The organism is Leptospira kemamanensis (genome assembly GCF_004769665.1).
Classification (GTDB): domain Bacteria; phylum Spirochaetota; class Leptospiria; order Leptospirales; family Leptospiraceae; genus Leptospira_A; species Leptospira_A kemamanensis.
In genome coordinates, this window is sequence record NZ_RQGG01000013.1 from 288358 (window position 1) to 346028 (window position 57671).

Sequence of the window (57671 nt, forward strand, 5' to 3'; positions counted from 1 at the left end):
ATGCTTTTTAATCTCCAAAAGTAAACAAATCGTTCCACAATGATGGTAAAACCAACGATGGATACAAAAATGATAAGAATGGGAATGGTTTGTGGAGGAACCGATGAAATGATTGAATCTGATTTAGCGAAAGGAAAAGACATGAATGAGACCCCATTGGAGGATTACGAATAGAGTTTTCAGTCTTCCCTTTTTCGCCAAATACTATTTTTAAAGGACTAACCCGCTTTTTTCATGAGAAGGTCGGTTGCCGCTTTGAGGACAGCAGTGGTGACTTGTTTTCCCCCAATCATCCTCGCAAGTTCCCGTTTTCTTTCCTCAAAGTCGAGTAGTGATGCTTCCGACACAGTTCGACCACCTTCTTGTCGTTTTTCGATCTTAATTTGATGGTCCCCTGCCGCTGCTACCTGTTGGGTGTGCGTAATCAGAAGAATTTGCGAATTCCGTGCGAGTTTTTTCAGCTTCGTAGCCATAGCTTCCGCTGCTTCCCCCCCAAGACCCGTGTCTACCTCATCTAAAACCAACATCTGAGGGGAAGGAGCTTGTTTCCCGAGCACACTACGAAGGGCAAGCATCACCCGCGAAAGTTCCCCACCTGAAGCCACTTTTCGTAAGGGGCGCGGTTTTTCGCCTGGATTGGCACTAAAATAGAATTCGATTTGGTCAAGGCCCGATTCAGAAAGGAAATAGGACTTGGAGCCTTCTTCTACTTCTCCTTCTGGATTTTCTTCCCAACGGAGAACCACTTGGAGTTTTCCTCCTTCAAGACCTAAATCCACCATCTCTTTTTGCACTTCTTCCTCAAATTGGGAAATGGCATTTCGTCTTAACTTGGAAAGTTGGAATCCTAATTCTTTCAGTTCCACCAGACATTGGTCCTTTTTAATCCTTAAAAAATCTTCGTCTCCTGCTTGCTCCTTCCAACGTTCCAGTTCCGATTTTTTCTCTTCTAGAAGTTGATTGATTTCCCCGATGCTCACATTGTATTTTTTCTTCAATTTCTTCAGATCTTGCAACCTTGCTTGCACCATATCGAGTCTTTCGGGACTAAAAAAGAGTTCTTCTTCCTCTTCTCGGATCACCGACTTTAAAGATTTGAGTCGGTCATACACTTCTTCCCATTCGTCAAGCATCTCCCTTTTTTCAGGAATGAGGATGGTGACTTTTTGGATGGCATGGATAAGGCTTGGAAACACTTTGAGGATCGAATTTTCTTTTTCCGAAAGTTCCTCTAGCACCAAACGGTAGTTTTCTGCCAATTTTTCTCCATTGGCGAGTAAACTTTCTTCGGAACTCAAACTTTCTTCTTCTCCTTCTTTCGGAGAAATTGTCTCAATTTCTTCCACTTCGTATTCGAGAATTTCCTTTCGTTTCAACATGGTTTTTCGTGTTTCTTCGAAGTCGGAAAGTTTTTGTTTCCAATGTCTGTATTGTTGTAAGGCAGATTTGAATTTAAATTTCAATGATTCCAAATTTCCAAATCGGTCGAGAAATTCCAATTGGTTGGCTTTTTCTAAAAGGAAAAGTTGTTCGTTTTGGCAGTGTATCTCTGCCATCGTTTTTCCGAGTTCCCGTAAATGAGTGGTAGAAGCAAGGCTCTCTCCAATTTTCACACGAGCTTTTCCATCTTTCATCAGTTCCTTGGTGATCAGAATCTCATCTCCCGTATAACGGAATCCTTGTTCCATGAGATAGTCTTTGGCCAAGTTTTGCCCAGAAAGTGACAAAACCGCTTGGAGGGAATACCGATCCTTTCCTTGTCTGATGTTCGCTGTCGAACAGCGACCACCAAAAAGCGAAGCCAATGCATCGAAAATTAATGATTTTCCAGCACCAGATTCTCCAGTGAAGACAGTGAGACCGTCCGAAAGGGAAAGTTCCAAAGATTCAAAAAGGGCAAAATCCTTAATTTTCAAATGTGTGATCATATAGACTCCTGTTTGCTATACATACAGTTACTACTTAACAAATAAGTAGTCAATAAAAATTTTTAGAAAACTTAAAAAATCGCAATTTCTCTTCCTTTCCTTTTTGAAACACTGGTGGAAAAGGCACCCTATGAAAGATTTTGAAGGCAAAATCCATCTTGTTTCAAGTTTACCCCTCTTCCGCAGTCTTTCGAAAAAAGAAAAAACTTGGGTGGCTGAATCCGTTCATATTGTGGAACGCGAAAGGGATGAAATTCTATTTACAGCAGGGGATAACGATCGAAGTTTATTTTTGATTTTATCGGGGGGAATTAAATTGTTTCTTCCCAAAAAGGGAGAAGGCAAACGCGAAGAAGAAGTTCAATATTTAAAAAAAGGAGAATACTTCGGCATTCAAGCTTTGTTAACGGGAGAGAAACATAACCATTCGGCTGTTACCGTGAGTGAATCAAGATTTTTGGTTTTGTCTCAAGTCGAATTCCAAAAATTAATCCAAAAAATTCCTTATTTATCCATCACCTTTTCCAAAATGCTTACAAAATCTCTGCGTAGTGAACTTTTGGGAGGAAAAGAATATTTTCGAAATTCCGTTGTTTGTTTAGTCCATTCGGATCCAGTCACCAAAGATCGATTTGCCAGTGAACTTGTGGAAAAAATCGAACAGGAATCTGGTAAAAAATCAGTGATCCTACATTTTTCTCAAAATGGAAATTCCACTTCCCCACAAACAAAATCTTATAAATTCAAAGATGCAGACCGAATCAAAGATAATTTAGGCAAACATTATGCAAGCCACTCCTTTATCTTTTTAGAAGTATTTCCAGATACCGATGAAGACCTAAAACACCTGTTAATTGATGAAGCAGATCATATTGAAAATTTAGTTTCCAAAGAAACGAATGCCAATCTCTGTGATTCGATCACCAAGGACTCAAGAGAAAACGAAATCCTTTATCATGAAACCAACATTCGTGACATCTTAGATCATGGAAAATGGGACATCTTCATCCGAAGAAAAGCAAGAGAACTTTCTGGAGTGGAAATGGGTGTGGCACTTGGTGGAGGAGCTGCTCTTGGTTTAGCTCAAGTGGGAATCATGAAGGTGATGGAAGAAGAAGGGATCATTCCAGACATGATTGCAGGAACAAGTATCGGTGCCATCATCGGTGCCTTTTGGGCCAGTGGACTGGGTTACAAAGGGATCCTCCCCTTACTCGGTGAAATTGATAGTCTTTTCAAAATGTTTAAATTGGTCGATCTATCATTTCCTGGGCAAGGATTACTGCATGGAAAACATGTTCGTACTCTCCTCGAAAAGTATTTAGGAGATCTGTATTTTGAAGACTTACCGATCAAACTCAGACTGATTAGTTGTGATATCTCAACGAGACAGGAAATTGTTTTGTCAGAAGGAAAGGTTCTCGATGCGGTGATGGCAAGTATTTCCATCCCAGGAGTCTTTGTTCCCCAACCTCAAGAAAATGGGAAAACCTATGTTGACGGAGGAATCGTCAATCCCCTCCCCGTTTCTGCCCTCACCCAAGAAGGAATTCAAAAAATCATCGCCATCAATTCCATGCCCAGTTCCAAAGATGAAATGAAAACAAACAAATTACTCAATTTGAATGTCCTTGATATCATTGTGAACAGTTTGTATTCTTTGCAGTATCGTATTGGCAAATACAGCGCACAAGAAGCAGATGTGTATTTGAATCCGATCCTCCCTAATTCCAACTGGTTTGAATTTTGGAGGAGTAAAGAATTTATTGAACTGGGTGAAACAGTCACGAGAAGTTCGCTAAACGAAATCAAACAACTGTTTAGCGAATAAAACTAATCTCTATCTGGAGAAAGGATTACAATATTATAAGGATTCCTTTCGTTTTTTTCAGACTCAGAAAGTGTTTCTGAAAAACGTAAGGCTCCTGTGATCACAGTTCCAGTCGTAAGACCGGCAAATATCCCTTCTTTTTCATAGAGATCCGCTTGCAGGTGTAAGGCTTCGTCTTTTGTGACATGAAAATAATGATCGATGAGTTTTGGATCATACACCGCAGGAAGTTTGATTCTTTCCCTTTCTTTGGGATTGTCAGTTTTTCCATATTCCATAAAGGGGGAATTTTGTTTTCCCGCTATGATGGCCTTTACCCTTCGGTCTTGGGACTTTAAGTAACGACCGATGCCCGTGATGGCACCACCAGAACCAGGCGCAGAAATGACAGCTCCCACTTTTCCTTGCAGATCACGCCAAATCTCAGGCCCTGTGGTTTTAAAATGAAAATTGGGATTGGCAGGGTTTTCCAATTCGTCTGGCAAATACCCACCTACTTTTTTGGCTTTTTCTTCAGCAAGTTCTGTTAATTTTGTAGGATCAGAAGTATTCGTAACCGTTACGTCAGCTCCGTAACTGCGAAGGAGTTGGACTCGTTCGGGAGAGGTTGTGAGTGGAACAAGGCAAGAAACAGGATAACCTTTCACCTTTCCAATCCAAGTAAAACTCACAGAAGAAGATCCAGCTCCAGATAGGATGATGGACATCCCTTTCTTTAATTTTCCGCGTTTTTCTGCATCTAACACCATAGCGATGGCAGTTCGATCTTTGGCAGAACCAGTTGGATTTAAGAATTCCGCTTTTAAGTAAAATTGAACACCCGAATATTCAGAACCAATATGGTTCAATCGGATGAGTGGTGTGTTGCCAATCAATTGTAAGACATTGTCTTTGATTGGTTTGGCAACGGAAAGTTCCTTTCCAAAGATTCCTTGTACATTATTCAAGGCTTGCAACAAACTGTTGCCAAAGTCATCTATCCCTTTGGAAATTGGATCTATCATTTACTTAACTTTAATTAACTCAACATCAAAAATTAAAGTGGAATTAGCAGGAATTGGACCAACTGCTCTTTCCCCATAACCATATTTAGGTGGAATGGTCAGTTTTCGTTTTCCACCTTCTTTCATTCCTACGATTCCACGTTCCCAACCTTGGATCACTTGTCCTTGGCCGAGTTGGAAACTAAAAGGTTGTCCTCTGTCGAGAGAAGAATCAAATACTTTTCCATTTGTGAGTTTCCCAGTGTAATGGACTACCACAGTAGTTCCACGGATTGCTTCTTTGCCTAATCCTTGTTTGGTGTCTTGGATGAGGAGTTCCTCAGCCGATAGACTGGTCACAAAAAGAAGAATACTGAGAGTTAAAAATAGCTGTTTCATGGGGCTTATTATACACTCTTTCTGTACAACCAGGGAACTTCTTTTTGGTTCTTTTCTTCAAATTTTTGAATAAAATCTGCTTTTTGGAGAGTAAGTCCGATGTCATCCAAACCATTCAGTAGGCAATGTTTGCGAAATGCATCCACTTCAAAAGGGTATTTTTTCCCTTCTTCTGTGATCACCACTTGGTTTTCCAAATCGATTTCCAAATTGGCACCTGGTTTTTTGTCGATGGATTGGAAAATCTCTTCAATTTGTGCTTCTGGCAAAACAATCGGAAGCATTCCATTTTTAAAGCAGTTATTGTAAAAGATATCTGCGTAAGATGGAGATAAAATGGAGCGAAACCCATAGTCTTCTAATGCCCAAGGTGCGTGTTCTCTGGATGACCCACATCCAAAATTGTCACGTGTGACAAGAATGGTTGCCCCTTGGTATCTAGGTGCATTGAGAACGAATTCTGGATTTGGTTTTTGTCCCGCGTCGTCGAGAAATCTCCAATCATGGAACAAATGTTTTCCAAAACCAGACCTTTCAATTTTACGAAGGAATTGTTTTGGAATGATTTGGTCTGTGTCTACGTTTGCTTTGTCAAGAAGGGCAGCGATCCCTTTTAATTTTGTAAATGCTTTCATCTTATTTCCACTCCCGAATGTCTACAAAGTGACCTTCCACTGCAACTGCTGCCGCCATAGCAGGACCCACTAAATGAGTCCTTCCCCCTTTCCCTTGTCTTCCTTCAAAGTTTCTGTTGGAAGTGGAAGCACAACGGTCTCCTGGAGATAAAACATCGTCGTTCATCGCAAGGCACATCGAACAACCTGGGTTACGCCATTGGAAACCCGCCTCTAAAAAGATCTTATCAAGTCCTTCACTTTCTGCTTGGCGTTTCACTCGGCCAGAACCTGGTACGATGATGGCTTCCACATCTTTGCTCACTTTTTTCCCTTTGACCGTGTTTGCCACAACGCGAAGGTCTTCGATTCGTGAATTGGTACAAGATCCGATGAATACTTTATTCACCTTCACATCAGAAAGTTTTTGTCCAGGTTTTAAATCCATATAGGCTAACGCAGATTCTGCGGATTTACGTTGGACTGGGTCAGTGAAATCATTTGGACTAGGAACGGTAGCAGTCACAGGGATCACTTGGCCAGGAGAAGTTCCCCAAGAAACCATCGGTGCAATTTCATTTGCATTGAGTGTAACTGTTTTATCAAACTTTGCACCAGGGTCAGTCGCATAAGCCTTCCATTTAGCAGCCGCTATTTCAAATTGTTCTCCCTTAGGAGCGAAGTCTCTTCCTTTGATGTAATTGATAGTAGTTTCATCAGGAGAGATGAGTCCAGCTCTTGCGCCCGCTTCAATCGCCATATTACAAATGGTCATACGGCCTTCCATACTTAGAGAACGAATCGCTTCTCCAGTAAATTCGATCACATACCCAGTGGCTCCGTCTGTTCCAATTTTACCGATGATGGCAAGGACAATGTCTTTTGCAGAAACAAGGGGAGAGAGTGTTCCATCCACTCGGATTTCCAGAGTCTTAGGTTTCTTTTGCACTAAGGTTTGTGTTGCTAACACATGTTCTACTTCTGAAGTACCAATTCCAAAAGCAAGAGCTCCAAAGGCTCCGTGTGTCGCTGTATGTGAGTCCCCACAAACAATTGTCATCCCAGGGTGAGTGAGACCAAGCTCTGGTGCCACAACGTGAACAATTCCATTGTCGGGATGGTTGATATCAAATAATGTAATTCCGTTTTCTTTGCAGTTGTCCATAAGCGTTTGCATTTGCAAAACGGAAATGGGATCCACTGATTTCCAATCTCTTGTCCTTGTGGATACGTTGTGATCCATCGTCGCAAACGTAGCGTCCGGACGTCTTACCTTTCTGTTGGTTAATTTCAGACTTTCAAAGGCTTGTGGGCTTGTGACCTCGTGGACGAGGTGTCTATCAATATAGATTAGGCAGGTCCCATCTTCCTCGTGAACCAAATGGTCATTCCAAATCTTCTCAAACATGGTTTTCATAACTAGACTCCCCCACTTCCAGTCATAACTCGGACATGGGGGTCTGTGTCCAGGGAATTTGAAAAAATAGATTGATTCTTAAGGAGTTTGGACGGTGGAGCCGTCTACGTAACTACCGGAAATCCCCGAACAGTGGGTAGCAGCGGTTCCGCCACCTCCTCCCGTCAAAGGTGCCGTATACACACTGATGATATAACCTACACTGGATTGGGTGACTTTACAGGAGCCAACCACACTCGTTTCTGTACACTTTGCTGTTTGTTTGGTTCCAGAGAGGCAACTGGTTAGGTAACCATAGTAGTTTTGGCAAACTCCCCCTCCTACAGCACAAGCAAATTTAAAGGTTTTTGTAGAACCACCATTGAGTAGGTCCGATAAGTCTGAGTCGGAAACCGTTTGTACCGCAGTTCCATCAGTCAAAACTGTTACTGGGTTTGCTGTTCCACTTTCTTTTTGGTAAAGGTATAAAAGATAACTTCCTGATTTTGTAAAACTAATGATCGTTTGTGGGGAATCAGTTTTCGTATATTCGGTTCCTTCTTTCGCTAGTGGGGCGATATTCAATTCCAAAGGGCAACTTGAGGAAGTATAAACTGCCACTTTCGCATAACGTGAAAGTACGACACGGGTTCCAATTTGGGCACCTTTAATTTGCATCACCGCATAATACGTATCCCCTGCGAGTAAAAACGAAACTGATTGGGAAGTTGTCGTGATTCCTGTATAACCTGCTTTGAGTTGGGATCCAAGCCCAGCTACCGTACAACCATTTTCCCCTGTTTCTTTTGCTAAGAATAAAGAAGTGGCAGTGTCATTATTAGAGGTTTGCCCCGAACAAAACAGAGAACCCAAACAGAAAAATACGAGGAAAACCCTTTGGAACAAACGAGTGGTTCTAGGTTGGAATGTAGTTTGAATCATCTTAGTATCTCCCTCGAAATGTAAGGATGGTTTTGCCAATTTGGATTTCATCTAAATGGTGTAACACTTTGGGACGTAATAATTTTCTGCCGTTTAAGTATACACCCGCTTCGGAGACACAATCAAACAATATATATTTGCCTTTTCGATTTTTTATCTTGGCATGAAGTCCAGAAACACTTGGATCATGTAAAACAATATGATTGGATTCAAAATTTCCAATGGTCATTTCGTCCCATTGCAAAGGAATGGGTTCGTAAAGCTGACTTCCTTCTCGGACTTGGATCACCGCATAGGTATAAGAGGTTCCTGGTAAACTTTCCTTTTCCTTTGTGAGTAGAGCAATCTCTCTTTCCCTTGCTGCCTTTTCTAAGGTTTCTCCATACATCCTGTCATAAACTGCCAATTCGTCTTTCCGTTCAAACGTTTCCACCGAGGACATTGGTTCCAATGGAAGAGCTGCCACTTCCCTGTTCGAAGTTCGTTCAAACCCACGTAAGTAATACAATGCAGCCAAACACAATAAAATGAGAAATAAACTAACAGGAAAAAATACTAAGGGATCAGAAAGAGTTCTGTAAAAAGTTTGGAAGGGAGAAATCTCATAAGAAAACTCAAAAGGATTACCTGATGTCGGAGAAGAAAGGGTAACAGAGATTTCATTTTCTTTCCACAACGATAATTTCCAAGGAGAATCATATACCAAAATCCAATCGGGACTCATCCTTTCTTTTAGGTCATTGAATAAGGATTCAAAACTTTCTTGTTTTGCGATGGAATAAAAATCTCCTTTCGCATAACTTACCAGTTTATTCGCTTCCAGAGAGTTAGGTGACAATACGATGAGTTTTAAATTTTTATCTCGAATGCGTTTAGCAAACTCTGGGATCTCAAATCGATCAGGCCATTCTTTCGAAAAACTGACTAAAAGTAATATATGATCTTCGGTAGAATGATCTTTCGGTAACGAGTCCACCAACCGTTCCCAGTTACGGATCGGAAATTGAGATGGATTTTCTTTGGGAAACGGAAACGATACATCCAAAACTTGGGAACGTATCCGATCGAAAACGTGAAAGGAATCATCCGACTGGATATGGAGTTTCGAATGCCCTCCACTTTGTTCCGAAAATTTTACGAGTTGGCTCGCTAGGTTTAAAAGCCATCGTCTGTCTTCTGCATTGGAATAACTAGGAATGGAGATAGTCAGGTAAATTGGGTTTTTCGAGATTTGTTTGTCCCAATGGAATGTGTCCGTTAGTCGGACAGTCTCATTCACTTGTTCCGATACGGTAAATCCGGATCCATCCAAAACACCATTCACATGCAGGCGAACTTTGACTTGAGGATAGGACTGTAAATCAATGGAACGAAGTGTAAACGGACTTTGGGCAAATAAGGGAAACCAAAGCAAATAGACCAAAAGGAAAATCCATTTAGGAAAATAAAATAGACGCTTCCTTAAGTTGTTTTCCATATTCTGAATTTGGCTCCAATTGTTGATTTCGAATTGGAAGAGATTCGACTACTTCCCCTTCTTTCATTATCGTAACTTGGGTAGCCAGACTTGCGACGATCCTAAGTTCATGAGTGATAAAAACAACAGTCATCCCCGATTTTGCAAGGTTTAACACCGTTTCCAAGACAATTTTTTCGGAAAAGGCATCTAACCCAGTCGTTGGCTCATCTAAAATCAAGATTTCAGGATGACGTAAAAAAGCCAAGATGAGTAAAATCCTCTGTTTTTCTCCTCCAGAAAGATTTCGAGCATATTGATTCCAATGCCCCCTAGGGATCATCAGCCGATCAAAATAGGAAAAAATCAATTCCTCCGAAGTAAGGTAAATTCCAGACAAGGAAATAAAATCTCTGAATTGGCTTTTGATGGTTCGGTAAGGATGAAAGGCTAAATTAGGATTTTGCGGAACTAAAAATAATTTTTTTTTGGATTTGAAATTCGTAGAAAATACTTCTTCGCCTAATACGGAAAATTGGTCGTAACTGATCTTTGCCTCATCAGGGATCATTCCAAACGAGGCCATAGCGAAGGTTGATTTTCCAGAACCAGATTCCCCAATGATTCCGTGGATCGTTCCCTTCTTAATTTCAATTGAAATGGATTTCCAAATGAAATGCCCTTCTTTGGTTTTTAAGTTGGCATTTTGAATTTGGATGGCGACATCCTTAGTCAAGCCCAAACAAATCCTTTTCGATGATGCTACAAAGTATATGGCCGATGAGGATATGAGATTCTTGGATCCTCGCTGTCACCTTAGAAGGCACAATGATTTCTACATCTGCTTTCCCTTTAAGTTTTCCACCATCTCCACCTAGGAGTAAAACAACCTTCATTCCAATTTTTTTTGCTTCTTCTACCGCCAATATAATGTTTTGCGAATTACCAGATGTGGTAAGTCCCACAAAAACATCTTTTGGTTTTCCAAATGCTTGGAGTTGCCTTTGGAAAAGGTATTCATATCCATAATCATTGGAACATGCGGTAAGTACTGCTTGGTCGCTATTTAAGGCAAGGGCTGGAATGGCTTTTCTTTCGTTTCCTGATTTGTAACGAATGACAAGTTCTGCCGCAATATGAGATGCATCACAACTGGATCCACCGTTCCCACAAAAATACAAAATTCCATCGGAACGTAAGGATTCCACAAGAACCTTTCCCGCAAAAGAAATATTCGGGAGAAGAGATGATAACAGTTGTTCTTTGACTCGAATGGATTCTTCGATGTGTGATTGAATTAATTGACTATGTTCCATGGTTTAGTTCCTTTTCTCTTCTTTCTCGGATCAAATTGATTTTATTTCCAAATTCTTTTAGGGCATTGGCAAAACCATAAAGATTTTTAGTTTTGGAATGGGGATTGGATAGTTTCTCATTCCCTAAATTGAGATAAAATAATTCATCTCGTACAAGTCGTTTTTGTCTTTCCGTTGCAATCTTCAAAAAGAACTCTTTACACTCTTCCCCAATGGCGAGCAGCACAAGTGCCATGGAATTTGGCGAAATTTGTAAGAGAAGTTGTTCCTGCCAAAATCGCTCCCAATCAAGAATTAATCTCCAATCCTCTTTGGGTGCATCTGTTTCCAAAAACAAATCCGCCCTTGGAATCGCTTGTAAGTCTAAAAAATCATCTAAGTTTCGAATTTCTTTTGTCAGATTTTGATTTAATAATCCTTCATCGACAAGTAGTACCCCTGTCCATTTTCCATCTTTGTTTTTATACAAATGATTATCCGTAATCAAAATAATGGAATAATCTTCACCTTCGATGCGAAAGAGTTTTTCATTTGTCTTTGTTAAGCGAAACTTTTTATTTTCTACCACTACTCCAGAACTCACTTGTTTAGTAGGTAGTTTTTTTTTCCAAGTATCAAATGCAGTGGCCCATTCTATCGCAAACGTTTTGGGTTCCTTTTTTCGTTTCCCAGAATCCAAACCTCTTTGGTTTTTGTTTTTGGAAAAGAAAGAAAAGAGTTTTTTCCAAAACCCAACTTTCTGTTTCGAATTATTTTTTGCCATAGTCTTTTCTTACATTGGAAGGTCGTTCGATGTTTAACTTGTCCAGTTCATACATTTTCGCATATTTCAAAAAAGTCGAAAAAGAAGAAGCAAGGGCAATCCAAAGACCAGGGATTCCGTCCAAAAATCCAAACTTAAAAATATAAATTTCAAAAAATTTGCCCAAGGGTTTCAAAATGGTTTTGAGGAGCGAAAACCTTTCCCCTTTCGCATAACGAGTGTAGGCGACAATACTCGAAAATTGATTGATGGTATTGATTTGGTGACTAAAGTCCGTGAAACTATAATGTAAGATATCCCCTTTCATCACCTTTCCACGAGATCCCTCTTTTAAGGCAATGTAATCATGTGGGTTTTCCCCAACCCACTCTGCATTTTCCTTTTGGAACAATCGGTATCGTCTTTGCGGATACCACCCACTGAAACGAATCCACCGACCTAAATGAAAGGTTAACCTGGCAATTTTATACCCATCTGCCGAAACTGTTTCCGCTTCCAAAAAACTCTGGATCGATTTTTGTAACTCATCATTTGCTCTTTCATCGGCATCCAGGGAAAGGATCCAATCATTTTGGCAAAAGGAAATGGCTTTGTTCTTTTGTTCCACGTGGCCTGGAAACGGTGCTTCAAAAAATCGCACCTTGGGAAACGAAGTTGCAATCGATTTGGTCTTATCCGTACTGAGTGAATCTAAAACAATAATTTCATCGGCGAAGGATTCTACCGATCGGATACAATCCCCAATATTTTTTTCTTCATTGAAGGTGATGATGGCCACCGACAATTTTCTTTTTCTCTTGCCATCCATAGGAGTTAAAACCTATTCTAGGAACCAAATATGTTTGGGAAAGAAACATTTCACAAGATTTCCTTTGTTTTTCTCTGTCTTTTTTTTCTCCTCTCACCGTTTTCCATAAGCCTTAGCCAAATCTTCTGTGGCTTATCCCTTCTCTTTCTGTTTTTGGAAAGCATTCAAAAAAAGACATCACCCAAACCCCCAACTAGCTTTTGGTTTTGGATTGGTTTGTATTTGAGTTTTTTAATCACACCAATCCTACATCCCGAATCCTTCCATTGGCAAAAAAATGTCATCAAATCAGAGTTTGGTGATATATGGATGGGTTTTTTATTATTACACCAGACAAACTTAAAGCCGTGGGAGAAAAAACAACTCAAACGATATGTCTATATGGGTGGGGTTTTTCTCATCCTTTCAGGACTTGTTTCCCTTTTTTCCCATTACCGTTTGGCCCCTTACGTAATGGATGGATTTAGGTATTTAGAAGGGAAACGACTTCCTCACCTTCTTTCCCAAATCCAGGGAATCTCCATTTATCTTCCTATTGGTTTCCAAAGCACTCACCTGACCTATGGGGGACTTTTGGCCGTATACTTACCTTCCGTCTGGGAAAAAACCTATCGATTCCTTCGTTCCGAAACCATGAGGTCTCGGTATTGGAAATGGGCATTGAGTTCGATTTTTCTCTCTGTTCTTAGTTTGGTATTCCTTTTTTTAAACCAAAGTCGTTCCATTTGGATTGGTTTTCTTCTGGGGGCAGTGATTCTTTTCCAAAAACAAAAAACATCATTTCGAAAACTCTTTCCTTGGCTTCTCGGTGGGACTTTTTTTCTCTTAACGATCTTTGTCCTATTTTATCAAACCAATTGGTTATTCCAGAGGGCAATTGACGATCTATTCGCTAAACGTTCGTTAGAGAACCAAAGGATTTGGATCCATAAAATGAACTTCGCAATCTTAAAAGAAGATTTTGGACTTGGGATTGGTGCAGGGATGTATTCCGAAAGGTTTTTAGATTTTGCCATACCCATTGTGGATGCCCTTCCCGAATTGTATTATGATTTATTGATCACACCCAAATCCCATGCTCATTTTGATTTTTTACATGGGGTCCTTCTGGGTGGGATATTTGCTTGTTTTTTTTCCTTGGGATTTTTATGGACCGTCACCAGAAGTTTAGAGCAAACCAAACGGCACCTATTCTTTTTTTTAGGTGTATTTGTTGTTCTCATTGCAGGAAGTTTCCAATGTTTTTTGTTAGATGATGAAGTTCTACTTCCCTTTTTAGGTCTTTTGGCACTGTTGCCGAATGAAAATACAAAAAATCAAAACCGGTTTTCCAAAAAACAAACAATTCGATTCCGCGAAATGTTTACAGCTACTGGTTTTCGATCTCTTCCTTTTAGTTTTGTATTTCTTCTGTTATGGATTTCTTTGTCCTTGACCGTGACTTACCTTTGGAGTCGTACAGAAGACAAAGATTTACTCCTTCACAGAACAAGAACCAAGGATAACTTTCCAAGCCCGCTCTCTCAACTCAGCATCAATGGAGAGAAAACTCTTCCCTTACCAGAAGGAACCAAGGACTGGTATTTTAAACTCGCTGGTTGTCTGGACAAAGAAGTAAATTTTCGAAGGGAACCAAGACGTCGAGAAAAACCAATCCAATTGCAGATCCTTTCCGAAAATGACAATACCATTCATCTACCGAAAACCATTACAGTCGAAATTCGCAAACGGGAAAGTTTTGACCAAGACAAGGAATACCGCGTGCAAGGGGAAACTGTTTGGAAAACCATTAGATTTTCGAATGTAGAAGAATCAATACGAATCTCAGTGGATCCAAAAGAGTTTACGAATGAAGCAGCTGAATTTGTCGATTTTGGGATTTTGTATGAATGGGAAGGAAATTCACCCCATTTGCCACGGATTCAAATCTCGGGCAATTGTGAATAGAGGCGCATCCTGTCCTCAGAATAATGGCAGCCCGCTCTATCCAACCTTGGCCCAAGGGCCAACTTCGCCTACGGCTTCTATAAAGCCTTCGCGGGGGGTATTAAGTGTAGGATATGTCGATTGTAATTTGGCTTGGTTAGGAAAGTCCGCGGGAATCGCTTCAAACTTCGGCCATCCAGGCCTTTCGTTTTCAGCCCGTCCTACTCGCGACTTCGGACATCCTGTCCTCAGAAAAATGGCTTCACGCTCCCTATGGGTCGCTACCATTTTTTTCGCTCCTAGTCGTTCGATTTATACCTGGAGCGGGAATCGAACCCGCACGGGATTACTCCCACAGGATTTTAAGTCCTGTGTGTCTACCAATTCCACCATCCAGGCGTTTGTTGTAAGACTAGGCGTCGGCCGGATTCGAACCGGCGGTCAAGCTTTTGCAGAGCCATGCCTTACCACTTGGCCACGACGCCAATCGTGACTTTGGATACGCTAAAATAGGAGACCTAGGTGTCAAATGGAAACTGAATTCACTTTTCATCGGATTGTAACATTTCTTCCAAAATTCAAATTGCTCCCCACTTTTTTGCAAGGTGGAGTGCAATTATGAAGCTCCAAAGAATTGTATTTGTCTCCATTTTATCATTTTTCCTCCATCCGCTCCTTGCAGATACAGTGAAAGTCAAGGCCACCAAGGAAGTTTTAGAAAATGTAAAAACATCCTCTCCTACTGCCAATTTTGTTTTAGTGGAATCACAAGACGGCACCAAACAAGCGTTCAAGAAAAATGCCGTAGAAGTAACAACTCTTCCAGTCACTTGGGAACAAATGAAAGAGGAAGAAAAACCTGGTTTCTTTTCTTCTTTGTTTGCGTCGAAAGAAAAGAAAGAAGAAACAAAAACAGCTGAGTCGACTAGTGAAACCACGAGTGAGTCACCAAAAGAAGAAACAGAGAACAAAGGTTTTTTTGCGAAACGTTTGCCAGAGCTCACGATGGGGGGAATGGCCCTTCTTTGGATCCTACTTCCGTAATCGAAGTAGGAGTTTCCAATTCAAACTGCAAAACATCTCACTCGTTTCATTCTCTAAACGATTCAGGCGAAACAAAGAATCTAAAACAACCTTCCTATTCCCACTCAATGGTGCCAGGAGGTTTGTGTGTCAGATCATACATCACAAGAGAGATCCCAGGCAGTGCCAAAAGTTCACTTGTGATCCTCGCTAATATATTCCGATTCATTTGGTAAAAATTCGCGGTCATTGCTTCCGTAGATTCTACAGGACGTAAAACCACTCCATAGGAATTTTCTCGTAAACCTACAGGCACAAGAACAACAGGCATTTGCCAAATCTCATTGTGGATCGACTCGTCATACAGAATTTGATTTACGATGGAATCTGCTTCTCTTAAAATATCAGCATGTTCTTTATCTAACGACAGTTTTGTGTAAAAAAACTGTTTTTCAAAATGAGTGATTCCTGGGGCAAATACCACTCGATTGATTTCCTTTTTGGTATTGGTGATCTCAACAGACAATTGGTCGAGTTCCTTCCAATCAGAGGTAAAGTCACTGAGAACGGCGCAGTGGGCATAACTTCGTTGATCACCCTGAACACCGACCGACAAAATTGGTAAAATTTGAATTTCCGCTTTTGGAAATTTTTCCTTCCAAATTCCAAAATCAATGGAAGGTGGATTGGTTTTGGGACTTGCGATCATTCTGACCACGAGACCTGGGCCAGGGAACGGATGGCGTTCGATCCATCGTTCAGGAAGGCCTAGTTTTCTTCCTAAATCGCGAACTTCGTCTTTATAAAGATCCGCAATTGGTTCTACAATTTTTCCTTCACGGATGAGAGCCTCGATTTGAGGCACACGGTTGTGGTGGGTTTTGATTTTATGAGAATGTTTTGTTCCACCAGACTCAATTGTATCAGGATAAATGGTACCTTGTCCAAGTAACCAGTGTTCTGCGTCGAGTCCAAGGGAAGTGGTTGCTTTCCCTTGTGCTTCTAAAAATAGATCTCCAACGATCCTACGTTTTTTTTCTGGTTCAAATTCATTTTCTAAGTATTGATAAAAAACCTTACTTTCATCCCAAATGGTGAGATCAAATCCCACTTGGTGCAGGTTATCCATAAGATCTTTCACTTCATTTTTCCGCATAAATCCAGTGTCCACAAGAAGGCCTTTGACACGGTCCTTGCCGAGGGCTTTTGCTAGTAGAAGATAGGCAACGGATGAATCCACTCCTCCAGACACGAGTAAAAATACATTTTTACCTGGAGGGACTTTTTTTTGTAGGGTTTGGATTTGTTCCTCTAAGAACTTTGAGATACTCCAAGTGCCAGATGCACCACATAACTCTACAAAGTTTTTGAGTAAAATTTCGCCTTCTTCCGAATGTGTCACTTCTGGGTGGAATTGTATGCCAAAAAGTTTTTTGTAAGCATGAGAAACGAACGCATAACGACAGTTGTCCGACTGAGCAATCACTTGAAACTCATTTGGCAATTTTACTACTTCGTCTCCGTGACTCATCCACACTTTTGTTTTGATGGATAATGATTTTGATAATTCTGAATTGGGATTTTGAATTTCTAAAATGGCTGGTCCGTATTCTTTCGTGTGAGCAGATACGACTTCTCCACCTAAAGTTCGCATCATCAGTTGGTGCCCATAACAAATTCCGAGTACAGGAACGGATACTTCAAAAAATCCTTCCGGCAATTGAGGTGCACCTGTCTCATACACACTGCTTGGTCCACCAGAAAGGATGATCCCAGCATACGATTTGTAAACAGACAAAGGTTCTTCGTTAGAAAGGATCTCGGTATAGGCTCCGAGTCTTCGAATCCGGGAAGCAATGAGATGAGCATACTGGCCGCCGAAATCGACGACTGCGATTTTTTTATCACTTTTCATGGGATGGTTCCAAAATATTTTTGCATATGACGGGGTAAACAAATGTCGGAAAAAAAATCAGAATCTTCTTACGAGGACAAACAAGACCATATCCCGTCTTGGACCACCCCTCCCATCGAATGGTTTGCCAATGTTTACGCTGGCAGAGAATACAATATCGAATTTACGATCCCTGAATTTACCGCTGTCTGCCCCAAAACGGGTCTTCCTGACTTTGGAACCATTTTCATCGAATACATCCCTCGTGAAAAATGTGCCGAATTGAAATCTCTCAAGGAATACATGATGTCTTATAGAAATGTAGGTATTTTCCATGAAAATGTGGTGAACAAAATCCTAGAAGATTTTGTGAAGGCCGTGGATCCCCTCTATGTCAAAGTGATTGGGGATTATAATGTGCGCGGTGGTGTAAAAACGGTTGTGAAACGAGAGTACAAAGCCTAAATGGAAAACCTAATCGGATATGTGGCTGCTTTTTTAACCACAGTCTCTTTTTTGCCCCAAGTATTACGGGTCGTTCTCACCAAACAAACAAGAGATATCAGCCGCAATATGTACATCATGTTTTTTTTAGGTGTGGTTTTGTGGTTTGTGTATGGGATTTTAAAATCAGATTTTCCCATCATCCTGGCCAATGTTGTCACTTTATTTTTTGTAACGATCATCCTATACTATAAACTCAACGAAGGGAAAGAAACATGAGAAAGGCTTATGTAGATAAAGACAATTGTACTTCCTGTAACCAATGCGCAGATAATTTACCTAAGTATTTTATGATGGATGAAGATGATTTATCCCAAACTCATATCGGTGGATCGGCCATCAATGATGCGGAGATCCCTGAGGAAGATGCAAAAAAAGTGCAAAAAGAAATGGATGAATGCCCAGGGGAATGTATCCACTGGAAAAAACACTAAACCATCCTCATTCGTTTTTGAGATTATTTTTCAGATTGTTGTTTGATGCCTAGTAAATCCAAAACGATTCCAAAAACATCTTTGACTGAGTGAAACGAATGCGATTTACCTCTTGGGTCATAAACAAACCCAATGGTTTTCATTTCTGAATTTTGATTCCAATACCCATGTCCATGGATTTTGGAATTGGATTTTTGGTAAACTTCCCCTTTTCTCGTTCCACTAAAAAACAAGGTTTCTTTGGTGCGTAATAGTCCAAGGGCATTCGGGTGGATTTTCAAAGGGTCAAAAGATTCTTTCCCGTTTTGCTTTAACGGAGAAGAAGTATCTTCCCCGAAGAGCTGTTTATCGAACGAAATCCATTCGGCACCAGGACATTTTGTTTCGATTTCAGTTCCGATGGTTTGGATTTCTTCTTTGGTTACTTTTAGGTTCGCTCCAGGGAGTAAGATGGCAGTGCCACCCGAACTTTTAAAAGTCAATTGGTAAGTTCCCAAATCGTCTTCAATCAAACCTCTTTGTTTTAATACCACATTCGGTGCACAGATGACTTCTGCCGAATGGAACCCATGATCGGAAACAATGACAACCCCAGGGCCATTTTTTGTAAACGCTCCAACACTTGTCAAAAAGGTATGAATTGATTTGTCAATTTCTACTAATCTTGCGAGCGCTTTCTCGGAACCTGGACCATACCCATGGTGCATCGTATCCAAATCCGTAGTATAAACAAAAAGTAAATTTGGTTTTTTCGTTTGGAAGAGCCAAGTGGCAGTTTTTAACTTCACTTCATCTTTTGCCACATCGTTTAACGGAAATCCAACGGCAACTTCCGCTTCTTTATGTAAGCCATTGGAAGAAATGACACGGAGAAGTTTGTCATCTTCGGGAATTTTTTTTCGCCAATACTGAGGTAAATTCCAATCTATATTTGCACCCACGGTCACTGGCCAAAACACATTGGCAGTGGATTTTTTCTTTTTTTTGGCAATGTCCCAAAGTGTGGGAACAGAGATGTCTTCTGCATACCACATCCAACCACCATCATTCTTTTCAAAAGGATCCGAGAGGGTATTATTATAAATTCCGTGTTCGCCTGGGTCTTTTCCCGTCACCATGGATGTATGAGCGGGATAGGTGACGGAAGGATTTACCGTTTCAATTTCAGTAACCCCATATTTGCGAAAGAGTTCCGCTAAGTGAGGAAAGTAAACATGGTATTTTGGATCGGACCAATAGTAGGCGGGGAAACCATCTAGGGAGAGTACAATCGTTTGGCGAAGAGGACGAGAATCTTTGGCAAACGATTTCGCTTTGTGTTTGTTTAGAGACTTGGATTCCGAAGTGGATTTCGTTTTTTCCTTCGGATTTGCCTCTATTTTACTTTCGCAAATGAGGAAAATCGAAATGAAGAACCAAAAAAACAAACGGGAGAGATTTCTAAAAAGACTAAAACTCTCCAAACACTTATTTTTTCGCATTACGATCGTTTAGCGAATGAACTAATATTCTTGTTCCGAACGAGTAGATCCAAGTAGTTCGTCTGGGATGTCTTCAATGCTATCTCCAATTTGGATGGCAAGACGGTTTCCGACACGTCCCGGTGTGGCCTTAAACTTACTACGATCTCCCACTTTCACCATCAAATCTGTTTTGATCGGTGTGTTTTCTAATTTGATCACATCACCTACATGAAGGTTCATAAGATCATTTAAGGAAATGTCCACACTTCCAACTTCAGAAATGAGAGGGATTTTGACTTGGTCGAGTCGCTCTTGGATGACAGCGCGGTTTTCATCCACTTCCCCTTTTCGAATCGAGGAATACCAGTACTGCGCTGAAAGTTTATTGATGATTGGTTCAATAGTAATGTAAGGAATACAAAGGTTTGTCATCCCTTCCACTTCCCCTACTTTTGTTTCGAGGGTAATTAATACCACCATGTCATTAGGAGGAACTACTTGTGCAAACTGTGGGTTCGTTTCAATGTTACCAAGTCTTGGGCGTAAATCAATCACCGTGGACCAGGATTCCCGTAAGTTTCCAAGGATCCTCACGATAATCCCTTCCATTACCGACAACTCGATATCCGAAAGTTCTCGATTCACTTTGGATGATTCACCTTTACCACCAAACAAACGATCGATGATCGTGAAGGAAATGGATGGGTCAATTTCTAAAATGGCAGATCCTCGCAGTGGGTCCATATTGATCACAGCAAGAGTGGTAGGATTCGGAATGGAACGAATGAATTCCTCGTATGTTAACTGATCCACTGAAGCCACGTGCACCACAACCAGGGCACGTAACTGTGCCGAAAGACCAGTGGTTGCCAAACGAGCAAAGGTCTCGTGCATCATCTGGAGTGTACGAATTTGGTCTTTTGAAAATTTATCTGGTCGTTTGAAGTCGTAAATTTTGACTTTTTTTTGTTCCCCTACGGATGAGTATTCATCCTCAGAAACTTCTCCCGAGGAGATGGCATTTAACAGGGCATCAATTTCGTCTTGGGAAAGGATTTCCGTCATTTTTTTACCTTTACGAGTAAGTTTTTAATCTGCCAAAATCCAACACGGCTTCCTTCTTCTTGTCGCAAGGTGTATATATATTCGTACCTTGTTTTGAACCGACCCATCATTCTTTCCACATACACTTGCACACGAGCATCCCGTTTAGAAGGGTAATCCACACTCATCACTTTAAAGTATTTTAAAACACCAGACGGAGACTCCGTCAAATATTCTTTAAAGTCTTCAATGATGGTTTCCCTCTCCCCAACACTCGCTTCCGCGTAAGCACTGCTATAACGATCATATGCTAAGATATATTCTGAAAAATCGATCCATTTAAAATGGTATTCCCACCTTTTTTTCATTTCCGCCCCAAGGAATAAAAAGATGATTTCTTCGGGAGAAAGGCCACCATTTTCCGTGATTTGGCGTGAAGCAGAATCCTTTCTCACTTGTTTGGAATTTTGAAACAAAAATCCAACAGTGTTTTGAGATCTTAAAAAAGCTGACTTATCTTCTGTATAATTGGGGTAAAAGTAACCCGTAATGTAAAATTTTTGGTCTGGCAAAAACTGATAGTACTCATCCAAATAAATGGTTTTGGAAAAAGATTCATTTCGATGTAGGCTTACTTCTTTATTTTCATCACCCACCAAATTCACAATCGTTGTGCGGCGTTTGAGAATCGGATCGGGGAAATCAGGATCTTCCATCGGTGTGAGGATCCGGTCATTCTCATCTTTTACGATGATTTGGAAGGAATAACGAAAGTCAAACGAAGGGAAAATGCGAACCACTTCTTTGCCTGTATTGGTGACAGTAAACGTAAGAGGAATTCTTTCTCCCGCTTCATAACTACGTTTGGTTAAACTCAAGCTAATTTTGGACTGCAGAGCGACAAAATTATCTACCCTCTCCCCACGTGCATCTCGGTCAGGAAAGGCAAACAGGGTATTTGTGACAAACATTCCCAAAAGTATGTAAGATGGAAGGAGACGCATTCTCTATTCAATTTCGGCAAAGAGCCGAATTTCCGACAGAAAAATTAAGAGAATTTCAAGGCTGAAAACAGCGAGTTAACTGGTTCCGAGTTTCGCTTCGTCAAGGATATAGTCGGCAATTCGTATGAGGCGCGTCATCACGGAACTGAGTTTTTTGTATTGGTAATAGTTTTCCCTTTGTTTGTCCAAATGGGGCTCAATGAGAGCAACAGTCTTAGAAGCAAGTTTCAGGTTTTTGAGTTCGTTGTCAGTGACACCGTAAAGATTTGCTTCGGACACAAAACGATTCAGTTCTTTCACCAAACTTTCATCCGTCAAATCTTGGATTTCAAAGACCTTTTCGATTTTTAAAATGAAATCGGTCAAAGTTCGTTTGATTTTTGCTTCTTCTTCCGTTGGTCTTTTTTTAGAAGTGATTTGATTTAAGGATTCATAACGATTCAAAGCAGTTTCATACAATTGGTTCATTTTTGATTTTTGACCCAAAATAAAACTGATAAAACTAAGAATTCCCACAAAGGTATCGGGGTATCGATTGATCCCACCAATTTCATCTAAGGCATTCGCAAAGGCTTCCTCATTATGAGGAACATTCATAATAAATCGTAACACAGGTTCTACGGAAGAACCTGATGTGTATTTTTGTATGACCTCTATGCCTTCTAAGTAGTTCATTGTCGTTTGTCTAAAATGAGAACCTTACGGATCGTGGTTTGTAAATTACCCTTGTCGATGATTCGGTCAAGTACATCATATCCAGTGATCAAAAATCCAAACACGGTATGAAGTCCATTGAGATGTGGTGTGTCCACTTGGTTGATGAAAAATTGAGATCCATTGGTATTCGGACCTGCATTTGCCATGGCAAGTGCCCCACGAGTTGCTTTTTTACTAGGTAACACTTCGTTAAAACGATATCCCACTCGGTAAAGGACTTCCAAAACAGGAAGTTCCATTGCTTCGTGGTAGGCTTTTTCTACTTCAGTTCTTTTTTCTTCGAATTCTTGTCGAGATTTGATATTAAACTCAGCTAAAACTGCTCTTTGCAATTGGGCTTGGTATTCAGGTGCGTCTTTTACTTTCAGTTTGTCTAGGCCTAGAGCCTTTCCATTAATTTCATCTTCGAATTGGAATCCAGGTCCACCTGTTCCGTCCCCTCTAGGACATCCCCCTTGGGCCATAAAATTTTCGATCACACGATGGAATTTTAAACCATCGTAAAACGGGCGTCGTTCGGAACCTTTTTCGGAACGAAACTCCTTTTCCCCTTGAGCCAAATCGATAAAATTTTGGACGGTCTTTGGTGCTGCCTCGTCATACAATTCTACAATCAAGTCTCCTTGCGTGGTTTGGATGAGGGCATAAATCGCAGGTTTATCTGGCAGTTTAACGGAGGTTTGGTCAGCACGTTTCACCAATACCTTTGTTGGCGCATAGGTGGTTGGTTCGTACGTAATTTTTTTAAAGGTTTGGTCACTACAAAACGCAGTTTGGCTAAAGATCAGTAAGGATAAAACAATTGTTTTGAATGGGAAAATGGAAAATGGTTTCATGTTTATTTTTTACCTTTGGATTCTAAAGATTTTAATTTTTTGGTCAATTCGTTTAACTTGGCTTTCGCCTTTTTGATTTGTTCTTTTTGGCGAGAAAGAGACGTTCCGCCATATACATCTTTTTTGTCACAAGAAGTTTCGAGAGAAATTGCTGCCTCATATCCAGGATCAGTAAGGACTGCATGGATTTGTCCCCTTTCCCCACTTGGAATCGTAAACAGGTCATACCCTTTGACAGAACAATGTTTTACAAGTTCCCCTACAATTTCATGCGCGGATCGGAACGGAATTCCTTTCGCACTCACAAGCCAATCCGCAAGGTCTGTGGCCGTAGAAAATCCATTTCGCAGACTCTTTGTCGCGTTTTCTGGAAAAATTTGAATCCCTTCCACCATGTCCCGAATCCCTTCTGCACAAATTTTGATTTGTTTGACTGTATCAAAGAGTGGGATTTTATCTTCTTGAAAATCTCGGTTATAAGAAAGAGGTGTACCTTTTACCATCACAAGTAGATGGGTCAGATTTCCCACTACTCGTCCCGCCTTTCCCCGAATGAGTTCTGCCACATCTGGATTTTTTTTCTGAGGCATGATAGAAGAACCTGTTGTTAGGTGGTCTGGCAATTTAAAATAACTAAATTCTTGGGATGTGTATAAAATGATTTCTTCACAAAACCGGGAGACATGGATCATAAATTGCGATGAGGCAAATAAAAATTTAAAAATATGATCCCTTTGGCTAACGGCATCCATGGAATTTTCGGACAATCGGTTGAGTTGCAGGTCCTTTCTTAAAAACTCTCGATCTGTTTGGTAATTGACACCTGCTAGGGCACCGGAGCCTAACACAAGTTCGTCCGCTCTTTCGTAAGCAGAATAAAAGTCTTCAAAGTCTCTTAGGTTTGCCCAAAAATGAGATAAAAAATAGTGAGAAGCACGAATCGGTTGAGCAATTTGTAAATGGGTATAACCCGGGATGATCGTTTTTGTATGGGTTTCTGCTTTTTTCACCCAAACAGAAAGTAAATCCAAGAGAAGCACCAATATTGAGTGGATTTCCGATTTGATATAGAGACGAACATCTTGAGACACTTGGTCGTTACGACTACGTCCCGTATGGAGTTTTTTTCCCAAATCTCCTAGAAGTTCCGTTAGGCGAGACTCAATCGACATATGAATGTCTTCGTTTTCAATTTTGAATTCAAATTTTCCGGAATCAATTTCCTTTCGGATTTGGACAAGGCCAGTTTCAATTTTACGTTGTTCCGACTCTGTCAATATTCCAATTCGTTTTAACATACGAGAATGGGAAATCGATCCTTCTATGTCATGAGCGTATAATTCTTTATCAAAACTAATGGATTCACCAATTCGAATCATCAGGGATGATGGTGCAGAATCAAAACGCCCACCCCATAATTTTTTTTCTTTCATTCCGAATCCTCACTGAACGCAGATGCCCAGTTTTTTAAAACCTCTTTGTCTTTTTCTGACAAACGGGAACTGGGGTGTAAAAGTTGGTAGTCTTTCGGTGGCATCTCGCCCTCATCTACTTGTTCCCAAACTTCATAGATTTTTTTTCTTTGTTTTCGTTCAGCCAAATTCCCAAATTCCGAAAAATTCAATTCATCTCGACCTTCCGTAACATGGTTTGTCACCAAATAGGAAACGGGGAAAACATAGGAATACAATGGCCAAATCGTTTCATTCGAGTGGCAATCGTAACAACTTCTCTTGAGAATGTTTTTAACTTCCTCGGGGGCAGAAATTTCTGCCATGACTGGTGGATTTTCTCTAGAAACAGGAAATAATTGGAAAAAAAGGAAAATAGAAAGAAGTAGGTAAACAATTCGTTTCACACAAGACAGGTTCTTTTTCCTCTCTCTTGATTCAAAGTATTATTTTTCTTGCCTTTAGGTGGTTGGAACGGTCTACTCTCCTAGAGGTTCAACCATTGGATATCATTTTCGCAAACACTCCTTACCTTTGGATCATTCTAGGAATCATCTTACTTTTTTCGGAATTCCTATTGCCTGGGACCTTTGTTATGTTTTTGGGTGTGGGAGCTATCTTTACTGGAATCCTTTCGCGATTGGTTCCTATGGAATTTTATACCCAAGTCATCGTTTGGGTCATTTCTAGTTTTGTTTCCATTTTACTCGGTGGATCCTTAATCAAGAAGTTTTTTAAATCCGAATCAAGTGTGGATCCGTTTATCAAAGATGATTACCTAAACCAAATTGTCCCTGTGGAAATTGATGTGCTTGTGGATCGGCACGGTGGAAAAATTCGATTCCAAGGAACGTTATGGGATGCGATCTCCAAAGAATCCAAAATCCCCAAAGGAGAATACGTGCGCATTTTATCCCGAGAAAATTTGACCTTTACAGTAGAAAAAGTAGAATCGTAAGCTACCCATTCATTTTTTTTCCGACAAAATAAAAAAACCCTTTTCTCTTTTGAAAGTCCATGTACGGTCTTCAAGTCACAAAGGAGGAAACAATGGGCGCATCCGTCATCGTTGTATTTTTGGTCGTCGTTTATATCATCAAAAAGACAATCATTATCGTACCAGAACAAAGTGTTTATATTAAAGAAAGATTAGGGGTTTTGAATGGAGTTTTAAAATCGGGGTTTTATTTTATGATCCCGTTTGTAGACCAAATTCGTTATAGACAAAACCTAAAAGAACAAACCATCGATATCGATCCACAAGTTTGTATCACGAAAGACAACGTCTCTGTAGAAGTAGATGGAGTTTTGTATCTGAAAGTCATCGATGGAGAAAAAGCATCTTATGGGATTGATAACTTTATGTTAGCAACCACACAACTTGCACAAACCACTCTCCGTTCTGAAATTGGAAAATTGATTTTTGATAACCTACTATCTGAACGAGATGAAATCAATGGCCGTGTGGTTTCCAACATCGACAGAGCCACAGACCCTTGGGGCATCAAAGTCACTCGTTATGAAATCCGAAACATCACTCCTCCCAAACAAATTTTGATTGAGATGGAAAACCAAATGAAATCAGAACGGGAACGCCGCGCTGAAATCACCATCTCCCAAGGGGAAAAAGAATCCCGAGTCAACCATTCCGTTGGGGAAAGACAAGAATCCATCAACATCTCCGAAGGGGAAAAAATCCGATTGGTGAATGAGGCGGATGGTCGTGCCCAAGAAATCACACTGATCTCCAATGCTACCGCCAAAGGACTTCAACTCATTTCCGAAGCGATAAGCAAAAAAGGGGGAAAGGAAGCAGTGAGTTTACAAATCACACAAGAGTACTTGGATGCCCTCGGTCATATTTTAAAAACATCCAAAACAACTGTGGTTCCCGAAACCTTAGCCAATATCGGTGGGGTCTTTGAAGGGCTTTCTAAAATCACAACCAAAATCCCACAGGTAGGAGAATAAGATGGAATTTGTATATTTAGGCTTTTGGTCCATTGTTGCCATCTATTTGATTTATAAAATCTTTCGATGTATCCGCATCATTCCTGCACAAGATGTACTCATCGTCGAAAGGCTTGGAAAGTATTCTAGATCACTGCGAGCAGGGTTTCATATTTTGATTCCTTTCATCGACAGAGATGCGTATTACCACACCTTAAAAGAACAATCGATTGATGTACAACCACAAATTTGTATCACACATGATAACGTTCAAGTGAAAGTAGATGGAGTGATTTACTTAAAAATCATCGATCCAGTACGAGCATCGTATGGGATTGAAGACTTTCAATTTGCAGCCATCCAACTTGCCCAAACGACAATGCGTTCGGTAATTGGAACGATGGAACTCGACAAAACCATTGGAGAAAAAGATTTAATCAACTCTACCATTGTGGCGGCTATTGATCAAGCTTCCGAACCTTGGGGGATCAAAGTGAATCGTTACGAGATTCTCAATATTGTTCCGCCTAAATCCGTGTTAGATGCCATGGAAAAAGAAAAAAAGGCTCAAATTGCAAAACGATCCCAAGTCCTTTTATCGGAAGGGGAAAGAGATGCAAGGATCAACCGCTCTCTCGGATTCAAAGAAGAAGCCGTGAACAAATCGGAAGGGGAAAAACAACGTAGGATCAATTCCGCGGAAGGTAAGGCAACAGAGATTGAAGCTTTGGCTGTCGCTACTGCCAAAGGGATTGAAGCCATTGCAGGTGCTATTTCAGACCAAGGTGGTGCCTCTGCGATCAAACTGCAGATCACCAAAGCCTTTATCCAAAACTTCTTACACGTAGCAAAAGAAAGTACGGAAATTCTCATCCCAGCAGATGTGATGAATTTACCAACTCTCATTGCTAACCTTACTGAAGCTAAAAAACCAAAGGCATAGTTACACCGCCTAACCAAAAGATTCCGGTGGGTCCTCCACCGGAGTTTCACTAAACAATCGAAAACTAGGTTTAGCCATGGCTTGTGCAGCTAGTGACACAAGTAACGCTTCGTTGTCATCAGGTCCAATTCGATTGGCATGGATCACCCCACACCCTTTACAACGATGTAAAATCACCCATTCTCCCTTTCTCACCCAAATCGAAATCGCCTCCATTTTACTTCCGCAGGTTGCTTTTCTATCACCAGGCGTGGTGTCCAAGTGAAGGCTTGTGAGACAATTTGGGCAATGGTTCCTTTGGTCGGTTCCAAAACCTGGAGGAAAAACCATTTGTTTGCATTCGACACATCGGAATTCTTCTGTATCCGAACGATAGCGATGTGATATTTTAGAATTCGCAGGATTAAATCGATCCTCGTCTTCCTCTAAAAAACGTTTTTTCTTGGAAATCTTTTGGAAATTTGTTTGGTCATTATTACGTGACATACCAGTTTTTGCGGCGAAACAAAAAGAGGACACCAAAACAGTGGATGAGAGGGATTAGACCGCCTGCGCGAAGATAGCCGCCTCCTAATGAAATTTAGGCGGGGTATCCAAAACAAGATCACCGTTTTGGCGGTCTACACAATGGCTAAAAGTAACATAGAATGTCATAGTGTTTGGAGAAAGAATTGTCGTCAAGGAGAATCCTTTGTCAATTTTTTACAAAGGAAATAACAATTTTGGCCTTCGGGGTAATTTGGGATTTTGCCTACTTCTTCATAACCAAGTTTGGTATAAAACTTGGGAGCTTGGAATCCAAACGAATACCCAAACACAAGAGTGGCTCCCAATCGAATTGCCTCTTCTTCAATCTCTTGTAAGAGTTTGGTTCCAAGGTCCTTTCCACGTTTCTCTTCGGCTACCCAAAGCAGTTGGAGATTGAGTCCTTTAAAAAACAAATAACATAGGGAGGCTGCAATGAGAGTCTCTCCTTCTTTCACTAATAGGGCAAAAAATTCTTTTGATTCGAGATTTGGATCGCCTAACTTGGAGACACTATAGTCATGTAATCTCTGCCAAAGGTCTTCCTGGAGGGATTCAGAAGGATTGGAAATCCTTTCGATTTTGTATTCAAACTTACTCGTTTCCAAACGTGATCCATCCTTCTCCGTTTCAAATGAAATCCACGTTATAAAAAGGCTGGCCCACCCAAACGTTCCATTGGATCCACAATTTGTGTGATTTGAACACCGTAATAATCATCGAGAACGATGAGTTTTCCACGTCCCACAAGTTTGCCATTCGCTAAAATATCGAGTTCTTCCCCGATATTTTTATCGAGTTCCACCACAGTTCCTTCCGTGAGTTGTAATACATCTTTGATGAACATGGTGGTTCTACCGAGCTCAATGGTCAGTTGTAAGGTAACGTCGAGGAGTAAGTTGAGATTTGCTGTATTATTTCCAGAACTGGACTGGGTTTTTGCCTGTCCACGGGAAGGAGCAGGAGTGGCACTAGGACCTAGAGCTGCGGCAATATCGGCAAAAGAAGGACCATTATCATCCCCGCCACCACCTCCGACTAGAGCATCGAGGTCATCAAGACCGCCACCACCTCCGCCAGAACCACCACCCGCAGGAGTGCTTCCGCCGCTAAAACCACCGAGTAGCGCGTCTATATCTTCTTGTGATAGTGAACCTTCACCCATAATCCTACAACCTCTACAATGTATTCGTCGGAGGAAATCAAAATCCTTCCTTGAAAAAAAAGACAATCTTCCCTATTTTGTTCTTTATGTCCAATTCTCCTTCCCAACTGGATTTTTTTAAGGCGAAAGAACTCTTTGCCATTGAACTCAAACAGGCAAATTACCAATTTGTGCAAGAGAAAGAGGAAACCATCTTCCGATTTCGCCAAAATGCAGTGGGAAAAGAAAAAATCCTGGATTGCCTTGGCATCGTCCGTAATTATATTGAAAATTTTCGAATTTATAATTTTGAAGAAGGTTATCTCAGCTTACAATCTTTAGGTGAAAATCTATTTGAACCTCAAAAGAATTTGTCTTCTAGGTTTCGAATTCGATTTTCCTTTAAATCAGATCTCAAAGTGGAATGTTCCAAACTCGGTGATTTTTCCACAAAGGAAGTGCAAACCACCCTCCATCTCTTCCAGTTTCTAACTTTAGATGGTGGAACGACCAAGGACCCACGATCCATTTTGGAACCCCTCGGTGTGGAAGTGTATGATCCCATCCTCGAAAAGGCAAAGGGAAACGAACTGAGTTTTGATTCGGTTTTTGGGTATGACTCGGTAAAAGAACAAATCCTGGAAAGTTTGGTCTTCCCTCTGCGTCGACCCGAACCATTTTTAGAAATCACAAAACTCACGAGACAAAAACCAACGGGCAATCTTCCGCGCGCCGTTCTCTTTGAAGGAGAACCAGGAGTCGGAAAAACAAGTATGGCGAAAATTGTTTCCCATTTATGTGGAGTTCCGATGGTCTATGTTCCCATTGAATCCATCTTAAGTAAGTATTACGGGGAATCGTCTCAAAACTTGGCCATGGTCTTTGATGCAGCGGCCCTCTTTCCCAAATGTATGTTGTTTTTAGATGAAATCGATTCTCTAGCCACCTCCCGTGAAGACGGCCTATTTGAAGCGACGAGAAACCTTCTCAGTGTGTTATTGCGCAAACTAGATGGATTTGCAGAAAAAACGGGAACCATTACCATTGGTGCCACAAACCGCAAAAACGATTTAGATTCGGCGCTCCTCTCTCGATTTGACCGTAAAATTCTGTTTCCCTTGCCCAATCGGGACGAAAGGGCAAAAATTCTGGAAGGATATGCCAAACAACTCACCCAAAACGAGAGAGAAACCCTTGCTGACCTACTTTCTCATGCCTCAGGGCGTAATTTAAAGGACTATTGTGACTATGTAGAACGACGGTGGATCACAAAAAACTGGTCCCAATTGGAGACTTTGACGGCACCCCCAATCCAATTTTATTTGGATTCCTTTCCAGATTTTGGATGGAAACACTAAAAAGAGAGCGATTCGGCTTCAATCTTCTTAAGGATTTTACCGATACTGAAAACAGGATATTTGTTTACGCCCATGGGACGTTCCTTGGTATCCTCAAATTAACCTTTTAGGATGATTCGGACATGAAAATAAAATTAATTCTCCCCATTTTACTACTTAGCATTGGGGTTTTCGCTCAAACTGGTAGCTCAGAAACAGGTTCTACTTCTGCTGGAATCGATCCTTCGCAATCCGGTAAGTCGATGGCAGACACAGAAAAAGAACTGGATGACAATATTTCTGAAGTGAACAAACGCCTTCGTCTTCACACAGTTTTATTTAAAATGAAAGTGCGAACTCTTCCGCATAAAACGGTTCTCTACAAAGGAAAACCAAGTGCAGATGGAGAACGTTGTGAAGCCGCTGATAAACAAGAAGCACAAGATAACACTTGTTTGCATTTGGAAGTGTTTGATTTCGTAGGAAGTGAAGATGGAAAGTCTTCCAAAAACTTAGGTGCGAAATTCAAAAAAATGGAACTTTTCTATGAAGGTGCCAACAATGCAGATCCAGATCCAAGAAAAGAACAACCACGTAACCTAACTAAGGTGAGAACTTATATCTACCAAAACAACTTTTTGTTAGAAGATAAGATCATTTCCGTAATTGCGGATGTGGCTCCAAATGGTGAAGCTGCACACAACGATAAAATTGAATTGTTTTACCAACATGATGATTACCCAATATGGGGAACTCCTGAAACTCCTTCTGAAAAAGGTGTTGGAAAATACATTTTAGCGAATGTGGAAAACACTAAGTCCAACCCTATTCGTAATAATTTCAAAAAACAATTCTACTTCAAAAACTTAGATTATTTTGATAAATTATTCACAAAAATCTTTGATTATAATGATCGTGATTCAAACAAACATTATAAGAAAAACGTAGAAGCATTGAAAGGTTCTTTGAAATACTAAGAACATACAGGTTCTTAATTGAATCGCGTAAAACAATGTCCGAATTGTTCCACAATGTTGAGGTTCCCTGTCACCCAGGGAACCATTTTGGTTCAATGTCCAGTTTGCTCTCACCGTTTTACTTTTGATCCTGAAATTGAATTAGAAAATAATTTCAGTGCAAGTGAAGTAGAGATCCCCTCCTTTCAATTCAAACCTTCCATTCAAAATTATAAAGATCTTTTCCTGGATCTGCTTTATGCACCAATTGATTATTTAAAATCCAAACAAGGGAATCGCAAAAAAGAAATCCCTTGGATCCCAATTCTTTTGTTTTCGATTTTGATGCTCTATGTATGGAAATGGTCGAGTGTCAAGGAAACTACTTTAATTCCTTCGTACCAAATTCCTTCACAGGAAGAAGAACCTAACCAAGAAGGAACTCCTTTTGAATTCACAAATCCTGAAGATGGCTCTCCTTACGAAAACCCAGAAGAAAACACGACTCCCAATCCACCGAAATCACCAGGTTTCGAGATTTAAGTTTTGAATTGGATTGTCATTGAAACTTCGGAAATCAATTCCGAAACATCGGTGTTAGTTACCGGCCCTCGCCATGAACATATCAAAAATATCTTGAAAAAAAAGGAAGGTGACCTCGTCCAAGTGGTCATTCCGAATGTCGGGAATTTTCGTTTCCAAGTGATTCGTTTAGCTGAAAACGAAACTGTCTTAAAAGAAGTAGAGGTTCTTCCTCGAGAACTCAGTCCCCTTTCGATTGAATGTTTTTTTTCCTTACCTAGGCCACAAACGACAAAGAAGATTCTTCACCTAGCAGGCGCATATGGAATTGAATCAGTATTCTTTTTTGCTACCGAAACAAAAAACAAAGAGTATTGGACCTCACCTGTGTATACCAAAGAAGGGAGCGATTTGCTTTTTACCGGTATGAGCCAAACAGGAAATTGCCAAATGCCAAAAGTGCATATGGGTAAGAATGAGAACTGGAAAACGTTTTTAGAGTCTTACACAGGTACTGTGCAAATACTAGACCGTGTGGGAACAAATGAGATTGAGATACTCCGAGAACAAGGTAATGCGACAAACCAACAACTTTTTGTTTTTGGTCCCGAATCGGGATGGAAAGAATCAGACTGGGAGTTTTTTGAACGATTGTCCCTAAATACAGTGAGTTTAGGAAATATCAATCTTCGAACGGAATTTGCTTTCTCTTCTCTTCTTTATTTCTTGTTTAAAAACTAATACCACCGGAAACAAGGAAACGAACTTCATCTATGCTTAAGAAAGTTTTTTCACTCGAATCCAAATAATATTTTCTATAGTTTTGAAGCCTGAGAACAATGGGACCAAATGCCTTCGAGATTTCGGCAGCAGCTTGGGTGTTGTTATCTAACTCAAATGCTTTGCCTTGGGAATCAAAACCTTTTTTGGTGTAATAAAAAGACATGAGAAAGGAAGAGCCTAAAGGAATATAAGCGGCAGCAAACACACGTTTGTTTCCCTTAATCCCATAATCTTCTACAGCAAACTCAAAACCCAAATGATAAAAATTCACATAAATCGTATGATAATATCCCGTGACTTTGGCATTGGATTGGTTATCCAAATACTCATACTTAGGTCGAATCGGTGCAGAAACAGGAAATTTCTGAAACCGTTCTACTTCGTAAAAACTATCAAAGTACATAGGAGCATAATTGGCTGTCATTTGGCGAAATTCAGGTTTCAGGATGATATTTAGGTCTTTTGTTCCTAAACGAAAAATACTTCCATAGTGAGCACCTTGTGCGCCGTCCAGTCCTTTGATTTTATTAAAATCCACATAAGGAGTGAATTCAACAAAAGGAAGGTTTAACAATCGGTATTCGATATCCATCCCTTCAATGGATGCTCGAGTCACTTCAGTGGTTTTCGGATTGTCTAATTTTTTTTCAGTAACAGGAGAACCATTGGTATTATACGACATTTGTACGGGAGCTTGTCTGTCCCAAGCTTGTGTATACCCAATCGTCAAACGATTGTACCATGGATCATTGTCGACCAACTCCATCCGAGAATCTTTGCTGATTGGACGGATTTCTTTTTTTCGAAGTTCTTCTGCTTTTTTCTTTTGGATTTCCTCGGAACCAGCTTCTTCTTCTACGCTGAGTCTCCCCGATTCATCTAAAACATTTCCACGCAGATTCATCAAATAAACTAAATCCGCGGATTTATCAAATAAAGAATATAAAGACCTGCCAATCGCCAGTGGTTTGATATAAACCCTCGCCGCATTCACCTCGAAGTTGACGACGGAATTGGAAAAGTATTGAACACCACCGTAATCCGTATTTAAATCTGCCATAACCCCTGGGTTATAGGCATCAAAGCGCGAGGAACTCTGGTATTTGTTTACGATTGTTCCGTGACCAATATAACCATCTACCATCTTACCTGTGTAAGCAGAATAGGTTACCTTTCCCGGAACTTGTTGGTTGTAAGTTCCATAAGAGATATAATTTAATACACGAGCATAATCATTGCGGCTATTATAATCCATCTCACGGATTTTACCCGCCTTACTTTCTAATTGAATGGGTTCTTTGTCTACGGCGAGTACATTGATAGGAAGGGAAAAAGAATACCCAAATTGGCTCCCATGGTTGTAGGTGAAATTTGGGGAAATGTATCCATAATAGTCCTTTTGGAAACTCGAACCACCCGCATCAAACTGCAATGCCGAGGAACGTCTCGATTCTGTGCCAGTGGGAACCCAAACTTGTGCTTGGATACCTGTCACGAGGCTCAAAAAAACAAAAACAAGGCAGATTGCATTACGAGATAGAACCACGATACGTTCATTATCGTATGCTTTTCCCTTGAAAATAAGAAATAATCTTGCATCCAGATTGTTCAATAAAACAGAATTTATTTCTATTTTATTGGATATTTTCTTGACAATTAAGAAAGCATGCGAAAACTAGGCGATACCATCGGGGGAATCTATGCCACGTCAATACAAACCAGAAACCATCGCACTTCACGGAGGCCAAGAGCCAGATCCAACTACCACATCACGTGCAGTACCACTTTACCAAACCACTTCCTATGTTTTTAAAGACACTGACCATGCAGCAAGGTTATTTGGACTCCAAGAGTTTGGAAATATTTACACAAGACTCATGAATCCTACTACTGACGTTTTGGAAAAACGTGTGGCGGCCCTGGAAGGTGGAGTCGCAGCTCTTGCTACAGCGTCTGGTCAAAGTGCTGAAATGTTAGCCCTTCTCAATATTGTAGAAGCAGGACAAGAAATCGTCGCTTCTTCTTCGTTATACGGTGGAACTTACAACTTACTCCATTACACATTCCCAAAATTAGGAATTAAAGTTCATTTTGTTGATTCTTCTAATCCTGAAAACTTCAGAAAAGCATCTAACGATAAAACTCGTGCTTTTTACGCAGAAACTTTAGGAAATCCAAAACTGGATACTCTTGATATCGCAACAGTCAGTAAGGTAGCAAAAGAAGTGGGTGTTCCACTCGTCATTGATAACACAATGCCTTCTCCTTACTTAGTAAATCCATTGAAACATGGTGCTGATATTGTTGTTCATTCCTTAACTAAATTTTTAGGAGGCCATGGAACTTCGATTGGTGGTATCATCATTGATGGAGGAAGTTTCAATTGGGGGAATGGAAAATTCAAAAATTTTACGGAACCAGATCCTTCTTACCATGGTTTAAAATTCTGGGATGTCTTTGGAAAATTTGAACCATTTGGTGGTGTGAACATTGCGTTTATCTTAAAGGCACGAGTGCAAGGTTTACGGGATTTAGGTCCTGCTATTTCTCCTTTCAATGCTTGGCAAATTTTACAAGGAGTGGAAACTCTCCCTCTTCGTATGGAACGCCATTCTCACAATGCGCTGAAAGTTGCTGAATTTTTACAAAAACACCCAAAAGTAGAATGGGTAAATTACCCAGGCCTATCTTCTGATAAAAATTATGCGACAGCGAAAAAATACCACGAACGTGGACTATTTGGTGCGATTGTAGGTTTTGAGATCAAAGGTGGGGTGGAAAAAGCTAAAAAATTCATCGATGGACTCGAACTCTTTAGTTTACTCGCTAACATCGGTGATGCGAAATCTTTAGCGATTCATCCAGCGTCAACGACTCACCAACAATTAACGAGTGAGGAACAAATCTCTGCTGGTGTAACTCCTGGATTTGTCCGTTTGAGTGTAGGACTCGAAAACCTAGACGACATTCTTGTAGACTTAGAAGAGGCTTTAAAAAATATCTGATTAAGACTATGCCTACCTCCGAAACAAATGAATTTTTTCACGGATCCGTAGGTGTCGTACAAACAAATCTGTTAACGTTTGACTCGTTAACCCTTGAGGGGGGTGAAACCATCACTCCTCTCGAGATTGCTTATGAAACATACGGCACTCTCAATGAAAAAAAAGACAATGCAATCTTAGTTTGCCATGCTTTATCAGGGGATGCACATGCCGCAGGTTTCCATGATGGCGACAAACGACCTGGTTGGTGGGACTATTACATTGGACCTGGCAAGGCCTTTGATACCAACAGGTATTTTATCATCTCATCAAATGTGATTGGGGGTTGCAAAGGATCTAGTGGTCCATTAAGCCTCAATGGAAAAACGGGGAAACCGTTTCAATCCACATTTCCTTTTGTGTCCATTGGCGATATGGTCAATGCACAAGAAAAATTAGTTCGTCATTTTGGGATTCATAAATTATTTGCAGTTGCTGGCGGTTCCATGGGTGGAATGCAAGCCTTACAGTGGTCAGTTGCTTATCCTGATCGATTGAAAAACTGTATCGTCATGGCATCTTCCTCCGAACACTCTGCCCAACAAATTGCCTTCAATGAAGTGGGAAGACAAGCGATCCTTTCCGATCCCAATTGGAACCAAGGTTTGTATACACAAGACAAACGTCCTTCCAAAGGTTTGGCACTTGCTCGTATGATGGGTCACATCACCTATCTCAGTGATGAGATGATGCGAGAAAAATTTGGTCGTAAACCTCCCAAAGGAAATATCCAATCCACTGACTTTGCAGTAGGAAGTTATTTAATTTACCAAGGTGAATCTTTTGTAGATCGATTTGATGCTAATTCCTATATTTATGTTACAAAAGCCCTAGATCATTTCAGTTTAGGTACGGGAAAAGAACTGACGAAAGTTCTATCCAAAGTTAGGTGCCGTTTTCTTGTCATTGCCTATACTTCGGACTGGTTGTATCCTCCTTATCAATCAGAAGAAATTGTAAAATCTTTGGAAGTCAATGCAGTTCCAGTGAGTTTCATTGAACTCAATAATCCTGCGGGGCATGATAGTTTTTTGTTACCGAGTGAAGAACAAGACTCGATCTTACGTGATTTTTTAAGTGCCACGGATGAAGGAGGTTTCTTTTGAACATTCATACCAATGAAGCACTTGGTTTGGACTTAAAAAATAGACCAGACATATCATACATTGCCAATCTGATCAAACCAGGGGAACGGGTTTTAGATTTAGGTTGTGGTTACGGCGAACTCATGTTAATTTTAAAAAACAAAGGAGTTCGAGTCCAAGGAATTGAGAAGGATGATAAATGTATCATTCAATGTGTCAAAAAAAGTTTATATGTCCACCATGGAGATATAGACGATGGTTTAAAACACCACTTAGATCATAGTTTTGATTTTGTAATCTTAAACCAAACCATCCAACAGACCTTAAACCCAGGGGAAATCATTAAAGAATGTTTACGAATTGGAAAACAAGTCATCATCGTGTTTCCCAATTTTTCCCATTGGCAAATCAGAACTTCTATTTTACTCAGTGGAAAAACTCCAGTGACTGATCTTATGCCATTCCATTGGTATGATACACCAAACTTACATTACCTATCTGGAAAAGATTTTGAGGATTTCTGTGAGTTTGAACGAATTAAAATCCTCCATAGAGCATTTTTCAATCGCACTAGACAAATCAAATTATTCCCCAATTTATTTGCCACACTCGCCTTGTTTGTCATTCGAGCATAAATTTTTAGTTTCACGTTTCGAATCACATAACACCGATTTTATCTACTTCATCTTGCATTGATGAAAATTTTTTTTTCAAAAAGTTCATGGTAATGAAAAAACCCGGCAATCACTCCGGGTTTCTTAGCTGTACGGCGATCATTAGGATCATTTAGAGTATCGTTCTGTTTCCAAAATCCTTTAGGAGAATCCATAAATTTCAGAATAGAATTTATAAAAAATGAATCTCGATTCAAAATGGGAAAAAAAGAAATTTTGGATTAAATCAAATACTCAAATAAATTTTCATCTTGGTTAATTAAAGTAAAATTCAGATGAAATTCTCTCATTCGATCCAAAAGACATTGAAAGTCATCTTTTGATTTGAGTTCGATTCCAATGAGAGCGGGTCCAGATTCTTTGTTATTTTTTTGGATGAATTCAAAGCGTACGATGTCATCGTTAGGTCCTAAAATTTCATTCAAAAATTGTTTGAGTGCTCCTGGTTTTTGCGCAAAACGAACGATGAAATATTGTTTCAGACCTTCATATAGTAAAGATCGTTCTTTGATCTCTTGCATACGATCTATATCGTTATTTCCACCACTTAAAATACAAACGACTGTTTTGCCTCGAATTTGATCTTTGTAATCATCTAATGCAGTGATACTAAGAGAACCTGCAGGTTCACTGACAATCGCATCTAAATTATATAAATTTAAAATGGTTGTACATACCTTTCCTTCAGGAACAAGGCGTAAATCATCTAACACGGATTGACAAACCGGAAAGGTGAGATCCCCTACTTTTTTTACAGCTGCCCCATCCACAAATTTTTCAATTTTATCGAGGACAACAGGTTTTCCATGATTGAGAGCCTCTTTCATGGAAGGTGCACCAAAGGGTTCTGCTCCAATGATTTTAGTCTTTGGGGAATGATTTTTAAAATAGGTACCAACTCCTGCGCATAATCCACCTCCACCAATTGGTAGAAATAGGTAATCAATCCCACTTAAGTCTAATAAAATTTCTTTTCCAACGGTTCCTTGCCCTTCCATAATTTTTGGATGATCAAATGGAGGAATAAACGACATGTGATTTTCTTTTGCAAAAAGAATCGCTTCCTTTTGGCATTCATCAAAGGTATCACCAACTAATTTGATTTCGATGAATTCACCACCAAACATGCGTACTTGATTGATTTTCTGTTTGGGAGTCACTTCTGGCATATAAATCACACCAAAAATTTGGAGTAATTGACAAGAATAGGCAACCCCTTGTGCATGATTGCCTGCACTTGCACAAACAACGCCCCTTTTTCTTTCGTCCAAAGTCAAACTTTGGATCATATTGTAAGCTCCTCTAATTTTATAAGAGCGAACTACTTGTAAGTCTTCCCGTTTGAAGTAAATGTTAGCTCCATAGACAGAAGAGAGGCGTGTATGGTATTGTAATGGGGTATGATGGATGATGGGTTTTAGAATTTCGTAAGCGGAATCAATCTCTAACTGCATGTGAAGAACTTTGAACCACTCATTTGTTTTGTTGGAATTAAAAAAAAGAAAATCGAGAAACCAAAGCCGGGGCCCCAACCACCCTGCCCGGGACTTTGGTTTCTCTTATCCTATTACTGGAGCAATCTCATCACTGACTGAGACTTCATGTTTGCTTGCGCAAGCATTGATGTAGCAGCCTGAGTTAAGATTTGGTATCTCGTGAAGCTGGTCATTTGTTCAGCCATGTCAGTATCACGGATACGAGACTCAGAAGCTTGTGTATTTTCATAAGCATTCATAAGTCCTTTCGCAGCATGCTCCATACGGTTGTAATAAGCACCAAGGTCAGCTCTTTGTTTAGAGATCACTCTTAGGGCATCATCACAAAGTCCGATTACGGAGTTTGCTTTACCTGCAGTCGAAAGAGAAATGAAAGTAAGAACCGTAGGGTTTCTTAATCCCAATGCCGCAGTGTTCATTGTTTCAATGTACACGCGCTCTCTTTGGTGCATGTTAGCTCCAATATGGAACCACATACTAGCAGTTGGGTTGAGTCGAGCAAAAGCTCCTGTAAGCAGTTTCATTTTGTTGAATTCTGCTTGAGAAGCAATACGATCGATCTCGTCCACTAGCTGTGAAACCTCGACTTGGATCTGTTGTCTATCTTCTTCCGAGTAGATACCGTTCGCAGCTTGCACCGCGAGTACACGAACACGTTGAACGATTTCGTGTGTTTCTTGAAGATATCCTTCCGCCGTTTGAATGAGGGACATACCATCTTCAGTATTCTGTTCTGCACGTCGAAGACCAGCAATCTGAGTTCTCATTTTCTCAGACACTGCAAGTCCAGATGCGTCATCTCCGGCTTTGTTAATCCGCATACCAGAAGACAACTTTTCGATATCTTTGCTCAGGTTCGCGTCGTTAGACTTCAAAGTTCTGTGTGCAAAGATCGCACTTACGTTGTGGTTGATAATCATCCGGGTTCCTCCTTGAATCCGTTCTCTCACCGCTCAAGGTTTTCACCTTGAACCCAAGAAATTGATGAATTTTCGAAGAGGCCATCCTTGGCCTTTTCAAGATAAGGATCGGTCATTCTGGGAGGGAGGATAATAGGGAAAATGAAATAAAATTTGAATAAAAACAGAACTTCCCCTTTTCTAAAATATGTCCTAGGAATTCTATGGAATTGGATTCCAAGAAAAGGCAGGCTTTTTCCCGTGTTAGAGACAATTTATTTAGCGAACCCCCGAGGATTTTGTGCTGGAGTGAAATATGCGATCTCCTATGTCGAAACGGCATTTCAGGAAAACCCAGATTCACCTCTTTATGTTCGAAAAGAAATCGTTCATAACCAAAGAGTGGTCGAGGAAATGAAAAAAAAGGGAATCCGATTCATCAGCGAACTGAATGAAGTACCAGATGGAGCAACTGTTGTGTTTTCAGCCCATGGAGTGTCCCCAGAAGTGGTAAAAGAAGCAACGGAACGTAAAATGAAAATTGGGGATGCCACTTGCCCCCTTGTCAACCGGGTCCATAAAAAAGCCCGCAATATCAAAGATACCCACCAAATCATCTACATTGGCCACAAAGGTCATGACGAAGCCATTGGAACCATGGGCGAAGCGGAAATGTATTTGGTAGAATCTCCTGAGGATGTGGAAACCTTACAAAATAAAATCAATCAGGACAAACCATTAACGTATTTGATGCAAACTACTCTCTCTGTAGCGGATACCAAAAACATCGTCAAAAAAATCGAAGAGGTATTTCCTCACGTAGAACACCCGCAAAAAGATGACATTTGTTATGCGACCACGGAAAGACAAGATGCCGTACAAAAAATGTTAGAATCTGTAGATGCCATGTTAGTCATTGGTGCTGAAAACTCATCCAATTCGGTTCGCCTTTGTCAATTAGCAAAGAAAACAAGACCTGCCAGTTTCCAAATTTCCAAAAAAGAAGATGTAAATCCAGATCATATCATCAGTTCCAATATCAAAATTTTAGGAATTACGGCAGGTGCTTCCAGCCCACAAGTTTTGGTGGATGAAATTGTAGAAGAAATCCTAAAACACTTTCCCAAGGCAACTGTATCTTTGTTTCCGGAAAGTCGCGAAGATACAATGAGTTTCAAACTTCCGAAAGAATTACTAAAGCAGTATTAGTATGATTTTAGATCCCCTGTCCTTGTTTCAAGCTTCCCTGGAAGGAAATGACTCAGGGACAGCGATTCTAATGATCGATTCACAAACAAAATCCTACGAGATTTTGTTACAAAACTCAATCTATACCGAACTTGCAAAAGAATTTGATAGCCGTTTTTTTTTAAAAAACAAAATCAAAACAAATGACTTTAACACTGAAATCATCTACAAAGTAGATGGTAAAATTTTAGAAACTTCCTTCGGACATTTTGATTACACAAAGGGAATTCCAGGAAAACAATATACAAAGTTTTTTGTAAAAGACATCACCATCAAACAAAAACAAGAAGAAGAAATTGCCTGGCGCCTTCGATTTGAATTAGGTGTTGCCTCCTCCATCCAAATCCTCATCCAAAAACCATCCATCAGAGAGAGTTTACCACAAGCACTCTACCAACTTCTTTATTTCACAGAAATGGATTCGATATTTTTCTTAAAACATATGGAAACCACAGAAACAGATATTGAAAACTTTGAAATTTGGGTGAACGAACGTAAATCAACAGATTTCCCTTTATTACCCACAAAATTTCAAAATTTAAATTGGAACAGGGAAGGAATCAACCGGTGGATTCATAAATTAAAGAATGGAAAACTCATTTATTTACAAAAAGAAAAAGCCCTTCCCAAAGAGAAATGGTATTTTGAAGAATCCAAAGTGGAAACCTTGTTATGGATTCCCGTACATTTTGAAAATCAATTCTTAGGCATTATGGGATTTCAAAAACACACTCCCAATTTTGTCATCCATCATGAAAACTTACTCATCTTCCAAACAGTCAGCCGCTGGATGGGTTTATTTGTACAAAGAGACAAAGACTTAACTGAATTAAATCGTTATAAATCGAGTTTGGAGTCCCTTGTCTTAGAACGAACGTTAGACCTCAGTCGTACCAAAGAAGAATTGGAACGTGCCTACAAAGCGAAAACAGAATTCTTAGCTCATGTAAGCCACGAACTACGTACTCCACTCAATTCTATCATTGGATTTTCCAAACTCATCCAATTACCAGAAGCAGATGAAACGGGAAAAGAATATTTAAATTATATTTATTCGGGTGGTACACGACTGCTAAAAATGATCAATGAAATCTTACATTTGATGAAAATAGAATCGGGGCAAATCGAATTAAAAATCGCGGAATTCAAACCAGAAGAGATTTGTAGGCAGGCATTGGAACTCATTAAACCCCAAGCCGATGCTAAACGAATGGAAATTCGTTTTTATCCACCCATCCAATCAAAATCTCTGGTTTCAGACAGTGGAAAAATCCAACAAATCCTTTTGAATTTATTATCTAACGCGATCAAATATGCGAATCATTCCTTCGTTGAATTCCATTGCGAATGGAATGATTCTAATCTTTTATTCAAGGTCAAAGATTTTGGTCCGGGCATTCCTAAAGAAGATCAGAATCGCATCTTTCACAGTTTTACAAGGCTCTATGACGACGGTCAAATCGAAGGAACAGGACTCGGTTTATCCATTTCACAAGGTTTGGCAGAAAAACTGGGTGGGAAAATTGAACTCACCTCCCTTGTCGGCGAAGGATCCACATTTACTCTCATAATCCCTGAAAATAGAAAATAAAGGTATTGAACCAATTGGAATTTAGGAATAGAATTTCCGATATTCTATATGGTGGAACCAAACGAACTAAATCTAATATCTGTTTCCAAAACAGAACGTCTTCGACGACCCAATGAACCAATCCTTATCATTGAAGATAAAAAAGAAAACCAAGTTCTCTTAGAAGGAATTTGCAAACGGATCGGTGTGGTTTCGGAAGTAGCTGAAAATGGAGACATCGCCTTAAAAATGGCGAAACAAAAACATTATAGTTTGTTTTTGGTGGATCTGATGATGCCAGTGATGGATGGCAAAACCTTCATCGCCGAACATAATAAACTCGAACCAAATGCAGTGTATATCGTTCAAACAGCGATTGATCAAACAGAAGAAATCATAGAAGTGATGAAATTGGGTGTTTATGATTATCTAATCAAACCTCTTCATGTAGAAATTGTATCTGATCGTTTGGAAAAGGCATTAGAATACGTCTACTTAAAGAGAATGGAAGCACTTCTCATTGATGAAGAGAAAAAAGAACTCAAAAGCCAATTGGAATGGCTCAACTACAAAGAGTCTCACAGAAAAACAACGGAAGTCAATGCTGAACTCAATTCCATTTTGAATTTAAAAACCACAATGATGCAAGGCTCAGGTCTTGGCGCCATGACAACTCTCATCGATACGATTGATAAAATCAAAAAAGAGGAAAACGGAAATTATCTCATTCAAAAAGAATACTGGGATTTACTCGCTGAAAACCAAGACCACAACATAACAATGTTAAAAGGTCTAGATTTAGCAGTGGAAATCATCCAATCCAAATTCACTTTAAAAAAAGTATCTAGCGACATTCTATTGTCACTTTTACCCGATATCACAAAGGAATTTCACAAGGAATTGAATGACAAACAGATCAAAGTCAATTTACCAGTTGTGAAACAAATGGTGACTTTGGAGATGGATATCGAATCCATTAAAATCATTCTCTTTGAAATTTTTACGAATGGTTTAAAGTATTCCAAACAAAACTCTAATTTTGATATTTTTGTTACCTTTGTAGATGGTTATTTTTGTTTGTCTGCCAAAAACAATGTGATTGAAGACGATTATGCAAAACAACTACTCCATGCCGAAAAAAAATTAGTAGAACCTTTTTACCGCATTCATCCCCCAGTAGAAAGTTTTTACCACAAAGAAAAATTTAGTTTAGGTCTTGGACTTACGATGGTTGATTTTATCTTACAAAAACACAATGGAATGTTTTTTATCCGAAATGCCATCGACCATACAACGGAAACAAAGGCAAATTGTGTGATCGCCGAAATCTTTCTCCCAATTCAAACATAAAAGGAAATCAAATGAATAGAAAAATCTTAATTATCGATGATTCAGCCGTGTTCCGAAAAATCATTTCTGTCCATCTTAAAAATGCAAACTTTGATTTGATCGAAGCAGGTGATGGACTTGAAGGCTTAAAACAATTAGAAGCCAATGCCGTTGATCTAATTGTTTCCGACATGAATATGCCGAATATGGATGGAATTAGTTTTATTAAAAAAGTAAAAGAAAATTCTAAATTTAAATTCACTCCGATCATCATGTTAACCACAGAATCACAACCAGAAAAAAAACAGCAAGGGATGGATGCAGGTGCGAAAGCATGGTTAACCAAACCATTTTCCCCTGAAGAACTTTTGGATACAATCACCAAGTTATTACCTTAGTTATGGAACCAAACCAAACCATTCAAAATACAAATAGCGAAACTGAAATTGTTTGGTCAGGTTACCTTACTGTACCTTTCATCAAGGAATGGTATGAATTGACAAAACAATGGGAAAACAACAAAGTCAAAAAGATAAAATTAAACTTAAATGACATCGAAAGGATCGACTCATCAGGGATCCAACTTCTTCTTTTTCTTAAAAAAAGAAGTTTACAAAACCATCAAAGTTTAGAACTCCTAAACCACTCTCTCGCTGTTCTCAAAAGTTTTGATTTGCTTGGACTCGTATCTTACTTTGGGGATCGTATCAAAGTGAAAAAGGAACATTCAAATGAAGTCGAATTCCGATATGGAACAAGGAAAGTCTCCTGATGGATTTATCGGAAGTCATAGACGCCTACCTTGTCGAATCGGAAGAGCTCTTACGAGACATGGAATCCATTTTACTTCGTACAGAATCTTCCCTTCCCTCGGATGATGATCTCAATGCCATCTTTCGAGCAGTCCATACCATTAAAGGTACGGCTGGGATGTTTGGCTTTGATGCCACAGTTTCTTTTACACATGTAGTTGAAAATCTTTTAGACGAATTACGTTCTCATACCATTCCGTTCCAAACCTCTCTCACCGAACTACTGTTAAAAGCAAAAGACCATTTGAATTTTTTAGTAGCAGAAGAAACCAAAGGAAAAATCCCTTCTGAAAAAATTGTTTTGGGTCAAACCATCCTCGATGCGATGAAACCTTACTTACACGGAAACGAAAGTAAAGAAAACAAATCCTTCCCAAAATTTTTGGAAACAGAGAATCAGTCCCAAGCAAAAGCAGAATCGAAAAGCGTAGACCTGAATAACAATGACGCACATGACGAAACAGGATTTCCAAATTATCTTATATCGTTTCGCCCAAATTTAAATGTATTTTCCCATGGACTTGACCCCATCTCCTTCATTGGTTATTTAAAAAAAATAGGTACCATTGTTTCTTTAAAAACAATCGAACAATTTTTACCAGATGCAAACGAGTTTGATCCCGAAAACTGTTATTTAGGATTTGAAATCCAATTCCAATCCGAGAAGGATTTGGATACAGTCAGCAAAGTATTTAACTTCATCGAACAAGATAGTTTTTTGCAGATTTACCCACCTGGTTTTCAAACGGCAGACCTCGTTGATTTAGCAAACCAACTTCCAGAAGAAGAAATTTATTTAGGGAATGTTTGGAAAGAAATCCAAGTGTTGGATGAAAACGGTTTTTTGGTGTATTTAGAAGAAATCAAAGCAAGAAAAACCGGATTTTCCTCCCAAACAACTGGATCCCTCACTTCTCCAACTCTAACACCTTCTCAAACATCACATCCTACACTAGAGATAGCGAATGGAGAAAATGATTCGAAACAAACGCAGAATCTTTCCGATCCCAACAAGGAAACCACTAAATCCATCACCATCAAAGTGGATTCCAAACGAATTGACAATCTCATCAATCGTGTAGGAGAACTAGTTGTTTCTTGTGCCAATATGAACCAATTGATTGGTGATACCGAAGATTCCAACTTACAAGAATCCTCATTGCTTGTGATGCGACTTCTGAATGAAGTGAGAGAAATTTCCTTAAAACTACGAATGGTTCCCATCGGTGAAAGTTTTCAAAAGTATTCTAGAATTGTCCGAGACTTAGGAAAAGATTTACAAAAAGACATTCGACTCATCACGGAAGGGGATGAAACAGAACTGGATCGTAACATTGTCGAAAAATTAAGTGATCCCCTCACCCACCTTGTCCGCAATGCCTGTGACCACGGATTGGAATCTCCTGAAGTTCGGATCCAAAATGGAAAACCAAAACAAGGTACCATCAAACTGAATGCCTATCATGAAGCTGGTAGTGTTGTCATCGAAGTTTCAGATGATGGAAACGGAATTTCAAAAGAGAAAGTATGGAATAAGGGAGTGGAAAGAGGTTTGGTAACTGGACCTATCCCTGATTCCGAAGAAGAAATTTATAAACTCCTCTTCCAACCAGGTTTTTCCACGGCATCCCATGTCACCAATGTTTCCGGTAGAGGGGTTGGACTGGATGTTGTGTATAAGAATATTGAAGCCCTTCGCGGTTCCATCACAGTGAGATCTACACAGGGAAAAGGAAGTCGTTTCATTTTACGATTGCCTCTGACTCTTGCCATCATTGAAGGTTTCCTTGTAGCCGTTGGAAAAAGTCATTTCATCATCCCTATGGAAATGGTTTTAGAATGTTTACATTTTTCAGATGACCATAAAACAGATCACAATCAATTTTTTGCACTTCGAGGGAATTTGATTCCATTCCTTCGACTGAGGGATTATTATCATTGTGAAACTAGTGCAATAGAAACCAGGGAAAACATTGTGATCGTTCGCAATGGAGATAAAAAAGCAGGAATCGTTGTTGAGAAATTGTTAGGTGAATACCAAACCGTGATTAAGCCAATGGGTTCGGTATTCCGTCATGTAAAAGGTGTTAGCGGATCCAGTATCCTTGGGGATGGAAATGTGGCACTAATAATTGATGTTCCCTCTTTATTTGAGAGAACAATTAGCATCGAAAATCAGAAATTAGTAAGTCGTAGAGGTTGATATGAAGTCAGTGAATACAAACACAAAACTAGTCGGATATTTTTTAATCGGATTTTTGTTCACAATCTGGGTCAGTGTTTATCACTCCGGATTGTTTGACAAAAAAGAATCCATCCCTTTGAATGTAGAAGAACGGACAAAGAAACTTGATTCCATATCTCATTTGTTAAAGTCGAGTATGTCGATCCAGGAAGCGGTTTCGGCCATTACTCATACCAATGGTTCAGATGAAACCTTAGTCGCAAAAACAAAGTATGATATAGATAAACTCAACCAATCCTATGAGCAGATTTCCAAAATCTTTACAAAAGAAGATGAAATATCAAAATTCTATGTTGTCACAAAAGAAAAAGATAGTTACTTAGAAACAGTTTCCAACCAAATCAATTCCCTTGAGAGAGATAAAAAAGGAAAACAACCATCTGCCATTCTTCCAGAAATTTCAACAAAATGGAAAAACTACTCAAGTCACTTGGAAGACTTTCAAAAACAAATTTTCCTCTCGAGCTTAAATGAAATCCAAACAAAACTCACAGAAACACCAAAGGACCATACCATTCTTTATGTTAGTTCTGGGATATTTTTACTTTTATCTCTTGGATTATTAATTTTATTAATCAAACAAGTTAGTAAACCTTTACAAGAAGCGATCAAAATTCGAACAGCTCTGGATTCTGTTTCCACAAACGTAATGATATCCGATGTAAATTTAGATGTCGTTTATATGAATAAATCCATTCAAAAAATGTTTTCCAATTCGGAAGCTGACATCCAAAAACAAATTCGAAATTTTTCCTTAAAAAATCTAATGGGTAGTAATATTGATTCCTACCACAAAGATCCAAGCCACCAAAGAAAACTCCTGGGAACCTTTACATCAGAACACAAAACAAATATTACGATTGGCAATCGCGAATTCAATTTAATTGCCAACCCCATTTTGACTGATAAAGGCGAAAGATTGGGAAGCGTAGTAGAATGGGCAGACGTCACCGAATCGAATGCACAATCAAGAGCCGTTGATCGGTCTCAAGCGATGATTGAATTTAAAATGGATGGAACCATCCTCACTGCAAACGAAAACTTTTTGACATTGATGGGATATCAATTAACAGAAATCAAAGGCCAACACCATCGTATGTTTGTGGAAACCAAGGAAGTAAATACAGACGCCTATCGCCAATTCTGGGCCAGCCTCAACCGAGGAGAATTCCAAACGGCAGAATACAAACGGATTGGAAAAAATGGAAAAGAAGTTTGGTTACAGGCGACCTACACCCCAATTCTCGATGCTAATGGAGTGCCGATGAAGGTAATCAAATTTGCAACAGACATCACAGAGAACAAAAAACAAATTCGAGAATTTGTTGGCCAAATTGAAGCCATTAACAAAGCACAGGCGACAATCGAATTTCAATTGGATGGAACGATCCTAACTGCCAATGATATCTTTTTGAATACAATGGGTTATACCCTTTCAGAAGTGGAAGGGAAACATCACCGGATGTTTGTGGAGTCAAATTACGTGAATTCGGAAGAATACAAACAATTTTGGATTTCACTCGGTCGTGGAGAATTTCAAACCGCAGAATACAAACGGATTGGAAAAGGTGGAAAAGAAGTTTGGTTACAGGCAACTTACAATCCAATTTTGGATCTAAATGGTAAACCATACAAGGTAATCAAATTTGCATCCGATATCACTGACCAAAAAAAATTGGCAATCGAAACAACTCGTATTGTAGAAGATTTGGTAGTAGGCCTTGCAGCTTTAGAAAAAGGAGATCTAACACAACTCATCACAAATCATTACGATGGTGGATTTGCAAGACTCAGAGACTCCTTCAACAATACTTCTAAAAAATTAGTGGAAATCATCAACGAAGTAAGAACCAACACGGATGCCCTTGTGAATGCGGCTGATGAAGTTGCCTCAACAGCGAGTACCCTCTCCCAAGGTGCCAGTGAACAAGCAGCTTCCGTTGAGGAAACTTCGGCCTCTTTGGAAGAGATGGGTGCCTCGATTGACCAAAATGCAGAAAATGCAAAACAAACAGATACCATCGCAACAAAGTCCGCCAAAGATGCAAAACAAGGTGGAGAGGCTGTCAAAAACACAGTATCTGCCATGAAAGAAATCGCTGATAAAATTTCGATCATCGAAGACATTGCTTACCAAACCAACTTACTTGCATTAAACGCTGCGATAGAAGCAGCAAGAGCAGGAGAACATGGAAAAGGATTTGCCGTAGTCGCATCTGAAGTTCGAAAACTAGCAGAAAGGTCACAAAAATCTGCCAATGAAATTGGAACCCTTGCTGGAAGTTCCGTTCAAATTGCAGAATCTGCAGGAAAACTAATCGAGGAAATTGTTCCAGCTATCAATAAAACAGCTGACCTTGTCCAAGAAATTACGGCAGCAAGCCAAGAACAATCCTCTGGCGTGAATGAAGTGAATAAAGCCATGGGCCAACTTGACCAAGTTTCCCAACAATCAGCGAGTGCCTCAGAGGAACTGGCTGCCATTGCAGAAGAACTTCAAGCACAAGCAGAACGTTTGTTGTCTTCGATTAGTTTTTTCAAACTTGGAAAATTATCCGCTGTCACACAACCCAGTGATGTAAAGTCCTTAAAACACCCTTCTCCCAAAATGCCTACTACGAAAAAAGAAACATTGGCAAAAAAAGGAGAGGAGTCGGATGAGCATGGAAAGTTCCAAAAATACTAAAGGGAGTTAGACATGCAAGAGATCCAATACCTCACGTTCCTACTCTCCAATGAATTATTTGGACTTGGGATTTTATACATCAAAGAAATCATTGAGTATGAATCCGTCACTCATGTTCCGATGATGCCAGACTACATTCCAGGGGTCATCAATTTACGTGGAAATGTTGTGCCCGTGATTGATTTAAATACTAGGTTTTACAAAAAGAAAACGGAAACAAATCGTAAAACCTGTATCATCATAACCGAAATCAAACTGGAAAAAGAAAATTTGGACGTTGGACTACTTGTTGATGCAGTCAATGAAGTAGTCGACATTCCAGAAAACCAAATTGAAGAAGCCCCAAGTTTTGGTTCCAAAATTCGGTTGGATTTTATCCAAGGCATTGGCAAATTAGAAAATCAATTTGTGATTATTTTAAAAATCAATCAAATCTTGGATTTATCAGAGATTCAAACCATTCAAGAAACTTCTGCTCAGTCTAGCGAGTGATATGGAACCACCAATTGAAGTGATAGACTCTTATTTAAAACCCGGTGAAATCTTTTTTGGAGATCGCCATAATAGAGTCCGTACACTTCTAGGTTCTTGTGTCTCCATTGTTTTATGGCATCCAAAATACTATTTTGGAGGGATGTGTCATTTTTTACTCCCCTATCCCACTGATATCAAATTCGAAAAAACCTTTAAGTATGGAACCGATGCATTTCAGTTTTTCTTAGATGAAATTAAAAAATCACACACCAAACCATCTGATTATTTAGCTAAAATTTTCGGTGGATCGAACATGTTTTTGAATGAAGAACGAGAAATATTAAGAAATGATGCGACAAGTCTCATTGGAACAAGAAATGCAGAATTTGCTAAAAACATTTTATCGGAACACCAAATCAAAATTATCTCAGAAGATTTAGGCGGGAACCAATCTCGGAAAATTTATTTTTCCATTTGGGATGGTGAAGTTTGGGTGGAAAAAAAATAATGATGAAGAAAATCAAAGTTTTTGTGATCGATGATTCTGCAGTCGTTAGACAAGTGTTAACCGAAACTTTCAAACAAGATTCTCAATTCCATTTTTTAGGAAGTGCTTCTGATCCCATCTTTGCTATGGACAAAATGAATAATGATTGGCCTGATGTCATCGTCCTAGACATTGAAATGCCAAGAATGGATGGATTGACTTTTTTAAAAAAAATCATGTCAGAAAGACCAACACCAGTTGTCATTTGTTCCACCCTAACAGAGGAAGGATCAGAAACGGCAATTCTTGCCATGAATCTCGGTGCCTGTGATATCATCACCAAACCAAAAATTGGACTCAAAGATTTTTTAAACGAAAGTACAATCGCCTTAACAGATGCGGTAATGGCTGCAGCTCAAGCTACGATCAAACAATTACCGAATCCTAGTAAGACAAAAGAATTCAAAGTTCAGTTAGAAAAAAAACAAGACCTATCCTCTTTACAAGCAACGGAAAAGATTGTTGCCATTGGAACTTCCACTGGTGGCACCATTGCCTTGGAACAGGTGTTAACCAAACTCCCCAAGGACAAAACTCCAGGGATTGTCATTGTCCAACATATGCCAGAAAAATTCACCGAAGCCTTCGCCAAACGCCTAGATTCCATCTGCGAAATCGCAGTAAAAGAAGCAAAACACGGAGATCGTGTGGTGCGAGGACTTGCCCTCATTGCCCCTGGGAACAAACATATGACCGTCAAACGATCTGGTGCTCAGTATTTTGTAGAAGTGGTAGATGGACCTCTTGTCAACCGCCACAAACCATCTGTGGATGTTTTATTTCGTTCGGTGGCAAAGTCTGCTGGGAAAAACTCCCGTGGCATCATCATGACAGGTATGGGAGATGATGGAGCGGCTGGACTTGTGGAAATGAAAGAAGCCGGTGCGGAAACCATTGCTCAAAATGAGGAATCGTCTGTTGTCTTTGGAATGCCAAAAGAGGCAATCAAAAGAGGATGTGTGGATCACATCCTCCCTTTAGGTGAAATTTACAAAACCATTGTAGGCTACGGTTAAATCAACCGAGCCCCAATTCCTTTGTCACTTTTATTTTTCTAGCGCGAATGTCTTCTGGAGATTCTTCCTTCAAAATTTCGTCTGGTTTGATTTTGAAGATGGGTTGTGCTTTTGTCACAATCTTTCCATCAGAATCCGCCATCAAATTTTTGACTACGGTTCCACTCACTGGTGCCAGGATTTTGTTAAACATCTTCATTACTTCAATGATAAAGAGAGGTTGCCCCGCTTGGAAGTGGTCTCCTTCGTTGATGAGAGGAGGAAGGTTGGGAGCTTCTTTGGAGTAGAACATACCACCCATTGGTGCCACAATTTCATCCCCTGACATCTTCGGTGGAGGGTTCAGAGTTTTGATAAACGCATCTCTTGTGTCTTTGTTTTTAAATTCGTCAGGAACCACTCCGTCCAAATCTGCATTCACATCGAGACCAAAGAAATTCGATTTGATACCAATTTTCGGAAGTAATAACAATGTCTCAAGTCCTGCTTGGAATCCGTTATGACTTGCTTTTACTTTTTCCCAAAGTTCCTCAGAGATTTCCTTAGAAGGATTTTTTCCTTTCGCTACTGCTTCAGAAATTTCTTTCCAAGTTTTCAGTCCAGTGCGTTTGGAAAGTTCCGCATAAAACTCTTTTGCTTCAATAAGTAACTTCTCGTCGTGGTCCCAAATTTTTTCGGAACTTGCTTTTTGTTCCGTGGTATCCAAGTTTAAGTAGTAATACAAAGAATCCAAAAACTGAATTGGGTTTTCGTTGAAACTAACATTGTTTCCACTGCGAGTCCAAAGTTTCCCATCAAAATACCCGAGAAATCCACCAAGTAAGTGTGGATTGGCAAGGAGACGTTCCATAGGACGGATCACAAGAGTCATTTTTTTACTGAGGATTTTTTTCAGGTCGGCATCAGCGGCTTTTGTTTTTTCTGACCAAAGGTATTCTAAATCCAAATCATTAATGACTGCTTGTAACGCACCAATCCCTGCTAAGTAGGAGATCATAAACGCAGTCGATGGTTTGAACATCGCATCCTTACCTAAAATCCACTGGATGAGTCCATAGTGAACGAGTAAGTTGGTTTCTAGATTTTGGCCCCTAAGCTCTGTTTTGCGAAGGATGTTTCCTAAAATTTCTAAGTTTTCTGTTCGGCTTTCTCCATAGGATACAATGAGAGCTACGTTGGAGTCGTATGCTCCAGCCAAGTTGTAATGAACAAAGGCACCTGTATCAGGGTTACGCGTACAAATCCCTTGGTCATCCCGGATCTCTTCTGGAAGTGGGTTTGACCAGTTTTGGATGATCCCACCAGCGTGAGGTTGGAGAGCACGGTTTGTCGCATTGATCCGAACTTCTGCTCCAGATACATTGCGTACAATTCGTTCTGGTTTTGGAACTCGTGGTCCGTGGATGGATAACACTGCCATCGCTTCCACGAGGGAATCAATGTAGAAGAAGTCATTTGGATCGTTAGGATTGGTAAACTTCATCTTGTAAACCATCTCGGTGACTCGGTGTTCTACCTGGATCCGAGTGTTCACTTCCATAAAGAAAAAACTATTTCCTTCTACGATACATTCAAAGGTAGAAACGGAATTGAGGCGAATTGCCTTTCCAAACACTTCTGCTTGGTGTTCCATATCTTTGAGTGTTTGTACATCTTTGTCGAGGATAGCTGCTTTTTTTGGATTGGAAGAACGAACAAGGTCTGCTTCTTTTTGTAAGAGTTCCACGGTTTGGGAAATCTCTAAGAGTTTTTGTTCGTGCATCTGAAGGGAACAATCCCGTCCCCCAAGAGACAAGGACCATTCTCCGTTCCCGATGAGCTGGATTTCATTGTGACGAGTGTTTTCAATGTTTAACTCAATGAGGAAGTTTCGATTGGATCCAACGGCAGTCACTTTGGACTCTGCCAAAATTTCCATGACCGCAGATTCGATTTCTCCTTTGGAAGAGATCACACGTTGGCCTTTTCCACCACCACCACCGATGTATTTGAATCGGATTCGTTTGCCAGGATACTTTTTCCAAATGTCTTCACAGAGAATTTCTGACTCTTTTTGTAGGTCAGGAATGGATGTGATATCAATGGTTTTTTCGTACGAAAGTTGGAGTAAAATTTCTGCGTTGTCTTCCAATGATTTGGAATCGTTGAAAGAAAAGTTTAGATTGTTTTCTTTGGCAACTTTCAGGAGACCATCTTTGGAATTTCCCGTTTTACGAAGTAAAGCAAGTGCTGTGATGTTATCCACACCTGGGGTTACCGATACATTGAGGCTACGTGCGAGTTTTTTTGCTTCGTCTTTTGCCCCAGCACCTTTTGCCACATGGGAACTTGGTCCCATAAAGATGATTCCTGCTTTTTCAATGGCTTCAATGAACTCGGCATCTTCTGCCATAAATCCGTAACCAGCAAAGATATGTGTGTATCCATTGTCTTTTGCGATTCCAATGATTTGTTGGATACGCTCCTCTTTTTCTTCCTTACCAGCTCCCATATAATCAGGAACTCGGTGGATGTTTTCTGGGAAACGGAAGTTACGAAGTTCAGGAGCAAGTGCTTTTGGATACACGATGGAATCTTTTTCAGAAAGTAAAATTCCATACTCTTTCACACCAATGGCATCAAAGACATCCATGGTTTCCTTACGAACAGGACCACGGCAAACGATGAGGCATTTGATTGATTCCACACTGAAGGAACGAATCCATGCGGATTCTGATTCTTGGAACTGAATGCGTTTTAAATTCTTATCTAACATGGAAATTATTCAAACTCCCTTTGAGGTCCGGACATTTCCGCCGGTTTGTATTTCGACATCAGGAAACTTAAGTTTTTGGATAAAACATTACGAGTGTAACCTGGTAGGATGATGGAAGAAACAGAACCTAGAGAAAGAGCTTCTTTTGGATTCATGAGTTCTTTTTCGTATCGTTGGCCAATTTCAAAAAGTTTTCCATCGCGAATGGAAATCGCTTCTTTTTCACTCATTCCTTTTTTGACATTGGCAAGGAATTCTTTTTGAACCCCAGTGATTTCATCTTTGTATACATACTCTTTTCCAGCAGGACCCATAACGGCAATCCTTGCAGTAGGAAGAGCAAACACCATCGATGCTCCCGTAAAATACGAGTTAAATGTTGCATAAGCACCACCAAACGCATTACGAATGATGAGTGTGAGTCTTGGAGTTCGTAAATCAATGATAGAATCGAGGAGTTTTCTTCCTTCGAGAACAATCCCATTATGTTCTTGGTCACGGCCTGGTAAAAATCCAGTTGTGTCTTCTACAAACACCATTGGGATATTGTACAAGTTACAGAAACGAACAAAACGAGTTCCTTTACGAGACGCTCCAATGTCAATCTGCCCAGAAGAAACAGCGGAGTTATTGGCAAGAAAACCAACTACATGACCACCAATGCGACCAAAAGCAGTGACGATGTTTCTTGCTCTTTGTGGTTGTAATTCAAAGAACTCCCCATGGTCACAGATCTGTTGTAAGTATAGGGTGATGTCAAAAGGAGTGTTCATCCCTGTAGGGGAATTGAATGTTTTACGGAAAAGGATATCTTCTTCGTAGATGAATCTGTCCACAGGGTCAGACGTTGGATAAAAAGGCGCAAAACTATGGTTATTGTCTGGCAAATAAGAGAGAAGACGGATGGCTGTGCGTAGAGATCCCAACTCATCACCAGTCACAAGGTCTACCACCCCAGATTGACCGTGAACCTTTGGGCCCCCTAAGTCTTCTGCCGAGATATCTTCCCCGAGAACTGACTTTACCACACCAGGTCCAGTGAGACCAAAGAAGGTTCCGTCACATTGGATCATAAACGATCCTTGGCGTGGAAGGTAAGCACCACCACCAGCGTTAAACCCAAACATGAGCATGACAGAAGGAACCACACCACTGATTTTACGAAGTGCTGTGAATGCTTCGGAGTATCCGTCAAGTCCACCGACACCCGCTGGCACATAAGCACCTGCAGAGTCGTTCATCCCGATAAGTGGGATTCCATGAGTTCCAGCCATTTGGATGAGGCGAGCTAGTTTACTACCGTTTGTCGCATCCATGGAGCCAGCACGTAATGTAAAATCATGCCCGTAGACCGCTACGTCGCGACCCTTGATATTTAAAATTCCTGTTACGATGGAGGCACCATCTAAATTGGGACCCCAGTTTTGGTACGTGATGTTTGGTTCTTCGTCTGTGAGAACTTTGATCCTTTCCCAGACCGTCATCCTGTTTTTGGAATGTTGGACACGAATTCTGTCTTCACCACCACCAAGAAACGGTTTTTCGATTAATTCTTTACCGAGTTTGAGAGCATCATCATAAATTCCGGTTTTGGTTTCCGGAGCCTTGGATTCTTTGAACGGGTTGTTTAGGGAATACTGCATGGTTTCCATAAGTTTTTTTCCAATGTTTTGTTTAGGATCACTTAGAAAAGTGATTTTTACTTTAAAGCTGCATCTAAATCAGGATAAATTGTGAATAACTGCTGCATTCCGATAATATCGAAAACTTTCTCGACAGCTGGTTGTAATCCACAGATAGAAATGCTGATTTTCTGCTCTTGGCAATGCCTGAGTGTCGTGACAAGAAGGCGGAGTCCTGCGGAAGAAATAAAAGGTACTTCACTCAAATTAAAAATCACAGATTTGCCAGAAGAACTGACGAGATTTAGTAAATCTTTTTCAATTTTATGTGTGTTGTGAACATCCAAATTGCCTTGGACATGTACAACCAACTTATTTCCCAATTCTTCTGATCGGATTCCAATTTTATCTTCGTTCATACGATTATTTTCTCCAAATAGGTTATGTTTTGTTTCCCATTGTACTCATATGAAACTTTGTCCATAAGGGTTTCCATGAGATAAACGCCAAATCCTCCCTTTCGTTCGCCTTTCAAATTGGCTTCTACGGAAGGTTTCGGAACTTTTTTTCTGTCGAAGGGTTTGCCTTCATCTACGAGAATAATTTTTAACTTATCGCCCATCAGTTCAAATTTACATTCAAACTTTGGATTTTGAAGTTCTGTATCTTTGTAACTATGCATCACAATATTAGTGGCTGCTTCATCCAAAGATATTAAGATGTCATCAAAGGCAAAAGGTTTTGTGATTTTTGATTCCAAATGTTCGGAAATAAAATCACGGAGTTTGGGAATTTCATTTGGATGTGCATCAAAAGACTTTACCATTTCAAAACTCGTCACCTCTGCAAATTTTAAGATCATCACAGTAAAATCATCATATTGTTCTTCCGACCGAGAAAAGTCCCGAATGTCGTCATACACGGATTCCACGATTTTTTGAGACGATTCATCCCGCCTTTGGATGATAAAGTCAATGAATCGCTCGAGTCCGTATTCTTCTCCATCGGGACTTTTTTCCTCAATGGCTCCATCTGTATAAAAAACTAAAATATCGCCAGGTTCCAGTTGGATTTCTCCCCCCTGGTAGTTTGTATGAGGAACCACACCAAGTGGCGCCCCTTTTCCCTTTAGGAGTTCAAAACTCCCATCCTTTTTGATCCAAATTTGGTCATTGTGGCCAGCCGATGCAAACTTTAAGGTACGTGTTTTCCTTTGGTAATTCACAAGGAACAAGGTCACAAACATCCCGGATTGGGAATCTTCATAAATCAATTGG

General features: G+C 40.0%; 56 protein-coding genes, 2 tRNA genes and 1 pseudogene (2 of these 59 only partly in view). 27 read left to right on the forward strand and 32 right to left on the reverse strand.

Going from position 1 to position 57671, the window contains the following annotated elements:
• A protein-coding gene (locus EHQ59_RS06020) for a MotA/TolQ/ExbB proton channel family protein (RefSeq protein WP_135618376.1) crosses the window boundary here: on the reverse strand, positions 1-143 show its beginning. It extends 475 nt beyond the left edge of the window; only the first 143 of its 618 coding nucleotides appear in the window; the start codon lies at positions 141-143; its stop codon lies beyond the left edge, outside the window.
• Between the two features lie 75 nt (positions 144-218).
• The gene (recN, locus tag EHQ59_RS06025; protein WP_135618377.1) at positions 219-1928 is read right to left on the reverse strand and encodes a DNA repair protein RecN; all 1710 of its coding nucleotides are present in this window, start codon (positions 1926-1928) and stop codon (positions 219-221) included.
• A 130-nt stretch (positions 1929-2058) separates the two neighbouring features.
• Between recN and EHQ59_RS06030 the strand changes: the two genes are divergently transcribed.
• Positions 2059-3759 carry a patatin-like phospholipase family protein gene (locus EHQ59_RS06030; protein WP_135618378.1) on the forward strand — a complete coding sequence of 567 codons (1701 nt, stop codon included), beginning with the start codon at positions 2059-2061 and terminating at the stop codon, positions 3757-3759.
• Between the two features lie 2 nt (positions 3760-3761).
• On the opposite strand, the gene EHQ59_RS06035 is transcribed toward EHQ59_RS06030, so the two are convergent.
• The 10 genes from EHQ59_RS06035 to EHQ59_RS06080 all read right to left on the reverse strand — a co-directional run bounded on the left by EHQ59_RS06035 (position 3762) and on the right by EHQ59_RS06080 (position 12436).
• Positions 3762-4763: a PLP-dependent cysteine synthase family protein gene (locus EHQ59_RS06035; protein ID WP_135618379.1), complete on the reverse strand. Its 1002-nt coding sequence runs from the start codon at positions 4761-4763 to the stop codon at positions 3762-3764.
• Entirely contained in the window at positions 4764-5141 is a 378-nt protein-coding gene (locus EHQ59_RS06040; RefSeq protein WP_135618380.1) for an FKBP-type peptidyl-prolyl cis-trans isomerase, read from the reverse strand.
• Between the two features lie 8 nt (positions 5142-5149).
• Positions 5150-5776 (reverse strand): 3-isopropylmalate dehydratase small subunit, encoded by a 627-nt coding sequence (leuD, locus tag EHQ59_RS06045; RefSeq protein WP_135618381.1) that lies wholly within the window; start codon positions 5774-5776, stop codon positions 5150-5152.
• A 1-nt stretch (position 5777) separates the two neighbouring features.
• The gene (gene leuC, locus EHQ59_RS06050) at positions 5778-7172 is read right to left on the reverse strand and encodes a 3-isopropylmalate dehydratase large subunit (RefSeq protein ID WP_135618382.1); all 1395 of its coding nucleotides are present in this window, start codon (positions 7170-7172) and stop codon (positions 5778-5780) included.
• 78 nt (positions 7173-7250) lie between these two features.
• Positions 7251-8093, reverse strand: a complete 843-nt coding sequence (locus tag EHQ59_RS06055; RefSeq protein ID WP_135618383.1) for a hypothetical protein — start codon at positions 8091-8093, stop codon at positions 7251-7253.
• A gap of 1 nt (position 8094) precedes the next feature.
• Positions 8095-9570 carry an FHA domain-containing protein gene (locus EHQ59_RS06060; protein WP_135618384.1) on the reverse strand — a complete coding sequence of 492 codons (1476 nt, stop codon included), beginning with the start codon at positions 9568-9570 and terminating at the stop codon, positions 8095-8097.
• Complete coding sequence (locus EHQ59_RS06065; RefSeq protein WP_244245410.1) at positions 9530-10285, reverse strand: ATP-binding cassette domain-containing protein; 756 nt, start codon at positions 10283-10285, stop codon at positions 9530-9532. The genes EHQ59_RS06060 and EHQ59_RS06065 overlap by 41 nt, the downstream gene beginning before the upstream one ends.
• Positions 10278-10865: a D-sedoheptulose 7-phosphate isomerase gene (locus EHQ59_RS06070; protein ID WP_135618386.1), complete on the reverse strand. Its 588-nt coding sequence runs from the start codon at positions 10863-10865 to the stop codon at positions 10278-10280. The genes EHQ59_RS06065 and EHQ59_RS06070 overlap by 8 nt, the downstream gene beginning before the upstream one ends.
• Positions 10855-11628, reverse strand: coding sequence for an LBBP_01157 family protein (locus tag EHQ59_RS06075; protein WP_135618387.1), 774 nt, complete (start codon positions 11626-11628; stop codon positions 10855-10857). The genes EHQ59_RS06070 and EHQ59_RS06075 overlap by 11 nt, the downstream gene beginning before the upstream one ends.
• Complete coding sequence (locus tag EHQ59_RS06080) at positions 11615-12436, reverse strand: glycosyltransferase family 2 protein (RefSeq protein ID WP_135618388.1); 822 nt, start codon at positions 12434-12436, stop codon at positions 11615-11617. Before EHQ59_RS06080 ends, EHQ59_RS06075 begins: the two co-directional genes overlap by 14 nt.
• A gap of 30 nt (positions 12437-12466) precedes the next feature.
• Here EHQ59_RS06080 and EHQ59_RS06085 point away from each other — a divergent pair, with 30 nt between their 5' ends.
• The gene (locus EHQ59_RS06085) at positions 12467-14383 is read left to right on the forward strand and encodes an O-antigen ligase family protein (protein ID WP_135618389.1); all 1917 of its coding nucleotides are present in this window, start codon (positions 12467-12469) and stop codon (positions 14381-14383) included.
• A 294-nt stretch (positions 14384-14677) separates the two neighbouring features.
• On the opposite strand, the gene EHQ59_RS06090 is transcribed toward EHQ59_RS06085, so the two are convergent.
• Positions 14678-14761: transfer RNA gene (locus EHQ59_RS06090), tRNA-Leu, on the reverse strand.
• A 15-nt stretch (positions 14762-14776) separates the two neighbouring features.
• Positions 14777-14847, reverse strand: a tRNA-Cys gene (locus EHQ59_RS06095).
• Between the two features lie 133 nt (positions 14848-14980).
• On the opposite strand from EHQ59_RS06095, the gene EHQ59_RS06100 reads away from it, so the two are divergent.
• A complete protein-coding gene (locus EHQ59_RS06100; protein WP_135618390.1) occupies positions 14981-15406 on the forward strand; it encodes an LIMLP_04285 family protein in 426 nt (141 codons plus the stop codon).
• Between the two features lie 94 nt (positions 15407-15500).
• Here EHQ59_RS06100 and guaA read toward each other — a convergent pair whose 3' ends face one another.
• On the reverse strand, positions 15501-17300 hold the full coding sequence (gene guaA / locus EHQ59_RS06105) for a glutamine-hydrolyzing GMP synthase (protein WP_135618391.1): 1800 nt from the start codon (positions 17298-17300) through the stop codon (positions 15501-15503).
• Between the two features lie 42 nt (positions 17301-17342).
• Here guaA and queF point away from each other — a divergent pair, with 42 nt between their 5' ends.
• From queF to EHQ59_RS06120, 3 genes are read left to right on the forward strand one after another with little or no spacing between them, the layout of a single operon-like run.
• A complete protein-coding gene (gene queF, locus EHQ59_RS06110) occupies positions 17343-17744 on the forward strand; it encodes a preQ(1) synthase (RefSeq protein ID WP_135618392.1) in 402 nt (133 codons plus the stop codon).
• The gene (locus EHQ59_RS06115; protein ID WP_135618393.1) at positions 17745-18002 is read left to right on the forward strand and encodes a SemiSWEET transporter; all 258 of its coding nucleotides are present in this window, start codon (positions 17745-17747) and stop codon (positions 18000-18002) included. It abuts the gene before it with no gap.
• Positions 17999-18217, forward strand: coding sequence for a ferredoxin (locus EHQ59_RS06120; protein ID WP_135618394.1), 219 nt, complete (start codon positions 17999-18001; stop codon positions 18215-18217). Before EHQ59_RS06115 ends, EHQ59_RS06120 begins: the two co-directional genes overlap by 4 nt.
• Positions 18218-18240: 23 nt before the next feature.
• Here EHQ59_RS06120 and EHQ59_RS06125 read toward each other — a convergent pair whose 3' ends face one another.
• From EHQ59_RS06125 to EHQ59_RS06155, 7 genes are all read right to left on the reverse strand, one after another.
• Positions 18241-19698 (reverse strand): alkaline phosphatase family protein, encoded by a 1458-nt coding sequence (locus EHQ59_RS06125; RefSeq protein WP_135618395.1) that lies wholly within the window; start codon positions 19696-19698, stop codon positions 18241-18243.
• Between the two features lie 21 nt (positions 19699-19719).
• Positions 19720-20745 carry a flagellar motor switch protein FliM gene (fliM, locus tag EHQ59_RS06130; RefSeq protein WP_002974265.1) on the reverse strand — a complete coding sequence of 342 codons (1026 nt, stop codon included), beginning with the start codon at positions 20743-20745 and terminating at the stop codon, positions 19720-19722.
• Positions 20742-21728 carry a hypothetical protein gene (locus EHQ59_RS06135; RefSeq protein WP_135618396.1) on the reverse strand — a complete coding sequence of 329 codons (987 nt, stop codon included), beginning with the start codon at positions 21726-21728 and terminating at the stop codon, positions 20742-20744. The genes fliM and EHQ59_RS06135 overlap by 4 nt, the downstream gene beginning before the upstream one ends.
• Before the next feature lie 75 nt (positions 21729-21803).
• Entirely contained in the window at positions 21804-22403 is a 600-nt protein-coding gene (locus tag EHQ59_RS06140; protein WP_135618397.1) for a hypothetical protein, read from the reverse strand.
• Complete coding sequence (locus tag EHQ59_RS06145) at positions 22400-23281, reverse strand: peptidylprolyl isomerase (RefSeq protein ID WP_135618398.1); 882 nt, start codon at positions 23279-23281, stop codon at positions 22400-22402. The genes EHQ59_RS06140 and EHQ59_RS06145 overlap by 4 nt, the downstream gene beginning before the upstream one ends.
• A 2-nt stretch (positions 23282-23283) precedes the next feature.
• The gene (gene argH, locus EHQ59_RS06150; protein ID WP_135618399.1) at positions 23284-24714 is read right to left on the reverse strand and encodes an argininosuccinate lyase; all 1431 of its coding nucleotides are present in this window, start codon (positions 24712-24714) and stop codon (positions 23284-23286) included.
• Positions 24711-25139 (reverse strand): heme-binding domain-containing protein, encoded by a 429-nt coding sequence (locus EHQ59_RS06155; protein WP_135618400.1) that lies wholly within the window; start codon positions 25137-25139, stop codon positions 24711-24713. Before EHQ59_RS06155 ends, argH begins: the two co-directional genes overlap by 4 nt.
• A gap of 95 nt (positions 25140-25234) precedes the next feature.
• Here EHQ59_RS06155 and EHQ59_RS06160 point away from each other — a divergent pair, with 95 nt between their 5' ends.
• The 3 genes from EHQ59_RS06160 (at position 25235) to EHQ59_RS06170 (ending at position 27625) form a co-directional block, all read left to right on the forward strand.
• On the forward strand, positions 25235-25690 hold the full coding sequence (locus EHQ59_RS06160; RefSeq protein WP_135618401.1) for an NfeD family protein: 456 nt from the start codon (positions 25235-25237) through the stop codon (positions 25688-25690).
• A 92-nt stretch (positions 25691-25782) separates the two neighbouring features.
• Positions 25783-26703 (forward strand): SPFH domain-containing protein, encoded by a 921-nt coding sequence (locus EHQ59_RS06165; RefSeq protein ID WP_135618402.1) that lies wholly within the window; start codon positions 25783-25785, stop codon positions 26701-26703.
• Between the two features lies 1 nt (position 26704).
• Positions 26705-27625 (forward strand): SPFH domain-containing protein, encoded by a 921-nt coding sequence (locus tag EHQ59_RS06170; protein WP_135618403.1) that lies wholly within the window; start codon positions 26705-26707, stop codon positions 27623-27625.
• Between the two features lie 9 nt (positions 27626-27634).
• Here the strand turns inward: EHQ59_RS06170 and EHQ59_RS06175 are convergent, their stop codons facing one another.
• The 3 genes from EHQ59_RS06175 to fliN form a co-directional block, all read right to left on the reverse strand.
• The gene (locus EHQ59_RS06175; protein WP_135618404.1) at positions 27635-28111 is read right to left on the reverse strand and encodes an RNHCP domain-containing protein; all 477 of its coding nucleotides are present in this window, start codon (positions 28109-28111) and stop codon (positions 27635-27637) included.
• Between the two features lie 191 nt (positions 28112-28302).
• Positions 28303-28758, reverse strand: a complete 456-nt coding sequence (locus EHQ59_RS06180; RefSeq protein WP_135618405.1) for a GNAT family N-acetyltransferase — start codon at positions 28756-28758, stop codon at positions 28303-28305.
• Positions 28759-28796: 38 nt separating this feature from the next.
• Positions 28797-29315 carry a flagellar motor switch protein FliN gene (gene fliN, locus EHQ59_RS06185; protein WP_135618406.1) on the reverse strand — a complete coding sequence of 173 codons (519 nt, stop codon included), beginning with the start codon at positions 29313-29315 and terminating at the stop codon, positions 28797-28799.
• A gap of 50 nt (positions 29316-29365) precedes the next feature.
• Here fliN and EHQ59_RS06190 point away from each other — a divergent pair, with 50 nt between their 5' ends.
• The 4 genes from EHQ59_RS06190 to EHQ59_RS06205 all read left to right on the forward strand — a co-directional run bounded on the left by EHQ59_RS06190 (position 29366) and on the right by EHQ59_RS06205 (position 32850).
• On the forward strand, positions 29366-30652 hold the full coding sequence (locus tag EHQ59_RS06190) for an AAA family ATPase (RefSeq protein WP_135618407.1): 1287 nt from the start codon (positions 29366-29368) through the stop codon (positions 30650-30652).
• 122 nt (positions 30653-30774) lie between these two features.
• Complete coding sequence (gene fcpB, locus EHQ59_RS06195; RefSeq protein WP_135618408.1) at positions 30775-31608, forward strand: flagellar-coiling protein FcpB; 834 nt, start codon at positions 30775-30777, stop codon at positions 31606-31608.
• An 87-nt stretch (positions 31609-31695) separates the two neighbouring features.
• Positions 31696-32130 carry a hypothetical protein gene (locus tag EHQ59_RS06200; protein ID WP_244245412.1) on the forward strand — a complete coding sequence of 145 codons (435 nt, stop codon included), beginning with the start codon at positions 31696-31698 and terminating at the stop codon, positions 32128-32130.
• Positions 32131-32133: 3 nt separating this feature from the next.
• Positions 32134-32850 (forward strand): RsmE family RNA methyltransferase, encoded by a 717-nt coding sequence (locus tag EHQ59_RS06205; RefSeq protein WP_135618410.1) that lies wholly within the window; start codon positions 32134-32136, stop codon positions 32848-32850.
• Here EHQ59_RS06205 and EHQ59_RS06210 read toward each other — a convergent pair.
• The gene (locus EHQ59_RS06210; RefSeq protein WP_135618492.1) at positions 32840-34417 is read right to left on the reverse strand and encodes a hypothetical protein; all 1578 of its coding nucleotides are present in this window, start codon (positions 34415-34417) and stop codon (positions 32840-32842) included. The two genes, EHQ59_RS06205 and EHQ59_RS06210, sit on opposite strands and share 11 nt — an antisense overlap.
• Positions 34418-34592: 175 nt before the next feature.
• On the opposite strand from EHQ59_RS06210, the gene EHQ59_RS06215 reads away from it, so the two are divergent.
• From EHQ59_RS06215 to metW, 3 genes are read left to right on the forward strand one after another with little or no spacing between them, the layout of a single operon-like run.
• On the forward strand, positions 34593-35897 hold the full coding sequence (locus tag EHQ59_RS06215; protein WP_135618411.1) for an O-acetylhomoserine aminocarboxypropyltransferase/cysteine synthase family protein: 1305 nt from the start codon (positions 34593-34595) through the stop codon (positions 35895-35897).
• A gap of 8 nt (positions 35898-35905) precedes the next feature.
• On the forward strand, positions 35906-37042 hold the full coding sequence (gene metX / locus EHQ59_RS06220; protein WP_135618412.1) for a homoserine O-acetyltransferase MetX: 1137 nt from the start codon (positions 35906-35908) through the stop codon (positions 37040-37042).
• Positions 37039-37656: a methionine biosynthesis protein MetW gene (gene metW / locus EHQ59_RS06225; RefSeq protein ID WP_135618413.1), complete on the forward strand. Its 618-nt coding sequence runs from the start codon at positions 37039-37041 to the stop codon at positions 37654-37656. Before metX ends, metW begins: the two co-directional genes overlap by 4 nt.
• Positions 37657-37916: 260 nt before the next feature.
• Here the strand turns inward: metW and ilvA are convergent, their stop codons facing one another.
• Complete coding sequence (gene ilvA / locus EHQ59_RS06230) at positions 37917-39149, reverse strand: threonine ammonia-lyase (RefSeq protein ID WP_135618414.1); 1233 nt, start codon at positions 39147-39149, stop codon at positions 37917-37919.
• Positions 39150-39262: 113 nt separating this feature from the next.
• Positions 39263-40111, reverse strand: a complete 849-nt coding sequence (locus EHQ59_RS06235) for a flagellin N-terminal helical domain-containing protein (protein ID WP_002974229.1) — start codon at positions 40109-40111, stop codon at positions 39263-39265.
• A gap of 240 nt (positions 40112-40351) precedes the next feature.
• On the opposite strand from EHQ59_RS06235, the gene ispH reads away from it, so the two are divergent.
• The 11 genes and pseudogenes from ispH (at position 40352) to EHQ59_RS06285 (ending at position 52017) form a co-directional block, all read left to right on the forward strand.
• On the forward strand, positions 40352-41299 hold the full coding sequence (gene ispH / locus EHQ59_RS06240; RefSeq protein ID WP_135618415.1) for a 4-hydroxy-3-methylbut-2-enyl diphosphate reductase: 948 nt from the start codon (positions 40352-40354) through the stop codon (positions 41297-41299).
• Between the two features lies 1 nt (position 41300).
• On the forward strand, positions 41301-42929 hold the full coding sequence (locus tag EHQ59_RS06245; RefSeq protein WP_135618416.1) for a sensor histidine kinase: 1629 nt from the start codon (positions 41301-41303) through the stop codon (positions 42927-42929).
• Positions 42930-42977: 48 nt separating this feature from the next.
• Positions 42978-44258: a response regulator gene (locus EHQ59_RS06250; RefSeq protein ID WP_135618417.1), complete on the forward strand. Its 1281-nt coding sequence runs from the start codon at positions 42978-42980 to the stop codon at positions 44256-44258.
• A gap of 11 nt (positions 44259-44269) precedes the next feature.
• Positions 44270-44635, forward strand: coding sequence for a response regulator (locus EHQ59_RS06255; protein WP_135618418.1), 366 nt, complete (start codon positions 44270-44272; stop codon positions 44633-44635).
• Between the two features lie 2 nt (positions 44636-44637).
• The gene (locus EHQ59_RS06260) at positions 44638-45009 is read left to right on the forward strand and encodes an STAS domain-containing protein (RefSeq protein WP_135618419.1); all 372 of its coding nucleotides are present in this window, start codon (positions 44638-44640) and stop codon (positions 45007-45009) included.
• Complete coding sequence (locus tag EHQ59_RS06265; RefSeq protein ID WP_135618420.1) at positions 45009-47252, forward strand: chemotaxis protein CheA; 2244 nt, start codon at positions 45009-45011, stop codon at positions 47250-47252. The genes EHQ59_RS06260 and EHQ59_RS06265 overlap by 1 nt, the downstream gene beginning before the upstream one ends.
• A 691-nt stretch (positions 47253-47943) precedes the next feature.
• Positions 47944-48597 (forward strand): annotated as a pseudogene (locus EHQ59_RS17985) (PAS domain-containing protein); the annotation flags it as partial.
• A 39-nt stretch (positions 48598-48636) separates the two neighbouring features.
• Positions 48637-49980: a methyl-accepting chemotaxis protein gene (locus EHQ59_RS17990; RefSeq protein WP_425270126.1), complete on the forward strand. Its 1344-nt coding sequence runs from the start codon at positions 48637-48639 to the stop codon at positions 49978-49980.
• A 12-nt stretch (positions 49981-49992) separates the two neighbouring features.
• Positions 49993-50472: a chemotaxis protein CheW gene (locus EHQ59_RS06275; protein WP_135618422.1), complete on the forward strand. Its 480-nt coding sequence runs from the start codon at positions 49993-49995 to the stop codon at positions 50470-50472.
• 1 nt (position 50473) lies between these two features.
• Complete coding sequence (locus EHQ59_RS06280; RefSeq protein WP_135618423.1) at positions 50474-50962, forward strand: chemotaxis protein CheD; 489 nt, start codon at positions 50474-50476, stop codon at positions 50960-50962.
• 2 nt (positions 50963-50964) lie between these two features.
• Positions 50965-52017 (forward strand): protein-glutamate methylesterase/protein-glutamine glutaminase, encoded by a 1053-nt coding sequence (locus tag EHQ59_RS06285; RefSeq protein WP_135618424.1) that lies wholly within the window; start codon positions 50965-50967, stop codon positions 52015-52017.
• A 1-nt stretch (position 52018) separates the two neighbouring features.
• Here EHQ59_RS06285 and EHQ59_RS06290 read toward each other — a convergent pair whose 3' ends face one another.
• The 4 genes in view from EHQ59_RS06290 to EHQ59_RS06305 are tightly spaced (at most 47 nt apart) and all read right to left on the reverse strand, a layout consistent with a single transcriptional unit that may run on beyond the window.
• Entirely contained in the window at positions 52019-54772 is a 2754-nt protein-coding gene (locus EHQ59_RS06290; RefSeq protein WP_135618425.1) for an ATP-binding protein, read from the reverse strand.
• A gap of 5 nt (positions 54773-54777) precedes the next feature.
• Positions 54778-56424, reverse strand: a complete 1647-nt coding sequence (locus tag EHQ59_RS06295) for an acyl-CoA carboxylase subunit beta (RefSeq protein WP_135618426.1) — start codon at positions 56422-56424, stop codon at positions 54778-54780.
• 47 nt (positions 56425-56471) lie between these two features.
• Positions 56472-56813 carry an STAS domain-containing protein gene (locus EHQ59_RS06300; protein WP_135618427.1) on the reverse strand — a complete coding sequence of 114 codons (342 nt, stop codon included), beginning with the start codon at positions 56811-56813 and terminating at the stop codon, positions 56472-56474.
• Positions 56810-57671: the end of a SpoIIE family protein phosphatase gene (locus EHQ59_RS06305; protein WP_135618428.1), read on the reverse strand. 1886 nt of this gene lie beyond the right edge of the window; only the last 862 of its 2748 coding nucleotides appear in the window; its start codon lies off the right edge, out of view; the stop codon is at positions 56810-56812. The genes EHQ59_RS06300 and EHQ59_RS06305 overlap by 4 nt, the downstream gene beginning before the upstream one ends.

Bases quoted from the DNA above. Each gene is read 5' to 3' on its own strand.
- EHQ59_RS06255 (WP_135618418.1), top strand. From the start codon at position 44,270: ATGAATAGAAAAATCTTAATTATCGATGATTCAGCCGTGTTCCGAAAA.
- EHQ59_RS06030 (WP_135618378.1), top strand. From the start codon at position 2,059: ATGAAAGATTTTGAAGGCAAAATCCATCTTGTTTCAAGTTTACCCCTC.
- EHQ59_RS06290 (WP_135618425.1), bottom strand. From the start codon at position 54,772: ATGTTAGATAAGAATTTAAAACGCATTCAGTTCCAAGAATCAGAATCC.
- EHQ59_RS06100 (WP_135618390.1), top strand. From the start codon at position 14,981: ATGAAGCTCCAAAGAATTGTATTTGTCTCCATTTTATCATTTTTCCTC.
- EHQ59_RS06275 (WP_135618422.1), top strand. From the start codon at position 49,993: ATGCAAGAGATCCAATACCTCACGTTCCTACTCTCCAATGAATTATTT.
- EHQ59_RS06215 (WP_135618411.1), top strand. From the start codon at position 34,593: ATGCCACGTCAATACAAACCAGAAACCATCGCACTTCACGGAGGCCAA.
- ilvA (WP_135618414.1), bottom strand. From the start codon at position 39,149: ATGCAGTTAGAGATTGATTCCGCTTACGAAATTCTAAAACCCATCATC.
- EHQ59_RS06060 (WP_135618384.1), bottom strand. From the start codon at position 9,570: ATGGAAAACAACTTAAGGAAGCGTCTATTTTATTTTCCTAAATGGATT.
- EHQ59_RS06235 (WP_002974229.1), bottom strand. From the start codon at position 40,111: ATGATTATCAACCACAACGTAAGTGCGATCTTTGCACACAGAACTTTG.
- EHQ59_RS06115 (WP_135618393.1), top strand. From the start codon at position 17,745: ATGGAAAACCTAATCGGATATGTGGCTGCTTTTTTAACCACAGTCTCT.
- EHQ59_RS06040 (WP_135618380.1), bottom strand. From the start codon at position 5,141: ATGAAACAGCTATTTTTAACTCTCAGTATTCTTCTTTTTGTGACCAGT.
- EHQ59_RS06245 (WP_135618416.1), top strand. From the start codon at position 41,301: ATGATTTTAGATCCCCTGTCCTTGTTTCAAGCTTCCCTGGAAGGAAAT.
- fliN (WP_135618406.1), bottom strand. From the start codon at position 29,315: ATGGGTGAAGGTTCACTATCACAAGAAGATATAGACGCGCTACTCGGT.
- EHQ59_RS06070 (WP_135618386.1), bottom strand. From the start codon at position 10,865: ATGGAACATAGTCAATTAATTCAATCACACATCGAAGAATCCATTCGA.
- EHQ59_RS06075 (WP_135618387.1), bottom strand. From the start codon at position 11,628: ATGGCAAAAAATAATTCGAAACAGAAAGTTGGGTTTTGGAAAAAACTC.
- EHQ59_RS06135 (WP_135618396.1), bottom strand. From the start codon at position 21,728: ATGCGTCTCCTTCCATCTTACATACTTTTGGGAATGTTTGTCACAAAT.
- EHQ59_RS06170 (WP_135618403.1), top strand. From the start codon at position 26,705: ATGGAATTTGTATATTTAGGCTTTTGGTCCATTGTTGCCATCTATTTG.
- fliM (WP_002974265.1), bottom strand. From the start codon at position 20,745: ATGACGGAAATCCTTTCCCAAGACGAAATTGATGCCCTGTTAAATGCC.
- EHQ59_RS06295 (WP_135618426.1), bottom strand. From the start codon at position 56,424: ATGGAAACCATGCAGTATTCCCTAAACAACCCGTTCAAAGAATCCAAG.
- fcpB (WP_135618408.1), top strand. From the start codon at position 30,775: ATGAAAATAAAATTAATTCTCCCCATTTTACTACTTAGCATTGGGGTT.
- leuC (WP_135618382.1), bottom strand. From the start codon at position 7,172: ATGAAAACCATGTTTGAGAAGATTTGGAATGACCATTTGGTTCACGAG.
- EHQ59_RS06035 (WP_135618379.1), bottom strand. From the start codon at position 4,763: ATGATAGATCCAATTTCCAAAGGGATAGATGACTTTGGCAACAGTTTG.
- EHQ59_RS06165 (WP_135618402.1), top strand. From the start codon at position 25,783: ATGGGCGCATCCGTCATCGTTGTATTTTTGGTCGTCGTTTATATCATC.
- EHQ59_RS06300 (WP_135618427.1), bottom strand. From the start codon at position 56,813: ATGAACGAAGATAAAATTGGAATCCGATCAGAAGAATTGGGAAATAAG.
- queF (WP_135618392.1), top strand. From the start codon at position 17,343: ATGTCGGAAAAAAAATCAGAATCTTCTTACGAGGACAAACAAGACCAT.
- EHQ59_RS06175 (WP_135618404.1), bottom strand. From the start codon at position 28,111: ATGTCACGTAATAATGACCAAACAAATTTCCAAAAGATTTCCAAGAAA.
- guaA (WP_135618391.1), bottom strand. From the start codon at position 17,300: ATGAAAAGTGATAAAAAAATCGCAGTCGTCGATTTCGGCGGCCAGTAT.
- EHQ59_RS06125 (WP_135618395.1), bottom strand. From the start codon at position 19,698: ATGCGAAAAAATAAGTGTTTGGAGAGTTTTAGTCTTTTTAGAAATCTC.
- EHQ59_RS06140 (WP_135618397.1), bottom strand. From the start codon at position 22,403: ATGAACTACTTAGAAGGCATAGAGGTCATACAAAAATACACATCAGGT.
- EHQ59_RS06080 (WP_135618388.1), bottom strand. From the start codon at position 12,436: ATGGATGGCAAGAGAAAAAGAAAATTGTCGGTGGCCATCATCACCTTC.
- EHQ59_RS06250 (WP_135618417.1), top strand. From the start codon at position 42,978: ATGGTGGAACCAAACGAACTAAATCTAATATCTGTTTCCAAAACAGAA.
- EHQ59_RS06120 (WP_135618394.1), top strand. From the start codon at position 17,999: ATGAGAAAGGCTTATGTAGATAAAGACAATTGTACTTCCTGTAACCAA.
- EHQ59_RS06145 (WP_135618398.1), bottom strand. From the start codon at position 23,281: ATGAAACCATTTTCCATTTTCCCATTCAAAACAATTGTTTTATCCTTA.
- argH (WP_135618399.1), bottom strand. From the start codon at position 24,714: ATGAAAGAAAAAAAATTATGGGGTGGGCGTTTTGATTCTGCACCATCA.
- EHQ59_RS06055 (WP_135618383.1), bottom strand. From the start codon at position 8,093: ATGATTCAAACTACATTCCAACCTAGAACCACTCGTTTGTTCCAAAGG.
- leuD (WP_135618381.1), bottom strand. From the start codon at position 5,776: ATGAAAGCATTTACAAAATTAAAAGGGATCGCTGCCCTTCTTGACAAA.
- EHQ59_RS06265 (WP_135618420.1), top strand. From the start codon at position 45,009: ATGGATTTATCGGAAGTCATAGACGCCTACCTTGTCGAATCGGAAGAG.
- EHQ59_RS06260 (WP_135618419.1), top strand. From the start codon at position 44,638: ATGGAACCAAACCAAACCATTCAAAATACAAATAGCGAAACTGAAATT.
- EHQ59_RS06280 (WP_135618423.1), top strand. From the start codon at position 50,474: ATGGAACCACCAATTGAAGTGATAGACTCTTATTTAAAACCCGGTGAA.
- EHQ59_RS06085 (WP_135618389.1), top strand. From the start codon at position 12,467: ATGTTTGGGAAAGAAACATTTCACAAGATTTCCTTTGTTTTTCTCTGT.
- recN (WP_135618377.1), bottom strand. From the start codon at position 1,928: ATGATCACACATTTGAAAATTAAGGATTTTGCCCTTTTTGAATCTTTG.
- metX (WP_135618412.1), top strand. From the start codon at position 35,906: ATGCCTACCTCCGAAACAAATGAATTTTTTCACGGATCCGTAGGTGTC.
- EHQ59_RS06285 (WP_135618424.1), top strand. From the start codon at position 50,965: ATGAAGAAAATCAAAGTTTTTGTGATCGATGATTCTGCAGTCGTTAGA.